Origin of the sequence: Clostridium sp. SHJSY1, from assembly GCF_031626875.1 — a bacterium.
Taxonomy (GTDB): Bacteria; Bacillota; Clostridia; order Clostridiales; family Clostridiaceae; genus Clostridium.
Map to the genome: position 1 here is coordinate 1 of NZ_JANDMF010000028.1, position 57,671 is coordinate 57,671.

The window sequence follows — 57,671 nt, forward strand, 5'->3', positions numbered from 1 at the left end:
TTTATGAATGCGCTAAAAATAATATTCCTATTGAAAATGTTTTAAAAACCATGAAAATTGCTTAAAGTATATTATAAATATATACTGTAAAAATTTGTATCTAAAAATTCTCAACTATAGTATGAAAATTTTAAATAAATCAGATGAGAATAGTTTCAAAATAAATCATCTCAATTTTTGAAGGTTCTTTTTATTACATCAATACTACACTTAAGTTTTTTTAATTCCTTACTAATCATTAAACTAGGATTTATTTTTACGAGCTCATCAATGTACATTAACACCTTGTTTACTATTTCACTTCTAAATTCATCTAAATTTATACTTTCCTCTTTCCACTCTGAATATTTGACCATTTTAGGGGGGATAGTTTTAATTTCCTTTGGGTGTAATATTTCTCAAAAAAATTTTAAAATTCCTTTGTATAATACTAAATCATAATTTAGTATTATACAGTCTTTAAACAATTAGAACCCAAACTTAAGGAACTAGAGAATTATCTCTAGTTCCTGTATTAGCTAAACTAATATTTTGCTATATTGTGGAAATCAACTTACTTTCTACCTAAACTTCTATCAGCCTCAATTTGAAGTTGTGTAGTTTTTTTTTCCATATACTCTTTAGCAATCTTTAGAACTTGTTTATCATTACCTAATATCTCCAACACAGTGATTGAAAAAATATTTATTAAATGCTCATCTGTACAATTGGATACCCTTTCAAAGTAGTTAAATATATTCTCTAATAACTTGGTTTTCTTATTTTCTTTTATTAAATGGATAATATCTGGCATAAAAATATCTTCTACTACAACAATTTCTAATAATATTCCATACGCCTCTATAAATTTTCTATAGTCATCCTTCCTTTCAGGTAAAAAATCTAACATCATTCTAAAAAATTCTTCTGATTCTTTGCTCATATATTACGCCCCGCCTATCTAAATAGTTTTATTGCATCTTCTAAGTCTTCTAGTAAACTCTCTGCAATATCTAAATCATTTAACCCCAACTCATTACTATTTATAATCTTTTTCAATTGAATCACTCTTTCCTGTGCCTTTTGCAAATGTTTGGCAATACCTTTGCTAAATTCATCAGCCAATGCTGCTGTTCCACCATCACCTATAGTAGTATCTGGTCTATATAATTCATTTACAACACTTTTTAAATTTCCATCCTGTATCCTCTGTAATAACTTCTCCCTAGCATTGCCAATTAACTCTGGCATTTTATACTCATAAGTTCTTGAGTTCGTGTTTTATTAACAATGTTACTTAGCTTCTCTTACCCCATTAATAATACTTGCAGTTGCTTCATCAATAGCTACAGTAGTTTCAGTACATCCAACTTTTTTTGCAAATAAGCTTCCTACATATTTTGTAGCTCCACTAACAAAACTATCAATAGTTTTTCCTGCTGGAATTATAAATTGTGCCGTATTCAAAAACAGTTTAAAATTTGCCTTTAAATTCTCCAAGGTAAATGGCTTTGTTTCTGATACTGCTTTAAGGCAACAACAGCATCATACGTTCCTTGTCCAAAGTCCCCATCAGCACCATATGGACCACAACTATAGCCCTTAGAAATTAATAAGTTTTGAAGTTTTTTTACTTCTTCTCCCTGACTTCCCATTCTTAAAGTTGAATTATTTACTGATAAACTTCCCAATGTCCCTATATTTTATGTACTGCTTCCAAATGTAGTAATACTTATTAGTAAAAGAAATAGCTATGTTAGCAAAAATAGTGGCAGCAATAATCTTACTTATTACTACCACTACCTTTTTATTTTCTAGATAAACATACTCAATATACTACTTGTTAGCATCTAGTCTATAAATACCAGGGCACTTTGTCTTTTCTCCAAAATCAAAATATTTTTCTCTATCTTCTAGCTTAATAATCTGTAACATGTAAAGTCCAACATTATCTTGATTTTCAGTATCACTTAGCTGATCAATAAAAAATACTATATACTTGTCCTTATCTGTTGTAACTCTATAAAAACCTTTTAATTCACTTTTTATTACACCTTCATTCTTTGAATCTGAACTTTCCAAAGAACCTTCTTTTGAAATAAACTTCCCTTTGTAAAAATTCATTATATAATCAATATCACCATCAATATCTTTTGCCTCTTTCAATGCATTAGGTGAAAATAAATTTCTAAGCCTTTCCTTATTCTGACTTTCTAAATATTCTATTATTTTTTGTAAACGCATTTCTGAAATTGTTCTATCATCCCTACTATCATATCTTGTACCTCTTTTTCCAAAAGAACCACAGGACAATAATGATACTGAAATTTATACAACAACTAAATATAATATTAATCTCTTTATATTCATAGTTTTCTCCTCAAATTAGATTTTTACTACCTCAATATAAAATATTATCATATTAAAAATAACTTTCAATATAATCTATACTTAATTCTTATCAACTTCACCATTTAAATTTCGCAATATAATTTATAGGATCAAATATCCGCATAGATTTGCCATTATTCTCTTCATAAAATGAATTCCAAATATCCAAACGTCCTGAAAAGTCTATACTTCCATATACATTAAGATTTTCTGCTTTCGCCTTCTGATAGTTAGGATTAAATCCAGTGCACCACCAATTATCCTCTCCAGGTTTCCAATTAAAAATCTCATTTCCTTCATTATCATACAAAGCTAAAGTCATCGGCATTGCATAATCTACTCCAGTAAGCCAATGTGGTCCCCCACCATAATAAATTCCTACTTCTGCACCTGCTCCAATATTAAGGTAATCACCTTTCCATAACCATATCATAAATTGTTGGTCACCAACAGAAATTTGAAATTTTATTCTATAGAAAAAAAGGCTAACATCACAACGTTAGCCTTATTTCTCATTTCATCTAATAATTCTTTGCTTTAATATATTTATCCTTAAGCTCCTTAAATTCTTTTGATTCAACAATTAATTGATTTATTGCCCAAATATCTTTCATGAAATTATTTGTAGTACAAAGAATTGTATTATATAATTCATCTTTAGAAATACTCTCACACCAAAAAATTTCACTTCTACTCTTAGGCAAGTTCAATATAAATTTCTCAATATGAATTTCCTTTTCTGCTCTAACTTTACTAATTAATACTTCTTCATTAACTAACTTAAATTCAAACCATATTCTATCACTATCAGGTATTTTTATTGTAACAAATGAACTTGCTTTCAATTGGCTTAAAGCATCATTTAATCTCTTAAACCATGTAATTAAAAATTCCCCACTAAAGGGTATATCCTTATCAACAAACCCCTCTTTCGTGTTGTTGAATATCAACTCAATTTGCCCCATAACAGTATTCACATCTGATTCAAATTCCACTATATTATTTAAATTTGAAATTCTCTTCTTTTCTTCCTCAAGAATTTCATAATTTATTAAAAACATCTAACTCCTCCTAAAATCCAAAATCTGCTAAAGTTAATTTAAAATCACCATATGCTGAATGAAACACTCCATTTTCTAAGTAAACTGTAATATTTTCATCAAAAACTTTAACTATATGTTCGCCATTAGTAAATCCTTGTGACAATACCTTTTTATATGCTTGATTAGTTGCATCAATCACTTTCTCTTCTGACCAACTTGGATTAAAAAATGTTTTTTGGCTCAATAAGTTTTCAGCTGATTCCTTCAACCCCTTTTCCATCATCTTACCGATTGTAGCATTCATTCTACCAAATGTATGATCTTTTAGAACATGCTCTATTTTCCCAATTGAGATAACTTCTGCTGTTGCTCCTTTAACAATACTTGCAGCTGCTTCATCAATAGCTACAGTAGTTTCAGTACATCCAACTTTTTTTGCAAATAAGCTTCCTACATATTTTGTAGCTCCACTAACAAAACTATCAATAGTTTTCCCTGCTGGGATTATAAATGGTGCTGTATTCAGAAACAGTTTGAAATTTGCCTTTAAATTCTCCAAAGTAAATGGCTTTGTTTCTGATACTGCTTTAAATGAATCAAGTGTACCCAATGTCCAAAAATTTATTTCATCATATAAAATATTCCCTGAAGTTTGATGTTTTTTATATGCATCTATAAATTCTTGAAAAAATGATGTTTCATCCTTTGAATTATCTGACTCCTGATTACCTGTACTAGTTCCTTGATTATTGTTACTTCCTCCTGAACTTCCTGACCCTGATGAGCCATTTAAAGCTGCCCACGTATCAGTTCCAACAACACCATCCTGTTCTAAACTATTAGCTTTTTGGAAAGCAACAACAGCATCATAAGTGCCTTGTCCAAAGTCCCCATCAGCACCATATGGACCACAACTATAGCCTTTAGAAATTAATAAATTTTGAAGTCTTTTTACTTCTTCTCCTTTACTTCCCATTCTTAAAATTGTTGAATCACTTACTGATGTTCCTGGGTTTGAAGGATTACTTCCAGATGAAGTACTGCCTCCTGTTGAAGATCCTTGACCATTGTCTATCTTACTATTATTCTTATTTGAAAATCCAAAAAATGCATTTGCTTCATTTCTTATTGCTGTTTCACTTAGCAATATAAAGCCATCATCTTTTACATCATCAATTATTTCTCCATCATATATATAATATTCATTCCATCTATGAGGATCATACACTTTAAAATATACTTTACCATTTATTGTTGTCCATCCTGCAAGAACTATATAATGTCCTTGTCTTGTAACATGACCTGGGGCCATACTTACTATAACTAAATGTGATCCATCTGACAATAATGATTTTGCTCCACTTGTTCCACTTACATACTGAGTATTTAAATTATATCTTGTATTTGAAGGATCAGATGCTGCTGCACTAAATAATCCTGAATTTGTTCCACTATTATATGTTCTAAATCCTTTTGCTAATGCATATGAACACATTTCAGTTGGTGGAACATCAATATTATTTAATGTTGACACAACTATTGAAAATGCAGCCGGACCACAAGCTGATGCTGCTATAGTTTGAGTTGCATCACCATGATTGCTATACATCACATTTCCATATCTAGGGTCATCTTGAGAATAATATCTTATAGAGCCATCTTTTACTGAAGCTCCATACATCCCACCCTGAGAGTCAATTGTAGTTGAACCTCCAGGTACTAAAAAGTCATTTCTTACATATCCTATTTGTCCATTGTAGCTTATCTTGTACCAGTTACTTTCTGTTCCTAATATTTGTACTACTGTTCCATGTCTTAAGCTTCCTATTACGCTTGTACTTGTTGAAGGTCCGCTTCTAAAATTCAAACTACTTGATGGGTCTTGTAGTCTTATTGTTCCTGTTCCACTTGCGCTTCCTATTGAACCACCAGCTACTATAAAATCATTTCTTACATACCCTACTCCACCATTATAGCTTATTTTGTACCAGTTACTTTCTGTTCCTAATATTTGTACTACTGCACCATTAGTTAAGCTTCCTATTACGCTTGTACTTGTTGATGCACCATTTCTTACATTTACACTACTTGATGGATCTTGTAATTTTATTGTTCCTGTTCCGCTTGCACTTCCTGTTGAACCACCAGCTACTACAAAATCATTTCTTACATATCCTACTGACCCATTATAGCTTATTTTGTACCAATTACTTTCTGTTCCTAATATTTGTACTACTGCACCATTAGTTAAGCTTCCTATTACGCTTGTACTTGTTGATGCACCATTTCTTACATTTACACTACTTGATGGATCTTGTAATTTTATTGTTCCTGTTCCGCTTGCACTTCCTGTTGAACCACCAGCTACTACAAAATCATTTCTTACATATCCTACTCCACCATTGTAACTTATCTTGTACCAATTATTTTCTGTTCCTAATATTTGTACTTGTGCTCCATGAGTTAAGCTTCCTATTACACTTGTATCTGTTGAAGCTCCACTTCTTACATTTACACTACTTGATGGATCTTGTAATTTTATTGTTCCTGCTCCGCTTGCAGAACTTGATGATGCTCCAGCTACAATAAAGTCTCCTCTTACATATCCTACAACACCATTATAACTTATTCTATACCAATTACCTTCTGTTCCAAGTATTTGTACTACTGTTCCATGAGTTAAACTTCCTACTACACTTGTATCTGTTGAAGCTCCACTCCTTATATTTACACTACTTGATATGTCTTGTAATTTTACTGTTCCTGAGGTAGCTCCTGAAGCAGTTCCTTGAATTAGATAATCTCCTCTTACATACCCTGATAATCCATTATATTCTACATTATACCAGTCACCACTTTGCCCTAATATCTTTACTGAAGCTCCATGTGGTAAACTCCCTATTATCCCTGAATCAGTGGATGGACCACTTCTAAAATTCAAACTACTTGATGGATCTTGCAATTTTACAGTTGCATAGGTTCCTGCTGAATATTCAAAAGGCTTCTCCTTATAATCATCATAATACGAATCTTTATTTTTGTTATATGCTTCTTCTATATCTGCTAAATCTCTTAATTCTAGATTTAATTCTTTTCTAATTTCATTTTCTAATTTTCCTGCATATAATTCTTCTTCTAATCTTTCTTTATTTCCTTGCTGTCCCCTTAATCCATGTATAAGCTCATGAATAAGAACTATTGACATTTCACTATTAGAATTCTCATTATCACTATCACTTAAAATTACTAATTGATCTGTGGCTTTTCCTCCAATAGTAACACCTTTATTTGTATCACTAAAAGTTTTATGAATTACTTTTTGTGATTGTGTATCATATTCATCCCATCCATCACTTCTGCCTATTATAAGCATCTTATCACTATTTATAAGACTATCAATAATCTCTGAAGTGGCTTTTGAACCTGAATTTTTAGCTATTTCTTTTGATTTTAAAAATCCATTTTCATTTATGTAATACTCTTTATCCGCAATCTGGTTAATAAGTTTTAAAACATACTCTCTATTTTCTTCTTTTACCCAGACTCCACTTCCTTCTGGGATTTTATTTTTTACCTTTAATATATTTTCATAGGTAAGTTCTTTATTTTTTTCTCCTAAAAGTCCTACTATAGCTGTGTCAAGCATATCAAAATTTTTAACTATATCTTTATCTTTATTATCTACAGCTTCATGTTTTTCTTCACTAGTATCTGCACCTATAGGATTTTGATCTTTAGTGCTAGTCTCTTCTTTTTTTGCAGTTGTGCTAGCTTTAGTGTCTACACTATCTCTTTTTATTTCTTCTGTAACTTTTTCCTTTATAGATTCAGTATTTTTTCCTCTTAACACACGAACAAGTTCATTAATTAAAATTAGTGACATTTCATTATTTTGATTATTATCATCTAGTATTACTAGTTTGTCAGTTGTAGTTTCTCCTATGGAAATTACATTTCTATTATTATCAAAAGTTTTATTAACTGCTTTTTGCGATTCTACATCGTATTCATACCATCCAGCACTTCTACCTACAATCAACTTCTTATCGCTGTTTATAAGTCCATCTAAAACTTCTGAATATGACTTAGACCCTACATTTTTAATAGTCTCTTTAGATCTTAAAAATCCACTTTCATCTATGTAGTATTCTTTATCAGCAATTTGGTTAATTAGATTTAAAACAGACTCTCTATCTTTTTCTACTATCCATATTCCTTTACCATTTGGAATTTTAGTTTTTACTTTTAATATATTTTCTTGAGTAAGTTTAGTATTTTCTTCCCCTAAAAGTCCTACTATAGCTGTATCAAACATATCAAAGTTTTCAACTACTTTTTTGTCCTTTTCCTCTGAAGTCTTATTCTTTTCTTCAGTAAGATTTTTATCTTTACTATTTAAAATCTCATTTTTTTCTTTTACTGAAGTTTTTTGATTTTGTTCTTTGCTTTCAATTTGTTTTGTATTTACAGTATTCTTACTTTCTACACTTTCCTTTTTAGGCTCTTTTGAAACTTCTTGTTTTATAACTTCTGTTTCTTTTTTACTATTTGTATCAACATCATTAACTGGTTGATTTTTTTCAACTACTTTCTCTGAGGAATTTTCCTCTTTGCCAGTATTCTCATCACTTTTTCCATCATAATGCAATACATTTCCTGAATCAAATTTTAGTTTAATATTTTTTTCAGTTTTCAATAAAATCGACGCTTGTACTATGTTTGCTGGTATTACATTAACCATAAAAGCTATAAGCATGCAAACCGATACAAACCTAATTGTTGTAAAGTTTTTAGTTTTTCCCACTTATTTTCCTCCGTTTTTTAGTTTATGCTTTCCTTTGTTCATAAAAATTCACATTTTGTCGAATTCACCCCATTTATTCATTATATTGTAAATACATGCAGATTGTATCATGTATTTTATTGGTTATCAATACATTTATTTTAACCTAATACATTTAATTAACAAATTTATTATTTATCACAAAAAAATCCAACAGTGAGTCTTAAACTCTCTGTTGGATTTTTATATAATTTAATATTTATTTAAAAATTACTTAATTCTCTTTAAATTAGTACGATTAGAATGTCCTGTAAATAATGGTACCTCTTCAACATAAACATCACTAGTTTCAAGCCCAAACCATTTCTCTGGAGTTACAGTAAACCACTTTATAAATAGCTTAGCTCTAAGTATGAGTGCTTCCCATGTATTTAATTCTGATTCACAAGAAAGATGTTCATGAATTAAAACAAAACGGAAATCCCCAACTATTCTATCAGGTATAGTTGTGTATGTTCTTGATTGAAGTTTTATTTCTCCACTTTTAACTAGTTCAGTTGAGATTTGACGTAGGAAAACATTTAGTTTTTGTTCTACTCTAAATCCAAGTCTTAATTGAACTTTTACAATATGTGATGTCCCCATTGTATCTACTCTGTATTCAGCTAAGTAAGGCTCGTCTGTAACCTCTACATTAACAAACCAATAAACATCTGCTTTCTTTGGTCTTTTATCTAATATAGAATACATTACTTTTCTTTCAACATGCTTACGTTTCTTGCAACAAGTTAAATATACAAGATTCGTTGCATATTTAGTTCTATCTTTATCCTCATGTAATTGTTCTAGTTGATCCTTATAATCTTCAATTGGAACATTTTCCAATAAACGCATTTTTATATAGTATCCTTTAATCCAAATATACATAACAGCTAAAATAACTAAAGCTATTAAAACTGCTACAAACCCTCCATGCATAAATTTAACTACATTTGCAATGAAGAAAGAGATTTCAAAGGCACCAAAGAAAATAAGTACAGCTACAGCACCCCAAAGTGGTGTTTTTTGTTTTAATAGATAATTAAATAACAAAATAGTTGTCATTAACATTGTAACTGTAATCGCCAATCCATAAGCTGCTTCCATATGCTCAGAGTTTTTAAAGTATATAACAATTCCAACACAAACTATCCATAAAATCTTATTTATTGCTGGTATATATAGTTGACCTTTAGAACTTGATGGATACATTATATGTAACTTAGGAAATAAATTTAATTTAATTGCCTCTGAAACAAGTGTAAATGCACCTGATAGTAGAGCTTGTGAGGCTATAATTGCAGCTAATGTTGAAATTATTACAGAATAAATCAAAAGTCCTTGTGGAACCATTTGAAAGAATGGATTTAAATCTTCTACATTGAAATATATAGAATTATTCTTTGCTGCTAATATCCAGGCACCTTGTCCAAAATAATTTAGTAATAAACATACCTTAACAAATGGCCAAGAGCCATAAATATTCTTTCTTCCTACATGTCCAAGATCTGAATAAAGTGCTTCTGCACCTGTTGAGGATAAGAATATACTACCTAAAATAAAGAATCCGGCCTTATTATCACTACTAAAAAGAGTTTGAATTGCATAGTGTGGAGATAGTGCACGTAATAATGTCCAATCTTGAGACATATTAATTATTCCAAACACAGCTAAAGTTAAAAACCAAATACACATAACTGGTCCAAATAACTTTCCAATAAAGTCTGTTCCAAAATGTTGAATAAAAAATAATATACTTATTATTACTATTACAATTATAATAATACTATTTTGATTGTTACCAAAAACAGCATTAAAACTTGGAATAAGTTTTAAACCTTCAACTGCTGATGTAATACTCATGGCTGGTGTCAACATTCCATCAGCTAAGAGTGCTGCTCCACCAATTATAGCAGGAACAATCAGCCATTTGGCACGTCTACGAACTAAGGTAAAAAGAGAAAATATTCCACCTTCACCTTTATTGTCTGCTTTTAATGTAATTAGGACATATTTTATTGTTGTTAAAATAGTTATTGTCCAAAAAACCAAGGACAACGTTCCAAGAATAAAGTTTTCAGATACGTTTTGTATTCCGTCATTACCATGAAGAACTGATTTCATTACATAAAGTGGTGAGGTTCCAATATCTCCATAAACTACCCCTAATGTAACTAAAATCCCGCCTAATGTTAACTTAGACATATTATTTCCTTTTGTATTTGACTTCATTTTTACCTTCCTTCACATTATATATTTAAAGACTATCATAACATCATTAAAATATAAGTCAATTGGTTTTTAAAAAATTTATGATAGGCTTAATTATTAATAAAGAAACCTATTGAAAACTCAGTGTTTTCAATAGGTTAATTAACCATATCACTTTAATAGCATTTTAAGTTTTCTTTTTTATTTCTTCATTTTCAATATACCATCCTCCAAAACATATTCCCATGAATGTAGAGGAAATAGCTTCAAGAAATACATGCCCACCAAGCAAGCTAAATATGAAAAAACATATTAGAGATACAAAATAAGGTTGCATTTTTTGATGTGAAATATTTTTTAATCCAATAGAAAATTTCTTAATAAAATATCCATATGTTAATAGAATTCCAGTAACTCCATAGCTGAAAAATATATCTATCAAATCTAACTCAATAGGCCTTACAGCATTGTATGGCATGTTTAAATCCATAGCTAACTGATTATGAACTTTAAAATATCCAGATCCAAATAAAACTCTAAAAAAACTAATATTATCATTAAAATGTTCTAGTACCATTTCAAACAGCCAGTTTCTTCCACTTAGTAAGAATGATAAAAGGTCTCTATTTTCAAATAAATATTTTTGCCTAAATAGAAGTTTATCAATATACCCCATAGATAAATCTACCTTAGATAAGACTAAAGTTCCTATTAATACTAACATCACTGTTACATAAAGAAACACTCCCACCTTAACCTTTTTAATATTAAATAAAATGTACATTCCTACCACAAAAACAGTAAAAATCATACTAGATTTTGTACCTAAAAGAATCATTGTAATGGCGATATATAGAGCTAACAGAGCCCATTTCACCTTTTCTTTTCGTATAGAAAATTCATTTACAGCAAATACAAATAAAATAATCATAGCAATATTTATTGAATTTAATGATACGAAAGTTCCTTTAAATCCAACCCCAGTATTCTCATAACTAGTTTTACCTAATCCAAACACATAAGCAAAAATAAAAAGTAACGGAGTGTAATATAGATTATTTAAAATTGTTTCTATTAATATTTGTCCTCTTATTTTATCTTTATGATACAAACTTTTTATACCTTTATATATTACAACATAGTATACTGCCTTCAATACCATCTTCAAATCAAATGATAGCCCAAAGGTATTTAAAGTTATAGTATACGTTACTAAAGAGTTTGCTAAAAAATAAATAATAATTATAAATATAAACTTAATTTCTTCTTTTTTATTTTGCCAAATATATAATAAAGAAATTAATATACAAGATATTCTAATCACTTCACCTACCGGATATTTAGTAAAAATGCCATTAATAAAATCAAAAAATACAGTACCTGATAGAAGATAATACATTATTTTTTCTTCTTGTGAAATAAACTTCTTTTTCTTCACTATCTTTGCTCTCATTATTAACCTCCAAATTCTCTACCATTACTATACCCAAAAATTATCTTTAATATATTTAGCAGGAACTCCAGCATACACAACATTATTGGGAATATGCTTTATTACAACAGCTCCAGCTCCAACTATTGTATTATCTCCAACATTCACATATTGCTTAATAGCTGCTCCAATCCCAATAAAAGAGCAATATCCAATTTCACAACCGCCTCCCATTGATACTCCTGGTGCAATATTAGCAAATTTACTTATCTTATTGTAATGAGGTATTATTGCATTAATATTAATTATGCAGTAATCTCTAATCTGCACATAAGGCCCAATAACAGCTCCTGCTCCTATAAACACGCCTTTTCCAATAGCAGCTTTTTTAGATATGGTGCATTTTGGATGTATAGCATTAACCACATGAAGATTAAGTTCTTCAATCAATTTAGAGTATTGTATTCTTACCTTAGAATCTCCAATAGCAATAAAAGCACTATCTATTTTCTTTTCTTTTGCTAGTTCTACAACTTCAGATATATCACCTAGAACTACATGCTCACCTATACATTTACCATGTAAAGTCTTATTAGAGTCTAATAATCCAACAACATTGTTTTCAGGATAATATTCAAGTGCATCAATTACAGCTTGTGCTTGTCCTCCAGCTCCTATTATAATTATATTTTTCATATACTTACCTTTTAATAGGTTATTCTCTTTTCAATAAGATCCTTGTTGATACTTATTGAACTAAGAATATCAGCTATTCTTTCACCTGTTTTACCATCTCCATAAGGATTAACACAGCTGTTTACTTTACTTATAAACTCCTTATCTGTTAATGCTTTTATTAAACTTGAATATATTATTTCCCTGTCATATTTTACATTAATTATATTTGTAGATTGTTCCCTGCCCTTTTGTCTCTCTCCAATATTTATAACTGGCAATTTATAAGATGGTGCTTCCATTATTCCACTACTTGAATTACCAACCATAACATCAGCATATTTTAATAGATTTAAGAAATCTTCAAAATTTATATTTTTATATGTACTCATAAAATCTAGGTTTTTATAAGATTTCACCACTTCTATCATTTCCTTGCTTCCAGCATCTGAATTAGGATAAATAAGAATAGTTTGCTCTCCTAACCTTTTTATAGCTTCCATAGTCTCTACCATTTGATTTTTAGCTTCATCTCTTTGTGTAGTAACAGGATGTTGTGCCACAATGACTAACTTTCTGTCCTTATTAAGTCCAAATTTTTTAAACACTTCTTCTTTGCTCATATATATCCTATTTAATATTGAATCTAACCCTGGAGATCCAACATTAAACACAACATCTTTATCTTCTCCAAGCTTTATTATTCTCTCTTTGCTTCCTTCTGTTGCTGCAAAATGGATATGAGAAAATTTAGTTGTTGCATGACGTATTGCTTCATCTATAGTTCCTGTAACCTCACCACCATGGATATGAGCAACTGGTATATTCATATGTGCTCCAATTATAGCCCCTGCCAAATCTTCATCTCTATCACCTAAAATTAGTATAATGTCTGGATTAATAGATTCAATTGCTTGTGTTAGTCCAATCAATCCAAGTCCAAGAGCTTTGCACATCCCAGCACCAGTATCATTGCTTATATTCATATCAACTTTAGCATCAATTGTATATCCATCATTTATTATTTCATTCACAGTATAGCCACATTCAACAACCAAGTGCATACCTGTTACAATTAACTTAAGCTCTAGGCTAGGATGCTTAATTATTGAATCCATTACTGTTTTTAACCTTCCATAATTTGCTCTCGTTCCAGTTATAACGCATATTCTTCTCATAAATTCACCCCTAAAACATATCTAATTCAATTAGTTCATCTGCCTTTATATCAACTTTAGCAGTACGTCCTACAACAAAATCTAAATATTTAGGTTTAATTCCTGTACCTGGTCTTTTCATAGTGAGCATTTCACTTGTTATAACTTCACCTTTTTTAATATCCACTTGTGCTACAATACTCTTTTGAGCAACACTTTTAACTTCTAATTCTGATTCATTAGGTTTCTTTATTGGTGACCCAAGTGCTTTTTCTACAGCTCTTATTCCATCTACTAACTGCTTTAATTCATCAGGCTCTAGAGAAGCTGTATGGTCTGGCCCTGGTAAACTTCTATCTAAAGTAAAATGCTTTTCAATTATAACTGCACCTCTTGCCACTGCTGCTATAGATACTGCAGTTCCCATGGTATGATCTGAATATCCAGTTGGAACACCAAAGGCATCCATCATAGTATTCATAGCCCTTAAGTTAACTTGTTCTTCATCAGTTGGGTAATTTGATGTACAATGCATCAATACAATTTCTTCATTACCTTCACTTCTTATTGCATCAAGAGCATCCTCAATTTCTCCCAAAGTGGACATTCCTGCTGAAAGTATTATTGGAAGCTTTTTCTTAGCAATTCTTTTAAGCATAGGTAAATTAGTTATATCCCCAGAGCCAACCTTATAGGCCTTTATTCCTAAATCATATAAAAAGTCCACACTTTCATCATCAAAAGGAGTTGCAAAAGCCTCTATACCTTTTGATACTGCATAGCTATATAATTCTTTTAAATTAGATTCATTTAATTCTAATCTTTTTAACATATCATATTGAGATTCTGACTTATCAGTTGTAACTTCCTGATACTTCGCCTTTGGAGCCATTTTAGTAACCAGCGCTTCTGTCTTAAACTTTTGAAATTTAATAGCATCCACCCCTGCTTCAGCTGCTTTATCTATAAGTTTCCTAACTATATTCATATCACCATTATGATTAACCCCAAGTTCAGCAACAATATAAGTACTTTCCCCTTTTCCTATTAATTTTTCTCCCACTTTTATCTTTTGCATCATAATTTATATTTCCTTTCTCATTAAAAACTCTGCTAAAGCAAAATCCTCTTCATTATCTATATCAACAGAATCATTACTAGACATGAAAAAAGGCACCACTTTTTCTCCTAAAATTTTTTCTCCTTCCATGATTAGATCCCTTTTACTAATAAATATAGAGCCATTCATCTTATATACCTTAGGTAAATCTTGACGTCTTGTAAATTTCTTTTCATCTACCTCCATAAATGATTCAATATATCCACCTTTTACCACTTTCATCCAGTATGGATTATAATCAACTTCAGTTATAGATACCAATGAATCAGCATTAGCATCATTAGCTATCGCTTCTATTGCACCATCTAAATGATTAGATGTTCTAAAAGGCGAGGTTGGTTGAATTGTAATTATATAATCATAACTTTCTCCATTACTCTCCATAAATCCAGCAGCGTGTTTAATCACACTTACAGATGTAGCTGTATCTGTTGCAAGTTCACTAGGTCTTACAAATGGCACAGAAACTCCAGCCTCTTCAGCTACTTTTATTATTTCTTTATCATCAGAAGATAATATAACTTTATCAATATATTTACTGCCTTTACATGCATTAATGCTATACCCAATAAGAGGTATTCCATTAAGACTCTTTATATTTTTACCCTTTACACCCTTAGAGCCACCTCTTGCAGTTATTATAGCTAGTATTTTCTTATTATTTATCATGCCCAGTTCTCCTTTTATTATTTAAATTTTTCATTTGTAAGAATAAATTTTTAACCTCTCTAATATAAAGGAATGAAAATATCAAAAGCACTCCTAAGACCACTAATTCTAGTCTTTGTATTTTAGAAAAAATAATTACACTTCCTGCACAAAAAACTATATACTTACCTATTGAAGAGTAAATAAATTTAAAATAATTTTCTATTTTTAGTATCCTACACAATATAAAATACTGAGAAAGAGAATAAAAAATATTTATTATAAGAGTTCCTATGGACACTCCAAATAGCCCTAATTTTGATTCTATGAATGCATATTGTACTGCCACTGCAATTAAACTTGTAACCACCTGCAAATTTACAAGTTTAAATTGCAAATTATTAGATAATAAAAATACACTAACAAAATAGCATAATTGATTTGCAATTACTGATAAAACAAGTATTCTATAAATCACAATACTTGGCACATATTGTTTCATTAATAAATTAACAAATGGAACTATTAATATCATTCCTGCTATAGTTAATAAAACACCTAATATTTCTAACATTCCATTTAACTTTTTCATTTCATCTATAATAGAATCTTTACTCAAATTATTTTCTAAATTCAATTTTCTTAATGCTTCTGGATAATATATAAATAACACTGAATTTAAAAACATCAATGTAGCTTTTGCAATCTGACTTGCAAATGTATAATAACCTAGCTCCTCTTTGCTAAGAAATTTAATTATAAACATCCTATCTATAGTGGTTAATATGTAAAAACCTAAATTATAGATTAATAATGGTATTCCCACACTTATTAATCTAATAAATACCTCTTTATCAGCTACAAGCCTTAAATTTTCAACTCTTTTAACACAACTAATAAAGGTTACTATATCTGCAATTAATAATGCTATTAAAGCTCCATAAATTCCCCATTTACTTATTAGTAGTACTGTTAAAACAGCTGATAATGAATGATAAATTAGCTCTATATTGTTAATTTGTCTCAAGTTATCCTTAACTCTAAAATAGTTAGTGAAATAGAGCCTGAACTGGTCAAATATTGCAATCAAACAGACCAAAAAAATATATACTCCCATTGGAGAATATTTATAAATATTTAAATATACCATCCCCCCTATTAAAAATAATCCAGATAGTATAACTAAAAATGAAAAGGTACCATTAATAATTTTATTTACCTTTTCTTTATTCTTTTCAAGGATAGAACACTCTTTGGTCATGGCATAAATGGTGCCAAAATTAGCATATAAAAAATAACTTAAAATCAATAATAAATTGCCCAAAACCCCAAAGGTTTCAGGTCCAAGCTGTCTAGCATTAATTAACTCTCTCAAAAATCCCAATATTAAAGCAGCATACTTTACCACCGTATAAATAAATGTGCTTTTTATAAAACTCTTCTTCATTGTGTTTCCCTTCAATGTTTTTTCCTAAACCACTTAACAAATTCATCTTTTTTAAATGGCTGCATATATGATTCTAAGAGCTTATCTGAGTTCTTATATAACTCATTAAAATCTGTCCTCTTTAGATTATTCAAAAAATCCTCTTTATTAGTAAATTTAATAACAGAATCAAATTCTTCATATGGTATTATATTAGGTATTCTAGAATCTTTATATAAACATACTGGCCTTTTTAACATCATAGATTCCAATCCAGTTGTAGATTGAGTTATAACAACCAAATCACTTTCCTCAATTAAAGTTAATGTATTAAAAGTCCTATCACATATGGTGATTCTAGATGCATAATCAGAATGATTAACCAAGTCATAGAACCAATCCTTATTACTTTCTCCTGGATGCAATTTTAATATTAATGTAGATTCTCCATTCTCTTCTAATACTTCCTCTAACACATTAAATAAATTCCTATTTATATCATCTGCAACATTATTAATTGTCCAAAGAATTTTCTCCATTTTAAAAGGTTTTGAAGAGCTATTCGTATAAAACTTATTAGCTTCATATTTAACATTACCTACAATAACAATCTTATCTTTAGATTCCCCTTTACTTACTAAATAATCCTCTGCCTGTTTTCCCCAAGCTAAAAAATAATCTGCATAAATAGGGGTAAAGGCAAGCTCTCCAATAGACCCATGCTGCAAAACATATGTTAGTATATTATATTTTTTTGCTACTTGGCACACCAATCTAGAAATAGCATGAGAATCACTAGGCAATAATATATTTTTCACATTATTATCTTGAAAATAATCTTCTAATGACTTTCTATAAAGTTCTAACCCTATAAGCTCACTTCTCATAATCTTAATAAAATGATTTTCAAACCATTTAAGGCTATATTCATCACCTTGAATTAAATCATTAAAATGAGAAGCAATTTTTTCATTTCCCATAACCATTTTTAATTTTTTATTTATCCTAGAGATTTCTAAAAGATATGATTTATTACCAATTACAGTTTTACTTTTATTATTTGCAAGTTTATACATATTACTTCCAAAACATATAGTTGTAAATTCTATAGAATTCATTTCATTCTCTAGAATTTCCATCATACTAATCATGGATTTATTATTTATTTCTTGAATGATTACATTTGCAGTATTATTAAAACTATCAGATGGCTCTTTCTCTGTGAAAAACTTCATTATATATTCTAAACCCAATACTTTAACAATACCCTTAGCATTATTTAATTTATATTCACTGAAACATTTTTTTAAATTTAAATCTTCGCCATACCTTTTAGATATTACACTTAGAATATTCCAATCATTCATATCTTTAATCAATAAATTTATATCACAATCATTTAACATAACGATTTCAAGCATTTCATTTAATTTAAGATATCTCTCTATTATGAAAAAACTCTTTATCTGTAATAAACTACCAAGGTCTACACCATCCTTTTGAATTAAGCTAACCTCCCCATCCTTAAACCAATTTTTACTGGTTTTTAGTGCTAATTCACTTAGTTTATGTAAACTTTCATCCTTTAAAATACTTTCTACACTATCATATTTAATTTCCCTATCATTTTCATTAACAAATATATTTATATTTTTTTTCATTGCAGTTATTTACTCCAAACTTTAAATATTATAAGAAATGAAGAAATCCTCATACATTTTAACTATATGAGTCCAAGTATAATCATCTTCAATCCTCTTTTTAGCCGTACCTTCAAGTTTATTAATATCGTAGTAGCCTTCTTTATCCAAATTATTTAATATATTAGAAAGAGAACCATCCTCTTTACTAAAATATAAAGCACCTGATTCAGCTACCTCTCTATTAAATCCCACATCAAGCAATATATTTAGACTCGTATTAGCCAAAGCTTCTAATAACGATGGATTAGTGCCACCAACTTCATGACCATGCAAATACCCATATGCATTCTCCCTAATCTTTTTTAAAAGTTCAGCATTATATACAGTTCCAACAAACTTTATTCTTGGATCTTTATGAAATTGTGTTCTTTTTTTAAGATCTTGATAGAATTTATTTTCTTCAACATTAGTTATTAAGACCAGGTCTTTTTTAGTCTTAGATTTCATAAATTCAGTTATCATAATTTCATAATTATTTTCAGGAACAAATCTCCCAACAACAAGATAGTAGTTTTTCTTCTTTAAACTATGTTTAACATACCAGCTAATTAATTCTTCACTACTATCACTTAACTTTGACATTTCCCTATCTGCACCATATGAAATATAGGTAGTTTGTGGAGAATATTCTCTATATTCTTCATTGATATATCTCTCTATATTCTTTGAATCACAAACTAATAAATCCGAATGTTTGACCATTAACCCCTCAGATAATTTCCAATATTTTTTTATAGCAAAATTCCACTTATCCCTTTTCCATTCATGCCCATCTGGATTAACTATTAAAGAAACTCCTAGTTTATCCATTTTCTTTTTATACTTTTTAATGAAAGGTCCTATTCTACAAGCAAGTATGTATATTATTGCTTTATTAATCTTTTTTTCTTCTATGTACTTAATGCAACTTTCCAATGCCAAAATATCATAATAGACAGCCTTTCCTGGACCAATATTGGGGACTTTTATGCCGAAGCATCTAGCCCCATTATGTTCAAACTCATTTTCTCCATCATTGCTCAAACAAGAAACATGATACTTTATATCTTCACTCATTTGATTTTCTGTTAACTTTTCAACAAAGGTTTCAAACCCACCATATTTAGCTGGTATGCCTTTTGAACCTATTATAAAAACATTTCTCAAAGCATTATCGCCTCCTAGCTGGCATTTTTATCTCCAAAAAGTAATAAGAATGTTTTTAAAATTAACTTTATATCAAGAAAAATGCTCTTATCTCTAACATACTTAACATCAAGTTGCATCCATTCTTGAAAACCTATATTGTTTCTTCCAGACACTTGCCAATAACAAGTTAATCCAGGCTTAACACTAAATCTTTCCATCATCCAAGGTTCAAACTCTTTAACTTCATCAGGAAGTGATGGTCTTGGTCCAACTAAGCTCATTTCACCCTTTAAAACATTAAAAAGTTGTGGTAATTCGTCTATACTAGTTTTTCTAATGAACGCTCCTACTTTAGTAATTCTAGGATCTTTTTTCATTTTAAACATAGGACCAGTCATTTCATTTTGCTCTTTAAGCTTTTCCTTAAGTTCTTCTGCATTTACAACCATAGACCTAAACTTATACATTTTAAACTCTTTCCCTTTTAAACCTACCCTTTTTTGTACAAATACAACATTCCCTTTACTTTCAAGTTTTATAGCTGCAATTACAACGATTAAAAGAGGTGCTAATAATAGTATTCCAAAAAGAGAAAAAACTATATCTATTAATCTCTTAAAAAATGAATAACTTACTTCAATTTTTTCATACTCTTTCTTAAGTACCACTTCTTTTTTCATTAACTCAGTATTTTGCATTTTAAACCCTCCCACATAGTTAAAAATGACTATTTTCATTTATTAAATTTTTTATTTATAATAAATTTTATCTTTGCAGTGATAAATTTTATCCTTTGATTTAAATTAAGCTTGTCTAATTTTTACCTTCTTTTTTTCTACTTTTTACTTCATTTAATACAACACCTAATAAATTAACCCCAACCTTATCTAATAGTGCTTTTGCATCAAATACTTTATTTCTTTTTGTTTTACGAGCTTTTACCACCAAAATTACTCCATCAGCTTTAGTTGAAAGGATTTGAGCATCACTATAATCATTAAGTGCTGATGAATCTAAAATTATTATTTGAAAATGTTCTTTAAGTTCTTGCAGTAATTTTTCCATTGTCCTTGAAGATAGCATTTCTGCTGGATTTGGTGGTATTGTTCCTGAAGTCATTACACTTAAATATTCATTATGCTTATGTATTGCTGAATAAATATTATTCTTTCCTATTAAAATATCTGAAAGTCCTAATAACCCTGAAGTTTTAAACTGTTTATTAAGTGTTGGATTCCTTAAGTTGCAATCTATAAGTATTGTCCTTTTTTTAGCCTCTGCAAAAGCTAAGGCTAAATTCCCTGCTGTCGTGGATTTCCCTTCCCCTGCTTCTGAACTTGTAACAACTATTATCTTTATATCCTTATCAAAAGATGAATATTGAATATTAGTTCTTAAAGTTCTATATGATTCAGCAAAAATTGATTGCGGTTTCTTCTCAACTATAAACATTATCTACTCCTTTATCTCTTCCTTTCAAAATTCGGTATAGTTCCAAGAGTTGATGTTTTTAGTAAGTTTTCAATTTGTTCCTTATTCTTAAAGGTATTGTCCATAAATTCAAGTAAGATTGATATTCCCACACTAATCATTAAACCTAACATAAAACCTACAGCTATATTTACTTTTTTATTTGGACTTATTGGATTTTCAGGTAATGTAACTGTTTCTACTACTTTTACACTTACATTAGAAATTAGCTCTTTTGATGTTTTTATAAATTCATCTGTAACAGCAGCTACTACATCTCTAGTTTTCTGCTTATCTGTACTTACATAACTTATAACCATTATTTGTGTATCAGGCTTTGGAACTACATTTAAATTACTTAGTACATTGTCCACTTTTAAATCAATATTTCTATTCGCCAAAGATTTACCCACTAAATCTTTGGTTAGAATTACATCAGAATAAGTCTTTAAAAGTTTTTGATACATTTGAACTTCATTACTATCATAGTTACCATCCACTGATTCTTGGCTAACTTCTTTCCCAACAAATAATTTTGTGCTAGCTTGATATTTAGGTTCTATCCCATATAAACTTAGTGCAGTAGCTAGTGCTGTTGTTATTAGCGTTACCCCTACAATAAGAAACCATCTACTCTTTATAGCATGCATTATGTCTTCTAACTTAATATTTTCATCTTTCATCGTTTGCCTCCATATTAACCGTCGAAACGACACATTTCGCATTCTTTGAGTTAATTATATCACCTATTTTATAATTTGTTAAGAAATTTGTACTGTATTTAATACCAAAATATTATTTTTACTTTTATTTCAACAACTCGACATTTTCTCGTTTTTGTTAAATAAAAATTCTATATTTTTAAATCTTTATCTAAAGAAAGGTACATTGTCCATAGAAATATAATGATTGGATTTTTTGATATAATGAAGGAATTAATTTTTACAAAGAGGCTCCCCCTAAAATTCTTCTATTTTTTCTTGTTCACATTAGAATGATAACTTTTCCTATACATTTTGTGGCAAAACTTATAAAATATATAATGTGTTGATAATTATTGAAAAAAGGGGGAAACTAAATTTATGATGAAAAATAATTTAATTAAAAAGATATGTACTGTTTCATGTGCATTGATTTTTTTAACACAATTATCACTTCCAAGTGCTACAGCTTCAGCATCTACATATAGTCCAAGTAGTGCCACGAAAAACACAAAGCCAGCTATTGCTGCAGGTAATACATCGGCTGCTTTAAAAGATGGGCTTAATACAGCTGTTGCAGCTAAAAATTCTACAGAAGGACTTAGTAAGGAACTTACAGCATCTGCTTCTCCTGCAATCTCTTATGATGTTACAGGATCACCAACTGTGGGAAGTATTATATACATTAATATTAATGTATCTTCTGCTAGTAACCTTTATGGTGCAGGAGTTGACTTTGTTTATGATACAAGTTTGATTGAAGTTCAAGATGTTAGTACTGGAAACTTATTCTCTTCTAGAAAAGTTGAGCCTACTAAATGTAAAAAAGGAAATGGACAAGTTTGTATCGCTACAACTTTAACTGGTTCTGATACTCCTATAAGTGGAAGTGGCTCTATTGCTATTATTAAAGCTAAGATTCTTAAGGCTGGAACTATTAATTTGAAGACTACTAATAGTATTGATAATTTGTCTTTGAATGGGGTTACTACTTCTGTTAAGTTGGCTGATAATAATACTGATAAAATTAGGTATACGTTTGTGGATAAGAGTATAAATACTTTAAATGCACCAGCCTTATCTTCTGAAATAGTTAGTTCTGATATTCCTACTTCTATGACCCCAGGGCAAACCTATAATTGTACTGTTAAAATTAAAAATACAGGTTCCCAAACTTGGGATGACTTAGTTAATACTAAATTAGGACTTTTTGATGACATTTCAAAACTTAATGTTTCTTCTAGAATTAATTTAACTAAAGTCACCAATCCTGGTGAAATTGCAACTTTTACTTTTTCAATAGTTGCTCCTAGTACTTCTGGTAATTGCACATTAAGTATGCAAATGATCAAAGAACATACTGCTTGGTTTGGACCTAAACTTTCTAAAAGTATTATTGTTGCTCCAGCTTTGTCTTCTGAAATAGTTAGTTCTGATATTCCTACTTCTATGACCCCAGGGCAAACCTATAATTGTACTGTTAAAATTAAAAATACAGGTTCCCAAACTTGGGATGACTTAGTTAATACTAAATTAGGACTTTTTGATGACATTTCAAAACTTAATGTCTCTTCTAGAATTAATTTAACTAAAGTCACCAATCCTGGTGAAATTGCAACTTTTACTTTTTCAATAGTTGCTCCTAGTACTTCTGGTAATTACACATTAAGTATTCAAATGATTAAGGAACATACTGCTTGGTTTGGTACAAAACTTTCTAAAAGTATTATTGTTGCTCCAACATTGTCATCTGAAATAGTTAGTTCTGATATTCCTACTTCCATGACACCAGGGCAAACCTATAATTGTACTGTTAAAATTAAAAATACAAGTTCTCAAGCTTGGGACGACTTATCTAATACTAAATTAGGACTTTTTGATGACATTTCAAAACTTAATGTTTCTTCTAGAATTAATTTAACTAAAGTCACCAATCCTGGTGAAATTGCAACTTTTACTTTTTCAATAGTTGCCCCTAGTACTTCTGGTAATTACACATTAAGTATGCAAATGATCAAAGAAAATGATACTTGGTTTGGTGCTAAACTTTCTAAAAGTATTATTGTTGCTCCAGCCTTGTCATCTGAGATAATTAGCTCTGATATACCTACTTATATGTTTCCTGGGCAAACTTATAATTGTACTATTAAAATTAAAAATACAGGTTCCCAAATTTGGGATGACTTAGTTAATACTAAATTAGGACTTTTTGATGACATTTCAAAACTTAATGTTTCTTCTAGAATTAATTTAACTAAAGTCACCAATCCTGGTGAAATTGCAACTTTTACTTTCTCAATAGTTGCTCCTAGTACTTCTGATAATTACACATTAAGTATGCAAATGATCAAAGAACATACTGCTTGGTTTGGTCCTAAGCTTTCTAAAAGTATTATTGTTGCTCCAGCTTTGTCATCTGAAATAGTTAGTTCTGATATTCCTACTTCTATGACACCAGGACAAACCTATAATTGTACTGTTAAAATTAGAAATACAGGTTCCCAAACTTGGGATGACTTAGTTAATACTAAATTAGGACTTTTTGATGACATTTCAAAACTTAATGTCTCTTCTAGAATTAATTTAGCTAAAGTTACTAATCCTGGTGAAATTGCAACTTTTACTTTCTCAATAGTTGCTCTTAGTACTTCTGGTAATTACACATTAAGTATGCAAATGATCAAAGAACATACTGCTTGGTTTGGTCCTAAACTTTCTGAAAATATAAATATTAAATAGAAGCAAGAAGACTCGGATAAATAAATTCGAGTCTTCTTATTTTTTCAATATCAGCAACATTATCATACACCTTAATATTAGTAAATAGCATTATTATAAAAATAAATTTGCACCAATTTATTGCTTATTAATAATTATTTGATCTAAGTTTACTACAGTACTATCTTCACTTGAATTATTTTGCTTTGTATTTAATACCTGGAATATTATTCTACAATATTTTGCCCCAGGTGGCGTCATTTTTTCATTAGCCAATAAACTCCATTCATTAGTTGCACCTATTTGAACAAAATTTGTGCTTGTATTATCATATAAATATGGCATAGGAATTTCCTCCCCATTCTCTCGAATAAATCTGAAATCTGTTACAAAACTGCCATATCCACTTTTTATTTTGTAAGCAAGTGAATAACTTACTATATCATTTGAACTTACTGGAATATCGATAAACCCATAAAAATTTTGCATATTTGTACATTTTATTTCTAAAGATCTTCCAAAATGGAATGGATTATTAGTTGATAGATATATGCTTCCACTACTTTTACTTTCTTGCTTTATAGGAATATAATTATCATTTTGTTCACAATCCGCATTGTTTATTAAATTTAATGTTTGTGCAATAGGTACATGCATTTTTGAACCTAATGCAACATGATTATTTATTGCTTTTACTCTATTGATTCCACTTATAAATGTTAAAGCGGTTTTCAACTTTATATAAGCACTTATGTTATAATACTTTATATCTAATGGTAGTAGACAATTTTGTATTACTATACCACCTAGATGATTACTATTAGCCACTAATATTGGTGGTATATCACAAATATTATCATTTAATATAATACTTGATGAATCAATAACAACAAATGCATCTCCATGTACCTCCAAAAACGGAGTTATGATATGTTTACTTGTTGATGGAGGATTTTCAAAATGACAATGATTAAAACGCCCTGTAGATCCATTTCTGAAATATAAATATGTTGTATTAAAACTGCAATTGTCAAACATTAATTCTAAAAATGAAGCAACATCTATTTTTCCACTACCATCTGCAAACATACAACTTGTAAAATGTATATTTTCTCCTGAATCAATTTGATAATCATCCTCATATATATGATATTCATTCCATAAGAATAAATTGTCTTCAAACTTTAATCTCCAAACATGGCTACCAAATTTAACACCATATTTGCAAGAAAATATACCACATCTTTTAACAGTAAAATTATCTTGCGAAACATACTCTTTTACTAAATCACTACCATCTATATATATTCCTATAGATTGAATTCTTACTATATTGTTATTTTCATCTCGCTCTAAATAAGGATTTATTTGTATTCCTTCAAATATATTTTTATGCGTATATCTGTTAATATAAGCAGATTCACATTTCAATCTAAAACAATATTCATCATTATTCCCTCTAAAATCAAAAATTGATGCTTCCCCAATTAAGCTAATTTTGTCTATAGGTACAACTATTTTATTATTGCATTTATATCCCACACTAGGCTTGGGACAATAAACTGTTCCATATCCATTAAAAATTGCATAATCTATTATAGCCTGTATATTAGCGCTTTCTTCTGTTCCATCTCCTTTAGCTGGCGTTAATGGATATGGTGGACACATTATATTTAATACTGTATTACTCTGGCACAATTCTATGGAAAGTTCATTTTTTATATTGTTTTTTTCAACATATAAATTTAATAAAAGTTCGATTTTTCCCATATAACTATAATTCGTTTTTTTAGCTTTCACTATATGACTTAAAATATTCATTTACGCTCTCCTGTACAGTAACTATTTAACTAATACATCCTGGTACTTTTTACCACTATAATTTACTTGTTATTATATGCCTATTCTAATACTTCAGTTCTTTAAAAATTCAATATTTTAAAATTAATCTTTGTATTTTTTATTGAAAGTACATGACTTATCTAAAACTGTATATAAAAAATAGAAAGTTAGAAATACTCTAACTTTCTATTTTTTCATCATAATTTAAATATAAAGATACAAACTTAAATTATATATCATTCCAAAATTAATACTTTTAATGTTTGTATTTTTTACAAAAAATTAATTTAACAACATAATATGTATACATTCTAACTTTATCAATAATAATGCAAACAAAAAAAATAATCATAGAACCTATTATTAAATATGCTATAAAAATTAAATTATTCAAAATTTTTTCATTTTTAAATAGATTATAGATAACTTCTCTGATCATTCTTTGTTCATGTATCAAATAAACAGACAAGGTCATTGATGCAATAGAATTAATTTTTTCTGAATAATTATTAGAAATCTTAATTTTTTTAAAGAACAAAAACATACTAATTGAAGCAATATATATAATTATAAAATTATAATTATATATATCTGAAAACTTATTCTTATAATCAGATATAAAAAAATTAATCAAACTTAATATTACAGCACAAAAGATATAACTAAATAAATAGTAATATTTATTTATAATTTTAATATCATTTTTCTTTATATAAGCTCCACACACATAAAACAGTAAAAAATTAAATAAATCATACCCTGTTCTAGAACTCACAGGATTTATTGTACCTATAAATACTGCCCCTGTAGGCCAAATTACAAATATACATATTAAAATAATTATAAGTATATTAAATTCTTTTGTATTCAATTGGTTTAACATTTTATTAATATATGGTGATAAAATATATAAAACTAAATAATAACTTATAAACCACCATTGAAATGTTATTATTGGTAGTAAGCTTTTAAACAAAGATATCAAATTAAATTCTTCTAATCTAAACAACCAAAAAATAATTGATATTGATAATGAATAAAACAGGACTTTTCCATGAAGCTTTATAACTTTATTCCACTTGAATTTATTTTCTATCATAAAATATCCGCTTATTAGTACATATACATTTACAGCTACAATTGTTATTGAATTAAGAAAATTACAAACTATAAAATTGACACTATTTATATTAAGTGTATCTAATCTAATACCATAGACAAGTACATGATGAACTATTATCATATACATACAAATTATTCTTAGTAATTCAAAGTTTGATTCACGTACTTTCATATTTCCCCTCTCTATTTAACATATACAACTCTTGTCCTATGCCGAAATTTTTTTATCAACTTTTTTTATTAACAAATTTATAAATTTATTAATAACATCTTTTTGTACTTCATCCTTTAATAGAAATAAAATTAATACATATATACAAAAACCTATACTAACTTGTATAACATTGGTTATAAAAGTTGCACTCAACACACATCCAATTAAATAAACAATTATACTCATTGGTATAGTTGCAATTATATATTTTATAACTCCTTTAATCATATTTTTTATATCTAGTTCTTTTCTAACTAAAACCATTTGGATTATCACTCCAATCCATTCTGCAAAAATTAATGAAATAGATGCTCCATATGCACCTAACTTTCCAATAGTAATTAGATTAATTATAAAATTAAATATTGCTGAAATAATAATTGAAATAGTATATATATTTTCTTTTTTACCTGCAACTAAATATTGCACACCTATGATATTAGCCCATGAAACTGGGATTATTATTATCGATGTTAAACTTATTAAAATTCCTACATCATAATAATTTCTACCTAAAAACCATTGAACAAATGATATTCCTACTATTGATAAACCACAACTCATTGGAATAGATATATAGGAAATATATTTAAAAGATTTATTTATTAATAGCCTAACTTCTCTATGATTACCATTACTTATTATATTAGCTACTCTTGGCATCAAAACAGTTCCTACTGAGTTTATTAAAGTTATAATAATCTGTATTATTCTTTGTGAATAATCATAATATGCCACTTGCTCTGTTGCTGACAACCATCCAATCATAGTTCTTGATAATAATCCATAAACTTGAATTGAAATTTGTGGAATAAATAGCCCAATTAATGGCTTTAAATGAGATTTAATCAAGATAATATCAACATCAATCTTTAATAAAGACTTGGGCATATTTATCCACATAACAATTGTTCCTAAAATTGTAGCTATTATTGTTATAGAAATATACATAACTAAATCTTCTTGACTTTTTATTACTGAAAAAATTAAAATTACACTAATTAATTTAACTATAATATTTCTTAAAACAACCCTTTTAAAATCTTCTAATCCAGCGTATAACCAAGAAATATCAAATATTACACAAAAAATACTTATACCTTGTATTATGTAAATAATTTTATTCTCATTAATTGTCGCAAATATTAACATATAATATAAAATTATGGCTATTATACAAGTACATAATTTCATAAAAAATAGACTCCAAAATGTTTTATTTAACTTTTGGGAATCATCTCTTACATAAGCGATTTGTCTATTTCCATACATACTCATACCTAATGTTCCAAAAAGTATAAAATAATTTGCAATGGATAAAGAATATGAATTTAAACCTAGCTGATCTGGATTAAAAATTCTTGTAATATATGGCATAGTTATCAAAGGAATGATTATGGCCAATATTTGATATAATGTGTTGTAAATATAGTTTTTTAAAATATTCATAACTTATCAACTTTCTATTACTTATTTTGTTAGAACTTCTTTAAACGTAGTTTTATAAAAATCTATAGCTCTTAAGTTATACTTATAATCTCCTTTCTTTAAAATGTATTTCAAAAGACACATTTCCATATTAAAAATAATGTTTATTGCACATAGTGTAGAAGTCTGCCGTTTATTTAAAAACTTTTTATTATAATATACGAAACTCTCTAAGAACTTCTGGCTTGCAAATTCACTAATATCTTCAGTACTTTTTCCTTGTAAATGTATAATCTTAGCCTCAGTTAATATACATGCTTTAAATCCAGCTTTTCTTATCCTAAATGCAAAATCTGTTTCATCAAAATATAAAAAATAATTTTCGTCTAACATTCCAATTTCTCTTATAATCTCTTTCCTGAAAAAAAAGTCAGCCCCTATTGGGTAATCAACATAAAATTTTTTTGACTTTACATTAGCTTTGTAATATTTATCTTTCCTAATAAAACAAGCTTTCATAAGGGCTTGTTTTATACTTGGAAAACATCCAAATGTAATATTTTCTCTCCCATCTACATCAAGTAACTTACCACCACAAAGTCCCAATGAACTATCTAAATCCATCTCTCTCTTTAATATGTAAAATGCATTATTGCAAACTATTGTATCTGGATTTAATAAACATATATATTTTCCATTTGCAATCTCAATGCCCCTATTATTTCCATAATTAAACCCCCTGTTTTGAGATTCAATTACTTTTAAAACTTCTGATTTTATGCTTTTTACTTTTTCTACCGTCCTATCTTTAGAAGAATTGTCAACTACGATAATTTCATATTTAATTTCTTTTGTTGTTTTTAGTATAGAATAAATACAATTTTCAATATAACTTTCACTATTATAAGTAACTATTATTATAGATAAATCCATTTTTTCTCCTTATCTTAATTCTTGTAATTTTAAATTATCTGCATATGCTAAAACAATAGAAATGTATAAAATACTATCTGGAAAATCTAAATATGGAATAAACAATCCTACAATTCCTAAATAAATAAACATAATAATTATAAAATATTTATCTGTTTTAATTTTTGTTCTAATTTTACATATATTAATTATTTTAAAAATAATTAATAGTATGATAAAAGCTCCAATCAATCCAAACTTTACAAAAAAGCCCATAATCCCTAAATCATCAAGATACATTTTATATGCATTTCCATCAATATTTGAAAATAAAATCTTATGAACTTCCCCTCTCCCCATGATTGGATTTGAGGTAAATTGTTCCTTGTAGAATTCTATTTCATTTACTCTTGCAGATATACTTAAATCATTATTCTGCGTTAATTCTAGCATATTCTGTATGGTAGTTGAATTTAATAAACTGATACTTATTGGTACACAACACACAACAAATATTATTGACTTTGTAAATTTTGAATTCTTGATTTTAATAAACACCAAAATCATTGCACATATTGTAAGCGAAATAACTATAGTCCTAGTTTTAATAACAATTACTAAGACTAAAATATTAATTACACATGAAATAACATGAAAGATTTTGCTTTTAAATTTAGATTTTTCTCCAAAAATTAACTTTGTAAAACTTAAAAAAAATGCTATTGAAAATAATATTGTTCCAACATAAAGTCTTGGCTTATCAAATCTAAAATTTAACCTATAATCAAGCCCTTTCAATATTATTTGGGGATATTGATAATATTGTAAAATATACAACAATCCCCCACAAATACTTATGCAAATTAAAGTTTTAATAAATATTTCCTTATTTTTGTTGTTTTTATTTATAAAATAGCTTACAAAAAAATAATTTAAATACATAGTATAGCAAATTATCAATTTATATCCAATATATACAGGTTGTCCATATATATAATCTGTATTAAAAGGAGAAATAAAAATCAATATAACCAGTGCTATTATATGGTATCTAAAATTAAAATTTTTCCACATTTTTTTATATATTAATACAAAAACATAAAATATTCCAATTGCTATTACATAGCTTAGATTTTTTTCAACTGTAGTTTCTGTACTCCCTAATAAATAAAAAAAACCTTCATTCATAATTATACTGAGAGCAATCAGCATCAGTTGAAAATTATTTATAATCTTCTTCACTATTTTCTCCTTCTAAATATTCATTTATATTTCTGCATATTTTTGAATAATTAAAATTATTTTTAAATGTATCAAAAATTTTTTCACTCATATAATTAAAAAATTTTTCATCTTTGCTGCAAACATTTGTCATTAATTCTGCTAATGCAGTTACATCATCTATATCAAAAATGCTTCCTATCGTTCCATTCAATGTTATATCTTCAGCACTAATAATATTAGACATAATTACATAACATCCCATACTCATAGCTTCAACTGCCGCTATTCCAAAAGATTCACTTCTTGATGGCAAACAAAATATTTTTGACTTATTATATATATCAAATAATTCATTTCTATCATTAACTTCTCCATATATCTTAATTTTATCTACTAAATAAGGTTGTTCAAAAAATTTTTTTTCTATATATTGTCTGAATTCTTTTGTCATTGGCCCAACTAAATGTAATTCCCAATTATCTATTTTTTTATGTACTTTTATAAATGCATTTAATAGTATTTCTGTCCCTTTTTCATATATTCCCAATCTCCCCACTGTACAGATTATATTTTTTTTATTATTTTTATCAAAACTTTTTTTTGATATCTGTGTTCCATTAGGAATATATCTTATTTTTAATGATGGTAAATCTCTTTTTAACTCATTATATATATACTTAGTTTCAACTGAAATAATATTACACCTTTTAAGAATAAACTTATCAAATTTACTCATATTACGAATTTTTCTTAAATTCTCTATATTTGCATCTAATTTAAGAAAAACTTGTCCATTCCAATTTATTAATTTGTAAATTCCTATAAAAAGCAATGATTTCCTTGTAAAGTGATATAAATTTAAAATATCAATTTTTTTAGCTATTGAAATAAGATTTAATGAAATATCTATTATCTCATTTCCAATTATTCTTTTTACATATTTAATTTTAAGTCCATCCATACTTCCACAATCTACATTTCTTTCATATGTTAGTAATGAACAATCATAATATTTACCTAATATATCAGGTATCATTCCAACATCTTTATATCTATGACTAACCCTAAAATTAGGAAATATAGTAACAAAACTTTTCATAACTACTCCTACTTACTTTTTCAAAAACTTTTTCCTATCTTATTGTCATAATAATCTTCTATCCCTCTTAGAATTGCCTTGCTTTTTTGTCTATATTTCAAAATTGATATTAATCTAGTAAAAATAAAATAAGTAAGTGATATAAATTTAATTCCCACCCTATATTCAATTTTATTCATAAACATTAATCTATTTCTAGTAAAGTAATATAGGTACATTTCACTAAATTCCTCAACACTTGAACTTACTTTATGATATATTACACTTTTAGGCTCATAAATCATTTTATATCCTGATTTTAATACTTTCAAACAATAATCAGCATCTTCTAAATATAAAAAATAGTCTTCGTCATATAATCCTATTTCATCAAATATGCTACTTCTTATTAGTTGACAACACCCCGTTAAGAAAGATACTTCTCTTTTTATATTGAATTTCTGTAAATCTGGTGAGTTCATCCCATAATGACATCCCAATGCTTTTAATCTATTCAAATATCCACCAGCAGACCAAATCACTTTTTTTCTATCATAATAATATATTTTCCCTGCTGAAATTCCAACTAATGAATCACTCATAGCTTCAATTAATGGATTCAAAAAATTTTTATCTACTATAGTGTCATTATTAAGCAATAAAATATACTCTGCTTTTTTTTCTAAAGCATATTTAATCCCTATATTATTTCCTGCACTAAATCCATTATTACTATTACTTTTTAAAATAGTACAGTTGTCTAATTCTGTATCTAATAGATTATAAGAATTGTTTGTAGAAGCATTATCTACTACTATAATTTCAATGTTGTTATAAGTTATTTTTTTTAAGCTATTGACACATTCAATAGTATCTTGATATCCGTTATAGTTAACAATAATTATATAAACTAAAGGTTCTTTAATCATTTTTTCAACCTTTCTTAATTTTATTCTAATTTATTAAATTTTCCCACTTTTTAAAAATAAAATCACAATCATAATCCTCTGATGCTTTAAGACAATTTTTAGATAACTGATTAAATTTTTTATAATCTAAATTAATTGCTTTATTCATTACTTTTTCAAAATCCAATTTACTATTCTTATCAAAAATATATCCATTATACCCATCCTTCACTATTTCTATAGGTCCATAGCAATTTGATACTATACAAGGAATACCACTTGCCAATGCTTCAATTAAAACTATTCCAAATGGTTCATCCTTTGATGGCAATATTAAAAAATCATAGTCTTTCAACACTGTTTTTATTTCATCCTTTTTTAATATTCCTAGATATTTTATTCTTTTGTCTTTTTGACTCCTACTAATTATTTCGCTAGTCAATTTTCCACTTCCAGCAAACGCCACTTCTATATCTTCAGAGTTACTATTCATATAATTCAGGATCATTTCTATATTCTTTCTTTTAATTAATTGTCCTAAATAAATAATTTTCTTTCTTCCAATTTCTACATTATATAATTTTTTTTTCGAATACTCTTTTATATTAATAGAATGATTTACAACTTCACTTTTTTCAAAAAAATTACTTACCTCATTTTGTGTTTTTTTACTTACACATGCTACAGAATAAAAATTGCTTTTTAATATTTTTTCAAATTTATTTTTATTATTTATTTTTCCTCTAGGAAATGAATTTCCATTCCACTCCTGCCATGATGTGAAATATATAGATTTATTTTTTTTAAATACATTTTGATATCTGTTTAATAACTTGTTATATGGTGCAATACCTACTATCAAAATACTATCTTCTATATTCTTTAATTTAAATGTATTATAACTTTCCTTTATGAAAGTTTTTAATGCCTCTAATACATTTTTTCTATTTAAAATCGCTTTGATAAATCTTTTTATTATGGTTAATCTAGATAATATTATATAATCCTTAATTACTATATTACCTTTTTGATGACTATTATATAGTGCACTAAAATGACTTTTACTATCATATTCATGTAATATATACACTTCTGGCTTGATATAATTTTCCATTTTATCTCCTTTCTTCACATAATTTTTTTAATGATTTATTATAGATTTCTCCTATATGCTTCCAACTATAATTCTTTCCAAGCACTTCTATAGAATTATCAGTTAAGTAGTTATATCTTTCAATATTTTTTAATACTTCAACACACTTATTGGCAAAATCTATATCATTTTCTGCCACTATAACATGCTCTTCATCCTTGAACTCAGTCCCTTCAATTCCCTTTTGTGTAGTAACTACTAATTTCCTTCTTGATAAAGCCTCTAAAAGCTTTATCTTTACTCCGCCACCACTTAATAATGGTATTACAACTATATCTGCCATATCCACAAACTTATTTACATCATCTACCATTCCAGTTACTACTATTGAATCACTTTTTAAATCTAGTACTTCCTTACTTGGTTCTTTTCCAACTATATAAAATTTTACATCAATTAAACTATCCTTTATCTTTGGTAATATAGATTTAGCGAACCACATTACAGCTTCTTCATTTGGATAGTAACTCATTTTTCCACAAAATACGACTTTGTTGCTTGTTGTACTTTTTTCTATATTATCCTCTAAATAGTCCACTCCCATTGGTATTAGAATAGTTCTTCTATTATATTTTTTTTCAAAAAATTCTTTATCTTCTTTTGATATAAATGTAAACAAACTAATAATATCTTTTTTATACCAATTCACTTCAAATCTCTTAAGTTTATATCCTTCAAATATAAATGCCATCTTTTTTATTAAATTGTTACTTTTTTTACCTATGTTTATAAATGTTTTATATTCAATATTATGTTGAGTTAAAATTATAGGTACACTGGACTTTAAAGGAATATTGTACATTAGTTGAGGTATATCTACAATTAATACATCAATCTTTTCATTGTGGATGTCACTTTTTATTTGTTTCTTCATCTCTTTACTATATCTTGAAAAAGCAGAATAAGGCCTATAACTATTTAGTAAAGCACTTAATTTTCCTTTTCGTCTTTCATAAAACCTTACTTTACTACAATACCTATTTAACTCTTTTTCATCACTGTAATATACTTCTTCATCTTTTATACTATACAAATATATATTATTACCAAGATTTCTTAAACTCTTTATTCTTTCCCAAGTATATTTCCTTCCCCCACTATTATCAGGATAAGGTACTTCAGCTGTTATAATTCCAATATTCATATTTCCACCTATTCTCTTATATTGCAAATAAAAATTATATTAACTTCCTTTTTCACAAAATACTATCTATTAGGTTTTCATGTTCTTTAGCAACTCTTTTAACATCAAATTCTTTCTTCACTTTACAATATGCATTTTTAGTAATTAAATCAACCAAATTATTGTCACTAACTATTTTTAAAATTGCATTAACTCCTTCTTCTACATTATCAACATTTATCAATATTCCTTCATTATTATTAGTAATTAAATTAGGAATTGCATCAACATTTGTTGCAATTATTGGTTTCTTAGAAACCATATATTCAGGTATAACTAACCCAAATCCTTCCCATCTTGATATTAACATAGCTATATCAAACCTTTTTATATATGTATACACATCATTAACCCATCCTGTAATTAAGAATGAATCTTGTAGACCAAAAACTCTTATTAATTCTTCAATTTCTTCTTTTTCATCTCCATCACCAACAATAATAAAAAATGCATTTCTTATTATTTTTTTTATTTTTGCAGCTATTCTTACAAATGTATCAGGTGCTTTTTGTCTACTAATTCTCCCTACCATTCCTATAACTATTGTATTTTCAGGAATATTCAACAATTCTTTATCACTACTTTTAATCAAGTTATTTTCATATTCACTAATATCTATTCCATTAAATATTACTTTTACTTTATCATTAATACATATTTTATGTTTTATTGCAGATTGCTTTTCAGCATTAGAAATTGCTACTATTTTATCTGTCTTTTTAGCTAAAATTCTTTCAATTAGTTCATAAAACAATTTCTTTTTTTTAGACACATTCATATTAAAAGCCCAACCGTGTGGATTATATATTATTGACTTTCTTGTATAAAAATTTGCTATTCTCCCTAAAGCTCCAGCCTTACTGCTATGAACGTATATTAAATCGGGATTATACTTTTTTATAATTTTACATAATATATAAATAGCTTTAATATCTAATTTCAAGTTAATTTCTCTAGTCATATCAACAAATTCTATTTTATCTACTAATTTTCTATATATATTTTCTTCTTTAGCATATTGCTTAGAACATACTAATATTTGTTCATATTCATTTCTATTAAAATACTTAAACAGCATTTGTAGATACTTAGAAACTCCCCCATCTGATTGAGCTATATGCAGAATTATCTTTTTCATCCTCTTATCTCCTTATGATTCTAAAAGCTATCTTGATAACTATGTAATCTATTAAGATAATCTTTATTAACAACAAAAATACTTTCATTGTTTTCTGCAACCATTATATTTTCAATTCCAATCATAACTACTTTTTTCTTGTTATTAATTACAACATTGGATTTTGATTGCAAATATTCTGTATTTCCATTAATCGAGTTGTCGTTGCAATCTCTTTCTCTATATCTTTCAATAGATTTCCATGTACCTATATCATCCCATTCTATATTACTAGGAATTACATATATCTTATTGGATTTCTCTAATACTGCATAATCTATAGATATTGCTTCTGTACTACTATAATTTTTATTGATAAATTCTTGTAAAAATTTATCATTTATATTATTAATAGAACTTAATGCCTCATATGTTTTACTTGAATATTTTCTTATTTTTTCAATTATGTTGCTTGTTCTCCACATAAATATTCCGCTATTCCAAAGATATGAATTTTCATTTAGATATACTTCAGCTTTTTCCTTATTAGGTTTTTCCACAAATTTATCTACATTTAAGATAGTATAATTATTTATTTTTTCTACACTATTACCACATCTTATATATCCATAACCAGTTTCAGCTCTAGTAGGATTTATGCCTAAAGTTATAATAGCCTCATTATTCTTTTTTAGAAATTCATCTGATGTATATATTATTTCTTTAAGATTTTTTTCATTATTTATTATATGATCTGATGGTAAAACTACCATATTAGAATCTTTAAATCTTTTATTAATAATCAATGCAGATAAAGTTATGCATGGAGCAGTATTTCTTCCTTCTGGTTCAATAATTATATTTTTACTTGGTAATTCCTTCAGCTGTTCTTTTACTAAAGGAACATATTTTTCTCCAGTGCAAACAAATATCCTTTCAATTGGAATAATAGGCTTTATCCTATTTATTGTCATTTGTATCATGGTATCTTCACCAATTAAATTCAAAAATTGTTTAGGCTTTTCCTCGGTAGATAATGGCCAAAATCTTGTTCCCTTACCACCAGCCATTATTAAAGCACATAACATAAATTTTCCTCCCACACCTATCAATACACTTCTATATTGCAGCTACTGCAACTTCCTTTGCTTTATTACTTATATTGCATATTTCTTGTCTTCCTATAGAATAGTATTCTATTTCATTTTCTTTTATCTTTTCGATATCATAACAATTTCTACCATCAAATATAATTGGCGTATTCATAAGATTTATATATTTATCTATTTCCATAGATTTTATTTCTTTCCATTCTGTAAATATGAATACCATATCTGCATTTTCTAATGCTTCTTCTGGACTTTTAGCATAATCAATTTCTGTTGGTAATAATTTTTTGAAGTTTTCTTCTCCAACAGGATCATATGCTATAACTTCTGCTCCTTCACTTAATAATCTTCTAATATTAGGTATTGATGGAGCTTCTCTTAAATCATCAGTTCCTGGTTTAAATGTAAGTCCTAGAACAGCTACTTTTAGACCTTTTAAGCTACCAAATCTTTGCTTTGCTTTTCTAAACATTTTATACTTTTGATTTTCATTTACTTCTATAGTTGCTTTTATTGTTTTTATTTCATATCCATTATCATTAGCTAACCAATGAAGTGCCTTTGTATCCTTTGGAAAGCATGAACCACCATAACCAAGTCCTGCTTTTAAGAACTTATCTCCAATTCTAGGGTCAAAACTCATTCCTTTAGCTACATCTTCAATATTAGCTCCAACTATTTCACAGAAATTAGCTATTTCATTGATAAATGATATTTTTAAAGCTAAAAAGTCATTTGATGCATACTTTACCATTTCAGCACTTCTTCTATTAGTAACAACTATTGGTTGATTAAATCTCTCATATACTTCTCTTAATTGATTTTCTGCATATTTTGATTCAACACCTATTACTATCCTATTTCCATGAAGTGTATCAACAACAGCTGTTCCTTGAGATAAGAATTCTGGATTTGATGCCACTTCAACCCTAACCCTATTTTTAGCATTTTCCTTTAAATATTCTTCTACTTTATCATTAGTTCCTATTGGAACTGTTGATTTAACTACAACTAAGCAATCTTTTTCAATATTTTCTGCAATTTGTTTACATACACTAAAAACATAACTTAAGTTAGCAGATCCATCTTCTCTCTCTGGAGTTCCTACCCCGATAAATATAATATCTGCATTTTTATATGCATTCTTATAATCTGTTGTAAAATCTAGCCTTCCACTTCTATAATTTCTATCTAATAATTCGTCTAATCCTGGCTCATATATAGGTGAAATTCCTTGTTTCATTAGATTGACTTTTTTCTCATCTATATCTACACAAGTAACATTATGTCCCACTTCTGATAAACAAGCTCCAGTTACTAATCCTACATACCCTGTACCTGCTACTACTATATTCATATCTCTAAATCCCCCTTTAACTTGCATGTTTATCACCTAAAAGTACTGAAACTGTTTTTAAAATTAATGACATATCAACTAATATTCCTTTTTCCTTAACATACTTTATGTCAAGTTCCATCCATTCATAAAAGCCTATATCATTTCTCCCAGATACCTGCCAGTAGCATGTTAACCCAGGCTTAACACTAAACCTTTCCATCATCCAAGGTTCAAATTCTTTAACTTCTTCTGGAAGTGATGGTCTCGGTCCCACTAGGCTCATCTCTCCTTTTAATACGTTAATAAGCTGTGGCAGTTCATCAATACTAGTCTTTCTAATAAATGCTCCCACCTTAGTAACCCTTGGATCTTTCTTAATTTTAAACATTGGTCCATTCATTTCATTTTTTTCTTTAAGCTTATCCTTAAGATCTTCAGCGTCCTGTACCATGGACCTAAACTTATACATTTTGAATTCTTTACCTTCAAACCCTACTCTATCTTGTACAAATATCGCCTTTCCTGTACTTTCAATTCTTATAGCAATACTAACAATTAGAAAAACAGGGCTTAATGCAATAATTCCCAAAAATGAGCAAATCACATCTATTAATCTTTTAACAAATGCATAACCAATGCTTATTTCCTCATACTTCTGCTCATATACTAACTCTTCTTCTGACAACTTAGCATTTTGCAATTTTACCCCTCCTACACCTATAGTTAAAACAATTTATCTATCTAAAAAATGACATAAAGGATTTTTTCGCTTTGATTTTATCTCCTCGAAATTCTATTTCCCCATCTTTAAGTAATTTAATAGAACTCTCTTCAAAAAAATCTCTATACATTTTATTTTTTTCTATGGCTAACTTAATGCCTTCTGAAATATTTGCTCTTCTATTAGTATTATTATGAGCATCTGAACCTATAAAGTTATATATTCCATTCTCTAGCAATATACCTGCAGTCTTTTTAACCTTAGTTCCAAAATCTCCAACTATACTACCTGCATTCATCTGAAATAGTATTCCTTCATCTACAAATTTATTAATAAAAGAAGGCTCCTCCATTATGAATTTATATCTTTCTGGATGAGCTAAGATAGGTACTATTCCAAGTACTTGAAGTTCATATATTATGTCAAACACATCACTTTCAAACTTTTCCATAGGAAGTTCAAAAAGCATGTATCGAGAATCATTAATGGTCCCTATTATTCCATTTTTATAATCCTCTATCATATTTTCTGAATAATAGACTTCTTGTCCATAATTCACATTTATATTAATTCCCTCATAAGCTGCTATCTTATTTAGGTTTTCTACCATTTCTTTAACTTCATCATAAGGGGTTTCTCCATATCCCCTGCAAAAATGAGGTGTTGCAACGATTTCAGTAATTCCATCTTTTTCTGCCTCTCTAAGCATGTCCAATGTCATAACTCTATCCTTTGAGCCATCATCTATCTCTGGCAAAATGTGAGAATGAATGTCTATCATACTACTCTTTACCCTCATTTCCATAATAGTAATAATATTTTTTTCTAGTATTCTCTATACCGTTTAATACGATTCCTAATATATTAGCTCCAACTTTGTCTAATAGAGATTTTGCTTGGATAACTGTATCTCTCTTTGTTCTTTCTGCTCTTACTACTAATATTGTTCCATCTGCTTTAGTTGAAAGTATTTGTGCATCAGTAACAGCATGAAGTGGAGCTGAATCTAAAATTATAATATCGTAGTAATCTTTAAGTTCTTTTAAAAGCTTGCTCATGGCCTTAGACCCTAGCATTTCTGCTGGATTTGGTGGTAATTTCCCTGAAGTTAGTACACTTAAATGATTATTATATTCATGTACTGCTGAATTAATTTTTTCTTTTCCTATTAATACATCTGAAAGGCCTACTAGATTTGAAATTCTAAATTGTTTATGTAATGCAGGTTTTCTTAAATCACAATCTATGATTATAGTGTTTTTCTCTGTTTGGGCAAATGATAAGGCTAAATTTCCTGCCGTTGTAGACTTACCTTCACCTGGTTCTGAACTTGTAACAACTATTGTTCTTATCTCTTCATCAAATGAGGAATACTGTATATTTGTTCTTAATGTTCTATATGATTCTGCCGTAATTGACTTTGGTTTCTTCTCTACTATAAACATCCTACACTCCTTTAATTTACGCTTTCTGTATTAGGTATAGCTCCAAGCACTGGGATACCTACTATATTTTCCACCTGTTGTTTATCCTTAAAGGTGTTGTCCAAGAATTCAAGTAATAATGATAATCCTGCACCTACCATAAATCCTAATACTAATGCTATAGCTATATTAAGTTTCTTATTTGGACTCACTGGACTTTCAGGTAATGTAACGCTTTCTACAACTTTTACATTTGCATTAGCAATTAGTTCATTTGACGTTTTTATAAACTCATCAGTTATAGCTTCCACTACATCCCTAGATTCTTGTGGATTTCCACTTTTATATGTAATAGTAAGTATTTGAGTACTTGCTAAAGGTTCAACACTAAGTCCTGATTTTACAGTACTTGCTTTTACATCTAATCCTTTCTCATCGATTGCTCTAGTGATTAGATCATTTGTTGTTACAACATCTGCATATGTCTTTAATAAGCTTTGATACATTTGAACATCTGTATTATTGTATTTTTCATCAGCTGTTTCTCCACTTTCCTTACCTATAAATAACTTTGTACTGGCTTGATATTTTGGTTTAATTATAAAAAAGCTTACAACTGTAGCCACTATAACTGCTACTAATGTAATACCTAGAATAAGCTGCCATCTACTTTTCAGGGCATCTACTATATCTTCTATTTTTATGTTCTCTTCGTTCATTATTTTCCTCCATATTTGTTACTAAAATAATTCAACTTTCCCTTGCGTATCGAGAACTATTATACCATTCTTTCTATATTTTGTTAAGTATTATGTTTTTCCCCATATTCACCATCATTATTCTTTTTTCTCCATTATATTACACAATTCTATTTTTATGTATTTTTTCATTTTTCTATTTAAACATTTTTGATATAGTGATAAAGTAAATATAGAACAACTGTAAATACTAGAAACAAATGCTTTGAGCACTTAAATTAATTTGGTGGTACATTTTTATAAATAAGTGTATGCAATTATATTTTGTGACATTTTGTTGACATAATCCCAATTTATAATAGTGTTATCCATATTAATGAATATTTTTTGGATATTTTATAGAATTTTGATTAAAGTATTGAATTTTAAGGAGGTTTTTTTATGTCTATTCTCGTTTGTGGGGGAGCTGGCTATATTGGAAGTCATATGGTAGCTCATTTGTTAGAAAGTAATGAAGATGTAGTAGTCTTGGATAATTTGGAAAAAGGCCACAAGGATGCTCTTCTAGGTGGAAAACTTTATGTTGGTGATTTACGGGACAAGGAAATTTTAAATAAGGTATTCACTGAAAATAAAATTGATGCTGTTATTGATTTTGCTGCATACTCTCTTGTTGGTGAAAGTATGAGTGAACCACTAAAGTATTTTAATAACAATGTGTATGGAACTATTAATTTATTGGAGGCTATGAAGGAGCATGGAGTTAAGAATATAGTATTCTCTTCTACTGCTGCCACATATGGTGAACCTAAATTTATTCCAATAACTGAAAATAGTGAAACTGTTCCAACTAATGCATATGGAGAATCTAAATTATTGGTTGAAAAGATTTTACGTTGGTGTGACCATGCTTATGGAATTAAGTATACTGTTTTAAGATATTTTAATGCTGCTGGTGCTCATGTTAATGGTAAGATTGGTGAAGATCATTCTCCTGAAACTCATTTAATTCCTCTTATCTTAGATGTTGCTTTAGGTAATAGGGAAAAAATTATGATGTTTGGTGATGATTATGACACTAAGGATGGCACATGTATTAGAGATTATATTCATGTAAGTGATTTGGCTAAAGCTCATTCTTTAGCTCTTAAGAGATTAAAAGCTGGTGGAGAAAGTGCTACTTATAATTTAGGAAATGGTACTGGATTCTCTGTTAAGGAAATGGTTGAAGTTGCTAGAAAGGTAACTGGACATGCTATTCCTGCAGAAGTTGCTCCAAGAAGAGCTGGTGATCCTGGAGTGTTAATAGCTTCATCTGAAAAAGCTATTAATGAACTTGGATGGAAGCCAGAATTTAATGATGTTGAAACTATTATCAGTACTGCTTGGAAATGGCTTAAAAATCATCCTCAAGGATATGTTGAATAATAGGAAATTATTTTTTTATAAATATGGTCATATTTTTATGCCAAAAGGCTATTCATTTTTTATGGATAGCTTATTTTTTTGTCTTATACTTTTTTATTTGCTTTTTAAAGGACTTCTTCCTAAACGTCTATGAATAAGATATTTGGTGTCTTTTCTATTGTTCCTTCTTAAAAGAGAAACGATAAAACGAATTTGATTATTATTCTCATTTAGTATATAATAACTACTGACTAATCCATATTAAGTAATATAATGAAAATTTCACTAAATATCATTATGCAAGTTATGGATCTTTGTATTAAAAAAGGGGGAAGATAAATGAGAAAATTAATGATAAAAAGAATATTAATATTAGCTACTGCACTTTTTACAATCACTGGAATATCATTAATGTCAGCTTCAGGAAAAAGCTTAATCAATTCTACTGCAAAAAATGAAAAAGTAGCTATAGAAAATACAAAAGTTGAAAATTTTAAGGAAGAAAATAAAGACAATAAGCCTACTAACGATAGACCTAATGGAGAAATTAAAAATATTAGTAGTGAGGAAAAACAAAGAAGTGAAGCTTTAGAGAAAAACACTTTCGTAAAAAGAATTCAAATTAATTCAGTTGGACCTATAAAATATCTTTCAATATTATTTCAAGAAGGAAGTATAGAGGATTATTCATATGAGTTTGATGGAAAAGATATTACTACTACCTTTACAAAAGTTTCAACTGAAGGTAATGTAATTAAACATGAATTGAAAGATGGAGAAAAAAAATTAGTAATAAAGCAGAAATCTACAGGAAAAAGTGTACTATATGAGATTAAATAATTTAAATAAAAAAGGGGAATGAATTAAATGAAAGGAAAGAAAATTTACTTAATTATTGCAACAATTTTATGCATATCATCCAATACTGCTCTTGCAGCTCCCTATGAAGTTTTTACAAAAACATCCTTAGAAGCTTGGGATTATTATAATACACAATATGACGAAAATGGAAAGATAAGATATTTTCCTCAAAAAACAACTTTTTCAATAAACAACAATTCAAATACAACTGATTCAAATTATATGAAGGTTGTTAAAGTTAATTTTGGGTCTAATGCAGAGCTTTCATATGATAATAATAATGATAATTATTCAAAATGGGTTGCTGCTATTTCAAAAATAACAGTAGTAAAGTTAGATGGTTTACCTATGATGGGAGAAGAAATTGGATATGAAAAAAAAGCTGGAAAACTAATATTAAAGACTGAAAAAATAGAAGGCAATGGAATTTATAAAGTTAAAATTTCTGCTGATGGCTATAATGATATAAATCTAAATATTGATATTATAAAACCCGCCCCTAAACTGTTAATTAAAGGCGATTCATATCCTATCAAATTAAATAGCAAAAATTATTTTGAAATTGATACAAATGCATTTTCATATGTTTTTAACAATCCTATATATGATGTGCTATTAGATGGACAAAGTTTAAATAAAGATGAATATAGTATTATAAACTATTTAATTACTCTTAATGATAGAGCTATTAAAGATGCAGGACAACACGAATTAGTAGTGAAAATGTATGGATATGAAGATTCATCTATTAAATTTATAGCAGAGGATGAAAATGGACAAGCTGTTAATAAATTATCATCTATTGCTAAAAAAGTATCTAATATATATAAAAAAAGCCCAACTAATTTCAATGAAGTTGATGTAATATCATCAGCAACAAAAACAAATGCAGCTACAGTTCCAGCATTTTTAGTTTTTAGATTTGATGAAATTGCAAATGCAATTATTTTAAAAGATCAGGGACTTGAAACAGCTGAATCCAAAGAGACTCTTGCATGGTGGAATAGTGTAAGAAAGGAGTCATTAAGAGATGAAAACTCAAAAGTTCTTTATGATTGGAATGATTTTGTTAATAAGGTATCAGAATCTTTAGTTAATGGGAAAATTTTGAGTTTTGAGAATTATGTTAAAGATGGAGGTAAAACTCATTATGTAGATACTTTTGAAGTAAAATATGTTCTTGAAGATGGAAAATTAGGTGAACCTTTTGATTTGGGTGAACTGCTATCAAACTCAGCACCAACACCTAAAGTCATTTATTCTGATTGGAAGAAAGGGGTTAAAATAAACTTTGAAGCTAATGCTAATTGGACAAATTCCATTACTAATATAGAAGTAAATGGAACTGAATTATATAAAAATGAGTATAGTTTAACAAATGAAAGCATTGATTTTAAAAATATTTCACAAAGATTCTCTTCAGGAGATAATGAGATAACTATTATTGCTTCTGGATATAAAACTGTTAAAGTAAAAGTTAATATGAATAAAACTCTTAATCTTTCATTAGAAAAAACTAAATATTATATTGGTAATGATGTTGTTATTAAGGGGTTACCTAAGGATTTCTCTGGTATAAATGTTAAATTGAACGGAGAAAATGTATCTGAATTTAGTCAAACAGGTCAATCAAATACTTATAAAGTAGATAATGGTAAAATTATTTTAAATAAATCTTTATTTAAAGAAGTTGGAGCTAAATCAATATTTATTAATATTTATGGATATAATGAAGTACGTATTGATTTTGAAGTTTCAAAAATATAACTCCCTTTGCTAGCATATTCTTAGGGAATGTAGATAGATTTGTGTAAAACAAATCTACTTACATCCCTATTCTTCTCCATATATATTCTTATATTCTTCTCCATATATATGGGCCACTTATACACTATACTAGCATTAACACAGTGGATCATAATAAAACTTTCTTAAACTTAAATAATACAAAATCTATATGTATTTTAATTTACTTCTTACATCATGAGTTTCTAAATCTGCTAATCTAACCGGTATAGGTAGTCTACTTTCTTTATTGATTAAATTTAATGTTATATCCATTGTAGTATCTAAATCTATAAAATTTCCACAGGATATGAATATAGGTTTAACTTTTTCTCTAGTTCTAAGAGCTCTGCCATATACTTCTTCATTTATGATAATGTCCTTATATGAACCTGTCTCTTCACTTGGCATATGAAAATCTATACCATCTATCTTTAAATAGCTTTTTGCTATTCCTATTGTAGGTTTGTCTAAGAAAAATGATGCATGTGTTGCTATTCCCATATGATTAAAATGTAAATATCCATTTCCATCAAACATAAATATATCTGGATCTGCTGTTAATTTTTTTGCAGCTTCAATTACTAGTGGTAATTCTCTAAAAGCTAAGAATCCTGGAATATATGGCACTGTTATTTCTCCAAAGCTTTCTACCTTTTCTATTACTTCTTTTGTATTATAATCAATTACAACTATACAGCAAGCTCCATAATGTTTATCATCTTTCTCCCAATATGCTAAATCTACTCCTGCTATTAATTTAATTTCATCTTTTTTAAATGAATTTTTTAGTTCTATTCTTTTTGCTAATTTATTTTGTATTTCTTTAAATTCTTCTTCTGAACTTAAATTGAAATTATGCACATCTTTTGTTCTCATGAATTTTTATTTCTCCTTCTAATATAAAAATACTCTATAAAATAGATTTTTTATATTCTACTTTATAGAGTAAATATAATTTGTTTAATTTAAACTTTTCTTGATTTCTTCAACTTCTTCTACTGTTAATCCTATTCCTTTTGAAATAAGCTCAACATCTATACCTATCAATAATAGATTCTTTGCATTTTCTCTTTTTGCTTCATTTATCCCCTCTGCTCTTCCCTTTTCTCTTCCTTCTCTTAAACCTTGCTCTATAGCACTTTTTAACTTTGTTGCCTGGTCATGTAGTTCTGCTTCTCTTGCTTCATAAGCTGGTCTTTTTATATCATCTTTACTTATTACTTCTAAAATACTACAAGCTTTCTTTATTTTTTCATTTTCTGGTGATATTATAAATCCATTGTCTATACTATTGTTTTTCTTTATCAGCTTAATCACCACCATTTAATTATATTCTATCTTTATTATATACTATGGCATAGGTTTCTTAAACTGAATTTTTAGGGAAGTATATATTGAAATAAATAAGAAATTGCATAAAAGATATGAAAAGTAAAGGAATAGATGTTATTGTATATAAAAAGGTGAAATTTAACAGCAGGTTTTAATTTTTCAACAAGAAAGATTAATATAGGAAATAATTGAAATTTCAAAAAAAGTTATTGAAGATTTTAGTGAAAAATATGAGTTGAATACAAAATCAGTGTTATATGTCAAAAGTTCTTACATTACAGAAGAACCAGTTTGGTATGTGGATACAATAACAATAAATAAAAATAAGTGTCTTAAGATGATTAACTCTCATTTTAAGACACTTATTATCTAAATAGCATACTTATGTACTAATTATTTTACAGTTGGACTGTTAGTTACTGAAGCTCCATCAAGTTTATTTTTACCATTAATTGAAATACAACCATTTTTAATATATGCTGTACCAAATTTTATTTCATGTCCTATTGCTGATGGAGTTCCTTTTGATGGCCAGTAATAATTGTATCCTTTATTAGACTCTGCTGTGCATTTCTCCATAATCACATTTCCAGTTTGATTATTTCTATCAAATCCATTTTTAGTATTCCCTTTTGATATACAACCAATTAAATAATGATTTAAAGCATCTGCATGAGCAGGTTTTCCTGGAGTTTTATTATCTATTCCGCCTAATTTAAATCCATTTCCATCTCCTCTATAACCTTTTGCATTACCATTATTTAAAGCTTGACAGTTTTTAAATGTTACAGCTCCATGTGCAGCATATAAATCATATCCATCATCTGAATTTCTTTCTGAAACACACTGTTCTAAAATTATTCCTTTTCCAGAGTGTAGTTTAATTGCAAAACCATCTGCATTTTCTCCTTTTGGGGCATCTGCATTTAAGTAAGAGTGAACTTTATATAAATAAGAATTATCTCCACCATTTGATATTTGGAATCCTGAATCTTTATTATCATGTACTTCTAAATTGTAAAATTTATTTCCTTTTCCACTAACATATATACCATTATCACCAGCATTACATACCTCTAAGTTTTGAACAATATTACTGTTTCCTGAAAAATCTAATCCTTTTTGCCCAACGGCAGTTTGCTTAAAATCAATTTTTGCTTTGTTTATTCCTTTTATTGTAATTCCTGATGTTGAAATTTTTACAGTTCCTGATGTTACAGACCCATCAATTACAATTGTATCTCCACTCTTTACTTTTGCTACTGCACTTGCTAAAGTAGTCTTGCCTGCTTTTACAGTATATTGAGTTGCAGCCTTAGCAGATATCCCAGTTGACGCAGCAGCTGCTGTAAATGATATTAATACTCCCAAACATAATAATTTTATTTTTTTCATTTTTTATTCCTCCTTGAATTACTAATACTAAAAAATAGTTATTATTTATATATATAATAACAAAAAACTGCAAATATTCTGATAATTTATCGCAAATTCAACAAATAATGTCGTGAATTTTTAATGTGTTATAGATACTTCACCTTCACCACATATAATTAAAGTTTCTCCTTTTTTTATAGGCCCAACTTTTAAATACTCATTTATATTATTAAGTTTTACAAACAATATTTGAGTATTAGTAGAGTCAAGTATTGTAACAGTAGCAGATTTATTTGGCGTTACAAGTTTAATATTACGATAAATCCCTTCATGTTCAGACGAAACAGCATAAATACCTTGTTTAAAAGTATTTGCATTTAATTCACCTCTTGTTATAAGTATTTTTTATTCATGTTTTTTTATAAAAATAACATGGTTAGAATAAAATTAAAGCGTTCTATTATTAAAGTTCACCCTATAAATGATATATTAATTAGAGTATAGGGGTGGTGGTATAATCTCTCCATCTATGCCTGTAATTTCACCTGTATCAGGATTTAAATAGCAAAATGGAGGACTATTAGCTGAAACTATGGTTAATACATCTTTTTCTTTGATTTTTTCCAACCTATCATTATACTCTACAGCTAAAGGTTTTAAATCTTTATTATATCTACAGAATATATTATTGTAGTCTAAAAATAAAAAAATAATTAAGATAATTAAAAACAAGTAATTAGAATCTTTATTTTATAAGAATCTAATTACTTGTTAAGTGTACAGTGTATTACATATTTGGATTAGTATTTAAATTTTGAAATACTATCTTTTAATTCTTTCGCTAATTCTGCTAATGCCTGACTAGATTCTGCTATTTCATAGACTGATTTTGTTTGTTCTGTTACTGATGCTGCTGTTTCTTCTGTTCCAGCTGCATTTTCTTCTGAAATAGCTGATAAATTTTCAATAACATTTATCATTTTTTCCTTTTGTTTTATCATAGATGTGCTTGATTCATTTAAACTGTTAATTTGAAATTTCATCTTATCTATTGCATTAGAAATATCTTCGAATTTGTTTTTTGTTTCTTTAACGCCTAAAGTTTGCTCCTGCACAATAGTTCCTACAATAACCATTTCACTTACTGATTTTGATGTTTTACTTATGAGATCTTGAATTATTTTTGATATTTCATCAGTAAATCTATTTGATTCTTCAGCTAATTTTCTAATTTCATCTGCAACTATTGCAAATCCTTTACCTGATTCACCAGCTCTTGCAGCTTCAATAGCAGCATTTAAAGCTAATAAATTTGTTTGATCTGCTATACTTTTAATCATTTTGCTTGCATCCTGAATTTTTTCAGTACTTATATTTGTTTCACTTATAACATTTTTTATTTCTGTAGTAGCTTCAAATGTTTTATTTGTTTTTTCTACTAAATAATTTAAGACTATTATTCCCTCTTCTTTATATTTTCCCACTTCATTTGATACTATATTTAAATCATCTATTACTTTCTGAGTTTCTAAAATATAGTCTCCCAAATGACTTATATTCGTAGCACCTAGTTCTGTTTGTGTTGCCTGATTAATAGCCCCTTTTGCAATATCATCTATTGTCCTTGATACTTCATTAACAGAATTAGAAACTTGTTTAGTATTTGCTGTTAGTTCTTCAGAAGATGCTGCTACTTTATCTGATATATTTCCAGTTTTACTTACTATTTCTTTTATAGAAGATCTCATTACATCTATAGATTTGCTGATTTCTCCAAATTCATCTGTTTTCTTCAATAATTCATCTGGAACTTCCTTAGTAAAATCACCAAAAGAAATTATGCCTAGCAATTCTTTAAGTTTATTAATCGATTTTATGGCATAATTTGATGTATTAAATAATATTAGCGAAATAATAATAAATACAACTATACTAAATATTGAATTGACAATAATAGTCTTATTCATCTCTGAATAAATATTATCCATTGAAATATTCATTAAAAGTACATTATTTATCTGTCCATCAACATTTATGGGTACTGCTACTTTTAGTATTTTGTTATTAGTGTATTCTTCCATGCTAATCTTTCCATTAAGTGATTGGACAGCTTCAGGGGCATTATTTTTATCAAATAAAGTTCCTATATTATTTTCATCCGAAGAAGCAATTCCTTTTAAATCTTTATCTAATATAGTTGCAGATACAAATCCTTCTTTTTTGGCTAAATTTTCAGCTAATGTTTGATAATTAAAAGAATCTGTTAATTTTTGAACCGCATTAGCTCTTATTCCTATTTGAACAAAACTACCATCTGGAAATCTCATATATGCATATTTATTATAATTATCTGATTCTGACTCCTTTCGTATTTCTTCTACAAGTTGCTCTTTTCCACTCTTTGCAAAATTCATTACAGGATGTCCATTATCTGGTTTCCATCCTACATATGAATCAACTGTAGAATAAAGAATAGTATTGTCTCTATAATAATATAATTCATCTATTCCTAAATTTTTTGCAAGTTCTTTTAAATAAGGACTGCTTAACTCATTTTGTCTCGACTTTAAAATGTTTGCAGCTGAAAAAAGTTTATCTTCTAATAATAAATTAATATTTTTTAAAGACATATTATTATTATTAATTTCACTAACTATTTGATTTGAAAGGGTAATCACATCTGAATGTAATTGAGTTTTTAATAAATGCTTAATATATAATGAAGATGTAATACTTATGAATAGGATTGAAAGCATTATTACAATAACAGGTATTACTATGATTTTTGTTTTAATTGTAGTTTTTTTCATTTGTTCCCACCTCAAAATAATTTTTCTTTTTCATAAAAAATGTTAAATTAAAATTATATTATTAAATCTATTATATATTTCGGCTTGAATTCTACATACTTTATGTATACGATTACTGAAGTTAAATGCATAAAAACATAATATTTCCAAAAATATATAAGTGGTACTTGAAAAAGTGCCTAACGAGTTTTTAACAGAAGGGTCTATATTTATTGTTGAAGTAATAGAAAATTTTGCAGATGAAAACAATACTGTGATTTTAAAGTAACGCATGGAATAATATAATATCTGTTACACAAAATATATCTGAAAGGTGGTTGTGTGATGAAGAAATTTATTATTTTATTCTTAACTTTTTTATGTTTATCATTCAATTTACTTGGAATAACAACATTAGCTGTAACTTCAAGTAATGTTTTAAAACAAGGCGTTTATAAATTATCTGATTTGAATGTTTCAACAGAAAATCTTTATGATATTACAAATATTTCTCAAAACGAAGATGCTTATTTACTTGTTTTTGATGAAAATTTCGTTATAATGCAGTCTTTAAGATTGTCACCTAGTATAAAAAGTTTTAATTTAGTACCTTTGAAACCAAGCTACCAGCTTGTAGTTCTTGGTAAATCAGAAGTATATATAAATCCAAGACCAGTTAAGTAATTATTTGAGTTTTTATGATTTCGCTAAATCTATCTTGAACTAAATCGCTAAAAGCGATGACTTGAGTTATTGATTAAACTAAAATTTATATAAAAAAAATAAGAAGTGAGGTTCTTTCTCAAGGAACTTCACTTCTTACATTTTACACACCTTTTAAAGGAATGATAAAGGATAAAAAGTATATAAATGCTGATATTGGATTTACAACAATATTGCATACTTGGGGACAGAATTTAATGTTTCATCCACATATTCACTGTATAGTGCCTGGAAGTGGATTAAGTTTTAATAATACTAAATGAATAAAATCGAAAAAGAAATTTTTTATTTCTGTAAAAGTTTTATCAAGAAAATTTAGAGGAAAATTTCTATATTATTTAAATGAACTTTACCTAGCTAAAAAACTTAATTTTCCTAAAAAAATTAGAGAGTTATCATCAAGAGATAAATTTAATTTATTTAAGGATCATTTGATTGTCTACAGTAAAGCACCTTTTAGAAGTATGGAATATGCACTTTAATATTTAGGAAGATATACTTATAGGATTGCAATATCTGATGATAGAACTATAAAAGTTGATAATGAAAAAGTAGTATTTAAATGGAGAGATTATAAAGATAAAAACAAAGAAAAATGATGTCTTTAAAGCCATCAGAATTTATTAGAAAGTTTACTATCCATATCCTTGATTAGTAAAGATAAGACATTATGGTATATTGGCTAATAGAAATAAAAATTTAAAGTTCAAGCGATGTAAGGAAATATTTAGGGTTAAACCTAAAGAAGCAGAAAATTTATCGTCAGCAGAGCTGTTCTTTAAATTAACTAGAATTAAAATAGGTAAGTGTAAAAATTGTGAGAAGGGAAATTTAATAAAGATAGGTAAAATAATGCCTCGAAGTACTTTGCCACCATAAATAAGGTTAAAAGTAAATAAGTACTTATCTATGGAGAGGGGGATTTTATGTCCTAAAACAGAATAAGTTATATGATTTTAAGAAATAAAGCTTTTAAATATTAATAAATATATAAATATATAAATATTGAAGTGATTTGTGAGTTTTTGAATTTACATACGGGGCGGTTGGCTTTTAGCGACTTCGTTCAAGTAATTGATTTAACAAAATAAAACCACCTACAGTTTTGCAATTGAAAATTGTTTTAACTACAGGTGGTTTATGTATTATCACTATTTCATATAAAAACAATTAGTTATTTATAAATATTAGCATACTGTATTGTATATTTATTTAAAGCTAACTCTGAACCATCTTCACAAGATATGACTATTGAACTGGATTTATCTTGAAGCCAATATTTTAGGTTATTCATCTCAAAAACATTAATTTTAAAAGTTGATCCTTCTTCAGTACTAAAAGTTACATCTTCCAAATCTCCAATAAATTTTAGTTTTATTATTTTTTCGTTCATAAACTTCTCCTTTATATAATATTTTTTATCATACGTAACATAAAATTTAACTTTATTTAGTTCTATTTTACTCTTAAATTTAAACGGTTTCAATTCTAGATTAAATAGAATTAAATATGACTTTAGTGAATATAAAAAGCCATTGTTTAAAGCAATGACTTTTTATATCTTTATTTGAAACACTTATAATAAATTTTATAATCCAGGGCCATCTCCATTTTCATCCACTACATAACTTGCAGAAACATATCCAATTTGCCCATTATATTGAACTTTGTACCAACCAGAAACTACACCAGATAAAAGTTTTACTTTTGTACCTTCAGGAATTTTAGCTAATACCTTAGAACTTGTACTTTTAGATGCTCTAAGATTAACACCAACTCCATCATGAGTACATATCCAACCATACTCCTGAGCAAGTGATTTAATTAATGAATTAACATTTTGAGTTGAATTTTGATTAGTTTTTGTAGTTTCTGCATTTGCTGAAGTAGCTATTCCCCCAATACTTAATGTAGAAAATAAAACTAAAGCTAAAGCCAATTTTTTCATAAAAACTCCTCCTTAAAAATTTATTTATAAACATATTTTACACAATTTTCCAAGAAATAAAATGTAAACTGCTTAAATAATAAGAGTTTATACTCAACTGTTACTATATTTATTTTAAGAAGTTAACTATATATTTAACGATGGGATTTCACTAAAAGTTATATATAGAAGATAGTATCCTAACATTGTTATCAAATTTTCTTTAAATGATTTTCTAAATACAATATCAAGTATTACCATAACTACATTGCCTAATATAAACATTATTACAAAAGGTAAGCCATTAATATGATATTTATCAGTTATGAAGAAAATTTATACCACCTAAAATTAATTTTATCCATTGGAAATCCTTATCCATTTTTTGTACCTACTTATTTTAGTATTCCATATTCCATGTACCATAAATTCACAACTTCTTTTTGACTTATTATAACATATATTAAATTTTTTAACTAAAAAATAAGACTTCATGTTGGGTATGAAATCTTATCTATGAGAATTTAAAAATGGTAAATCCTTTTAATTTCACATGTATTATATTTAAATATTAATGTATATAACTAATTATCGTAAATTATCTAATAGCCTTTAACTTTGCAATATCCTTGTAATTATTGGCTGTAACTAGTTCAACTCCCTTATGAATATTATAGCCAATTTAAGTTAAGTTTTCTTCTTTTAATTAATAGAAATTTACTACTTTTTAGCTTCAATAGAATTTACATTCTACTAGGAGTATAGACGACATACAAGTAAAAAGGGCCTTTTGTGTAGATCTACATAAAATAGCCCTTTTCTTTTGATGATTACCTAAGTGAAAGAAATATATTTCACTTAATTATTATATAACATATATCAATTTGGAAAGTAGCTTTTAGGGATTAACCACTTAAGAACCCATACATTTTTTATTTTTTACTATAAAAACAAAAAATGCAGTAAATTTTGTATCATCTTTATCACCCATTTTGAATATAGTCTAATGTTTTCAGATTACATATAAAAAAGAGTTACAAAAAAACTTATAACTCTTAAAATAATCATAAACTATCTTCTGTTATTTTGTTGTTTCTTAGCTCTTCTACAATCTGAACATCTTACTGGTTCATTTTCAAATCCTTTTTCCTTGTAGAATTCTTGTTCTCCAGTTGTGAAAACAAATTCATTTCCACAATCTCTACATACTAAAGTTTTATCTTCCATATTTAATTCCTCCTTTTAAATTGACTAAAAGATTAATATATTGATTTATATAATTCTCTTAAAGGAGAAATGCACATATCTATTAAGAATCTTTTTTATAAATTAATTGTACCATAATTTCTTTTAAATATCAATCTTTTTTATTTAAACACATAACAATCTACCACAAACCAATATTACTTAACAAGTCTATAAGTCTTAAAATAATTTTATATATTTTGCTTTTGTGAAAATTTATAAATTTATTTATTATTAATATGGTTAATCTGCATAGTCCTATTTTTTCTTAAAGTTTTGAAATAAAAATTTAGTTATTTAATGGACTTTCAAAAAGTGTATTCTTCTGCAGAAATTTAAATTTCCCTTTCAGAAGAAGAGCTCAAACAGATAATTATTTTAATTATCTACTTGAGCTTTCATCTTTACCTAAATCCAATCTCTCCTACTAATTTAAGCTTTTCTTGATTTCTTCAACTTCTTCAATTGTTAGCCCTGTTCCTTTTGAAACAAATTCTACATCTGCACCAACCATTAGAAAATTCTTTGCATTTTCTCTTTTTGCTTCCTTTATCCCCTCTGCTCTTCCCTTTTCTCTTCCTTCTCTTAAACCTTGCTCTATAGCACTTTTTAACCTTGTTGCCTGGTCATGTAATTCTGCTTCTCTTGCTTCATAAGCTGCTCTTTTTATATCATCTTTACTTATTACTTCTAAAATACTACAAGCTTTCTTTATTTTTTCATTTTCTGGTGACATTATAAATCCATTGTCTATACTATTGTTTTTCTTTATCAGCTTAATCACCACCATTTAATTATATTCTATAGCATGGGTTTCTTAAACTGAATTTTTAGGGAAGTATATAGTATAATAATATTGGCGGGATAGAATCATTTAGAAATTATTAAAAGAGGTATTTTATTAATATGAATTACAATGAAATTAAAGTTATACTAAAAAATGTCTTAGATAAAGAATCTGAAAAATTTGATAAGCCAACTGAAACGGAATGGGAAGAATTATCTAAATTTTTAAATTGTACATTTAGTAATGAATTCAAGTATTTCATTGAATTTATGTCTGAATGGTCGTTTCCAGGAGATATATATAATGTTTCAAAAGGAAATACAAATGGAAACGATAGTATAGAAGAAGTTTATAAATATGAAATGAAAAATGGAAATTGGAAATCTAGCATGATACCATTTTATGGCATAGGAAACGGAGATTATTTTTGCTTAAATTCCAACGAAGGAAGTCAATCTAAAGTATATTACTATTATGAAGATAAGGATTCATTTGAAGTGTATTGTGATAGTTTTGAAAATTGGTTGAAAGATTTGCCCGAATTTTTGACTTAAATCTTCCATTTTCTCTTCCTTCTCTTAAACCTTGCTCTATAGCACTTTTTAACCTTGTTGCCTGGTCATGTAGTTCTGCTTCTCTTGCTTCATAAGCTGGTCTTTTTATATCTTCTTCACTTATTACTTCTAAAATAAAGTACAAAAATGCAAAAGATATAGCTATAAGTGACGGCTCTGGAATAAGCGAATCTGGAAATTCAACAAATATTCAAAAAAGCTATTTTAAGAAGTCATTAAACCAAATTATATATGGAAACTATACAGAAGATGTAACACTATTAGGAACAGGAACACAAGTAGCAACAGGAATATTAGGGGTAGATTTACCAGCTGATATAAGAGATGTGAGTTATAACTAAATTAAGAGATAAGGCGGGAAAATGATTATGAATGAAAAAAAATTTTTAAAAGCAGTTGAAGTTGAAGGTAAGACAAAATTTAAATTAGAGGAAATAATTGAAATTTCAAAAAAAGTTATTGAAGGGTTTAGTGATGAGTATGAGTTAGATACAGAATCAGTAGTATATAATAAAAGTTTTTATATTACAGAAGAGCCAGTTTGGTGCGTGGATACAATACCAATATTGAATAAAAAATTTTGGCCTGATGAATATGAAACCTTAATAATTTCAGATATTACGGGTAAAGCAATTTGTATTATAAATAGTCATGGGGTAGCACATGAAATTAAGAAATAAAAGCTTTAGTAAATATAAATAAATGTTAAGAATTATAATCCATTAATATGTGTTTCGGAATTTTTTTTCTAAAAGATTATAATT

The 57,671-nt window shown here is 27.7% G+C and carries 56 protein-coding genes; 10 read left to right on the top strand and 46 right to left on the bottom strand.

Annotation, left to right across the window (positions count from 1 at the left end):
- Positions 1-170: 170 nt before the first annotated feature.
- The 21 genes from NNC19_RS13155 to NNC19_RS13255 all read right to left on the bottom strand — a co-directional run bounded on the left by NNC19_RS13155 (position 171) and on the right by NNC19_RS13255 (position 21,888).
- Positions 171-356, bottom strand: coding sequence for a hypothetical protein (locus NNC19_RS13155; protein ID WP_310939125.1), 186 nt, complete (start codon positions 354-356; stop codon positions 171-173).
- A 197-nt stretch (positions 357-553) separates the two neighbouring features.
- Complete coding sequence (locus tag NNC19_RS13160) at positions 554-922, bottom strand: resolvase (protein WP_310939126.1); 369 nt, start codon at positions 920-922, stop codon at positions 554-556.
- A gap of 14 nt (positions 923-936) precedes the next feature.
- Entirely contained in the window at positions 937-1,230 is a 294-nt protein-coding gene (locus tag NNC19_RS13165) for a hypothetical protein (protein ID WP_310939127.1), read from the bottom strand.
- 42 nt (positions 1,231-1,272) lie between these two features.
- Positions 1,273-1,446, bottom strand: coding sequence for a hypothetical protein (locus NNC19_RS13170; RefSeq protein WP_310939128.1), 174 nt, complete (start codon positions 1,444-1,446; stop codon positions 1,273-1,275).
- A 20-nt stretch (positions 1,447-1,466) separates the two neighbouring features.
- The gene (locus NNC19_RS13175; RefSeq protein ID WP_310939129.1) at positions 1,467-1,670 is read right to left on the bottom strand and encodes a peptidoglycan-binding domain-containing protein; all 204 of its coding nucleotides are present in this window, start codon (positions 1,668-1,670) and stop codon (positions 1,467-1,469) included.
- Between the two features lie 145 nt (positions 1,671-1,815).
- Positions 1,816-2,223 carry a DUF5104 domain-containing protein gene (locus NNC19_RS13180; protein ID WP_310939130.1) on the bottom strand — a complete coding sequence of 136 codons (408 nt, stop codon included), beginning with the start codon at positions 2,221-2,223 and terminating at the stop codon, positions 1,816-1,818.
- Between the two features lie 223 nt (positions 2,224-2,446).
- Complete coding sequence (locus NNC19_RS13185; RefSeq protein ID WP_310939187.1) at positions 2,447-2,839, bottom strand: DUF4474 domain-containing protein; 393 nt, start codon at positions 2,837-2,839, stop codon at positions 2,447-2,449.
- Between the two features lie 52 nt (positions 2,840-2,891).
- Complete coding sequence (locus NNC19_RS13190; protein WP_310939131.1) at positions 2,892-3,431, bottom strand: hypothetical protein; 540 nt, start codon at positions 3,429-3,431, stop codon at positions 2,892-2,894.
- Positions 3,432-3,441: 10 nt separating this feature from the next.
- Complete coding sequence (locus NNC19_RS13195; protein WP_310939132.1) at positions 3,442-8,217, bottom strand: SH3 domain-containing protein; 4,776 nt, start codon at positions 8,215-8,217, stop codon at positions 3,442-3,444.
- A 249-nt stretch (positions 8,218-8,466) separates the two neighbouring features.
- Entirely contained in the window at positions 8,467-10,467 is a 2,001-nt protein-coding gene (locus tag NNC19_RS13200; protein ID WP_310939133.1) for a KUP/HAK/KT family potassium transporter, read from the bottom strand.
- Positions 10,468-10,633: 166 nt separating this feature from the next.
- A complete protein-coding gene (locus tag NNC19_RS13205; RefSeq protein ID WP_310939134.1) occupies positions 10,634-11,899 on the bottom strand; it encodes an O-antigen ligase family protein in 1,266 nt (421 codons plus the stop codon).
- Between the two features lie 27 nt (positions 11,900-11,926).
- Positions 11,927-12,574 carry an acetyltransferase gene (locus tag NNC19_RS13210; RefSeq protein ID WP_310939135.1) on the bottom strand — a complete coding sequence of 216 codons (648 nt, stop codon included), beginning with the start codon at positions 12,572-12,574 and terminating at the stop codon, positions 11,927-11,929.
- Positions 12,575-12,585: 11 nt separating this feature from the next.
- A complete protein-coding gene (neuC, locus tag NNC19_RS13215) occupies positions 12,586-13,731 on the bottom strand; it encodes a UDP-N-acetylglucosamine 2-epimerase (RefSeq protein ID WP_310939136.1) in 1,146 nt (381 codons plus the stop codon).
- A gap of 10 nt (positions 13,732-13,741) precedes the next feature.
- Positions 13,742-14,791 (bottom strand): N-acetylneuraminate synthase, encoded by a 1,050-nt coding sequence (neuB, locus tag NNC19_RS13220; protein ID WP_310939137.1) that lies wholly within the window; start codon positions 14,789-14,791, stop codon positions 13,742-13,744.
- A 3-nt stretch (positions 14,792-14,794) separates the two neighbouring features.
- The gene (locus NNC19_RS13225; protein ID WP_310939138.1) at positions 14,795-15,499 is read right to left on the bottom strand and encodes an acylneuraminate cytidylyltransferase family protein; all 705 of its coding nucleotides are present in this window, start codon (positions 15,497-15,499) and stop codon (positions 14,795-14,797) included.
- Positions 15,489-16,925, bottom strand: coding sequence for an oligosaccharide flippase family protein (locus NNC19_RS13230; RefSeq protein ID WP_310939139.1), 1,437 nt, complete (start codon positions 16,923-16,925; stop codon positions 15,489-15,491). The genes NNC19_RS13225 and NNC19_RS13230 overlap by 11 nt, the downstream gene beginning before the upstream one ends.
- An 11-nt stretch (positions 16,926-16,936) precedes the next feature.
- Positions 16,937-18,565, bottom strand: a complete 1,629-nt coding sequence (locus NNC19_RS13235) for a hypothetical protein (protein ID WP_310939140.1) — start codon at positions 18,563-18,565, stop codon at positions 16,937-16,939.
- Between the two features lie 21 nt (positions 18,566-18,586).
- Positions 18,587-19,753, bottom strand: a complete 1,167-nt coding sequence (gene cps2T, locus NNC19_RS13240) for a beta 1-4 rhamnosyltransferase Cps2T (RefSeq protein ID WP_310939141.1) — start codon at positions 19,751-19,753, stop codon at positions 18,587-18,589.
- A 14-nt stretch (positions 19,754-19,767) separates the two neighbouring features.
- Positions 19,768-20,415 (bottom strand): sugar transferase, encoded by a 648-nt coding sequence (locus tag NNC19_RS13245; protein WP_396136426.1) that lies wholly within the window; start codon positions 20,413-20,415, stop codon positions 19,768-19,770.
- Between the two features lie 133 nt (positions 20,416-20,548).
- Positions 20,549-21,187, bottom strand: coding sequence for a CpsD/CapB family tyrosine-protein kinase (locus tag NNC19_RS13250; protein WP_310939143.1), 639 nt, complete (start codon positions 21,185-21,187; stop codon positions 20,549-20,551).
- A gap of 11 nt (positions 21,188-21,198) precedes the next feature.
- The gene (locus NNC19_RS13255) at positions 21,199-21,888 is read right to left on the bottom strand and encodes a Wzz/FepE/Etk N-terminal domain-containing protein (RefSeq protein ID WP_310939144.1); all 690 of its coding nucleotides are present in this window, start codon (positions 21,886-21,888) and stop codon (positions 21,199-21,201) included.
- Between the two features lie 399 nt (positions 21,889-22,287).
- Between NNC19_RS13255 and NNC19_RS13260 the strand changes: the two genes are divergently transcribed.
- Positions 22,288-24,645 carry an NBR1-Ig-like domain-containing protein gene (locus NNC19_RS13260; protein ID WP_310939145.1) on the top strand — a complete coding sequence of 786 codons (2,358 nt, stop codon included), beginning with the start codon at positions 22,288-22,290 and terminating at the stop codon, positions 24,643-24,645.
- A gap of 117 nt (positions 24,646-24,762) precedes the next feature.
- Here NNC19_RS13260 and NNC19_RS13265 read toward each other — a convergent pair whose 3' ends face one another.
- From NNC19_RS13265 to NNC19_RS13340, 16 genes are all read right to left on the bottom strand, one after another.
- Positions 24,763-26,445, bottom strand: a complete 1,683-nt coding sequence (locus NNC19_RS13265; RefSeq protein WP_310939146.1) for a hypothetical protein — start codon at positions 26,443-26,445, stop codon at positions 24,763-24,765.
- A 277-nt stretch (positions 26,446-26,722) separates the two neighbouring features.
- Positions 26,723-27,760: an acyltransferase family protein gene (locus NNC19_RS13270; RefSeq protein WP_310939147.1), complete on the bottom strand. Its 1,038-nt coding sequence runs from the start codon at positions 27,758-27,760 to the stop codon at positions 26,723-26,725.
- A gap of 36 nt (positions 27,761-27,796) precedes the next feature.
- Positions 27,797-29,251 (bottom strand): oligosaccharide flippase family protein, encoded by a 1,455-nt coding sequence (locus NNC19_RS13275; protein ID WP_310939148.1) that lies wholly within the window; start codon positions 29,249-29,251, stop codon positions 27,797-27,799.
- Between the two features lie 21 nt (positions 29,252-29,272).
- Positions 29,273-30,163, bottom strand: a complete 891-nt coding sequence (locus NNC19_RS13280; protein ID WP_310939149.1) for a glycosyltransferase family 2 protein — start codon at positions 30,161-30,163, stop codon at positions 29,273-29,275.
- 9 nt (positions 30,164-30,172) lie between these two features.
- On the bottom strand, positions 30,173-31,384 hold the full coding sequence (locus NNC19_RS13285; protein ID WP_310939150.1) for a hypothetical protein: 1,212 nt from the start codon (positions 31,382-31,384) through the stop codon (positions 30,173-30,175).
- Positions 31,365-32,465, bottom strand: coding sequence for a glycosyltransferase family 4 protein (locus NNC19_RS13290; protein WP_310939151.1), 1,101 nt, complete (start codon positions 32,463-32,465; stop codon positions 31,365-31,367). The genes NNC19_RS13285 and NNC19_RS13290 overlap by 20 nt, the downstream gene beginning before the upstream one ends.
- A gap of 20 nt (positions 32,466-32,485) precedes the next feature.
- Positions 32,486-33,373, bottom strand: coding sequence for a glycosyltransferase family 2 protein (locus tag NNC19_RS13295; protein WP_310939152.1), 888 nt, complete (start codon positions 33,371-33,373; stop codon positions 32,486-32,488).
- 25 nt (positions 33,374-33,398) lie between these two features.
- Positions 33,399-34,466, bottom strand: a complete 1,068-nt coding sequence (locus NNC19_RS13300) for a glycosyltransferase family 4 protein (protein WP_310939153.1) — start codon at positions 34,464-34,466, stop codon at positions 33,399-33,401.
- A gap of 1 nt (position 34,467) precedes the next feature.
- Complete coding sequence (locus NNC19_RS13305; protein ID WP_310939154.1) at positions 34,468-35,649, bottom strand: glycosyltransferase; 1,182 nt, start codon at positions 35,647-35,649, stop codon at positions 34,468-34,470.
- Between the two features lie 52 nt (positions 35,650-35,701).
- Positions 35,702-36,826: a glycosyltransferase family 4 protein gene (locus tag NNC19_RS13310; protein ID WP_310939155.1), complete on the bottom strand. Its 1,125-nt coding sequence runs from the start codon at positions 36,824-36,826 to the stop codon at positions 35,702-35,704.
- 20 nt (positions 36,827-36,846) lie between these two features.
- Entirely contained in the window at positions 36,847-37,893 is a 1,047-nt protein-coding gene (locus tag NNC19_RS13315; RefSeq protein WP_310939156.1) for a mannose-1-phosphate guanylyltransferase, read from the bottom strand.
- Between the two features lie 31 nt (positions 37,894-37,924).
- Complete coding sequence (locus NNC19_RS13320) at positions 37,925-39,271, bottom strand: UDP-glucose/GDP-mannose dehydrogenase family protein (RefSeq protein WP_310939157.1); 1,347 nt, start codon at positions 39,269-39,271, stop codon at positions 37,925-37,927.
- 16 nt (positions 39,272-39,287) lie between these two features.
- Positions 39,288-39,938: a sugar transferase gene (locus NNC19_RS13325; RefSeq protein ID WP_396136427.1), complete on the bottom strand. Its 651-nt coding sequence runs from the start codon at positions 39,936-39,938 to the stop codon at positions 39,288-39,290.
- Positions 39,939-39,990: 52 nt separating this feature from the next.
- Entirely contained in the window at positions 39,991-40,755 is a 765-nt protein-coding gene (locus NNC19_RS13330; RefSeq protein ID WP_310939188.1) for a CpsB/CapC family capsule biosynthesis tyrosine phosphatase, read from the bottom strand.
- Between the two features lies 1 nt (position 40,756).
- The gene (locus NNC19_RS13335; RefSeq protein ID WP_310939159.1) at positions 40,757-41,419 is read right to left on the bottom strand and encodes a CpsD/CapB family tyrosine-protein kinase; all 663 of its coding nucleotides are present in this window, start codon (positions 41,417-41,419) and stop codon (positions 40,757-40,759) included.
- 11 nt (positions 41,420-41,430) lie between these two features.
- Positions 41,431-42,117, bottom strand: coding sequence for a Wzz/FepE/Etk N-terminal domain-containing protein (locus NNC19_RS13340; protein ID WP_310939160.1), 687 nt, complete (start codon positions 42,115-42,117; stop codon positions 41,431-41,433).
- Positions 42,118-42,537: 420 nt separating this feature from the next.
- Between NNC19_RS13340 and galE the strand changes: the two genes are divergently transcribed.
- From galE to NNC19_RS13355, 3 genes are all read left to right on the top strand, one after another.
- Positions 42,538-43,524: a UDP-glucose 4-epimerase GalE gene (galE, locus tag NNC19_RS13345; RefSeq protein WP_310939161.1), complete on the top strand. Its 987-nt coding sequence runs from the start codon at positions 42,538-42,540 to the stop codon at positions 43,522-43,524.
- Between the two features lie 318 nt (positions 43,525-43,842).
- Entirely contained in the window at positions 43,843-44,343 is a 501-nt protein-coding gene (locus NNC19_RS13350) for a hypothetical protein (protein ID WP_310939162.1), read from the top strand.
- Between the two features lie 27 nt (positions 44,344-44,370).
- Complete coding sequence (locus tag NNC19_RS13355) at positions 44,371-46,131, top strand: hemoblobin-interacting domain-containing protein (protein WP_310939163.1); 1,761 nt, start codon at positions 44,371-44,373, stop codon at positions 46,129-46,131.
- Between the two features lie 186 nt (positions 46,132-46,317).
- On the opposite strand, the gene NNC19_RS13360 is transcribed toward NNC19_RS13355, so the two are convergent.
- From NNC19_RS13360 to NNC19_RS13380, 5 genes are all read right to left on the bottom strand, one after another.
- Positions 46,318-47,028, bottom strand: coding sequence for an endonuclease V (locus NNC19_RS13360; protein WP_310939164.1), 711 nt, complete (start codon positions 47,026-47,028; stop codon positions 46,318-46,320).
- Positions 47,029-47,112: 84 nt separating this feature from the next.
- On the bottom strand, positions 47,113-47,475 hold the full coding sequence (locus NNC19_RS13365; RefSeq protein ID WP_310939165.1) for a hypothetical protein: 363 nt from the start codon (positions 47,473-47,475) through the stop codon (positions 47,113-47,115).
- 402 nt (positions 47,476-47,877) lie between these two features.
- Positions 47,878-48,879, bottom strand: coding sequence for a right-handed parallel beta-helix repeat-containing protein (locus NNC19_RS13370; RefSeq protein WP_310939166.1), 1,002 nt, complete (start codon positions 48,877-48,879; stop codon positions 47,878-47,880).
- 471 nt (positions 48,880-49,350) lie between these two features.
- Positions 49,351-49,488, bottom strand: a complete 138-nt coding sequence (locus NNC19_RS13375; protein WP_310939167.1) for a hypothetical protein — start codon at positions 49,486-49,488, stop codon at positions 49,351-49,353.
- 173 nt (positions 49,489-49,661) lie between these two features.
- Positions 49,662-51,671: a methyl-accepting chemotaxis protein gene (locus NNC19_RS13380; protein ID WP_310939168.1), complete on the bottom strand. Its 2,010-nt coding sequence runs from the start codon at positions 51,669-51,671 to the stop codon at positions 49,662-49,664.
- Positions 51,672-51,995: 324 nt separating this feature from the next.
- Here NNC19_RS13380 and NNC19_RS13385 point away from each other — a divergent pair, with 324 nt between their 5' ends.
- From NNC19_RS13385 to NNC19_RS13395, 4 genes are all read left to right on the top strand, one after another.
- Positions 51,996-52,334: a hypothetical protein gene (locus NNC19_RS13385; RefSeq protein ID WP_310939169.1), complete on the top strand. Its 339-nt coding sequence runs from the start codon at positions 51,996-51,998 to the stop codon at positions 52,332-52,334.
- A 161-nt stretch (positions 52,335-52,495) separates the two neighbouring features.
- Positions 52,496-52,636 carry a transposase gene (locus NNC19_RS13390; protein ID WP_310939170.1) on the top strand — a complete coding sequence of 47 codons (141 nt, stop codon included), beginning with the start codon at positions 52,496-52,498 and terminating at the stop codon, positions 52,634-52,636.
- A gap of 267 nt (positions 52,637-52,903) precedes the next feature.
- Complete coding sequence (locus tag NNC19_RS23515; protein ID WP_396136428.1) at positions 52,904-52,972, top strand: hypothetical protein; 69 nt, start codon at positions 52,904-52,906, stop codon at positions 52,970-52,972.
- A 79-nt stretch (positions 52,973-53,051) separates the two neighbouring features.
- Positions 53,052-53,252 (top strand): hypothetical protein, encoded by a 201-nt coding sequence (locus NNC19_RS13395; protein WP_310939171.1) that lies wholly within the window; start codon positions 53,052-53,054, stop codon positions 53,250-53,252.
- Positions 53,253-53,547: 295 nt separating this feature from the next.
- Here the strand turns inward: NNC19_RS13395 and NNC19_RS13400 are convergent, their stop codons facing one another.
- The 4 genes from NNC19_RS13400 to NNC19_RS13415 form a co-directional block, all read right to left on the bottom strand.
- Complete coding sequence (locus NNC19_RS13400; protein ID WP_310939172.1) at positions 53,548-53,766, bottom strand: hypothetical protein; 219 nt, start codon at positions 53,764-53,766, stop codon at positions 53,548-53,550.
- Positions 53,767-53,961: 195 nt separating this feature from the next.
- Entirely contained in the window at positions 53,962-54,321 is a 360-nt protein-coding gene (locus NNC19_RS13405; protein ID WP_310939173.1) for an SH3 domain-containing protein, read from the bottom strand.
- A gap of 1,050 nt (positions 54,322-55,371) precedes the next feature.
- On the bottom strand, positions 55,372-55,527 hold the full coding sequence (locus tag NNC19_RS13410; RefSeq protein WP_310939174.1) for a zinc-ribbon domain-containing protein: 156 nt from the start codon (positions 55,525-55,527) through the stop codon (positions 55,372-55,374).
- A gap of 445 nt (positions 55,528-55,972) precedes the next feature.
- Positions 55,973-56,335 (bottom strand): hypothetical protein, encoded by a 363-nt coding sequence (locus tag NNC19_RS13415; RefSeq protein WP_310939175.1) that lies wholly within the window; start codon positions 56,333-56,335, stop codon positions 55,973-55,975.
- 116 nt (positions 56,336-56,451) lie between these two features.
- Between NNC19_RS13415 and NNC19_RS13420 the strand changes: the two genes are divergently transcribed.
- Complete coding sequence (locus NNC19_RS13420) at positions 56,452-56,886, top strand: SMI1/KNR4 family protein (RefSeq protein WP_310939176.1); 435 nt, start codon at positions 56,452-56,454, stop codon at positions 56,884-56,886.
- Between the two features lie 389 nt (positions 56,887-57,275).
- A complete protein-coding gene (locus NNC19_RS13425; RefSeq protein WP_310939177.1) occupies positions 57,276-57,587 on the top strand; it encodes a hypothetical protein in 312 nt (103 codons plus the stop codon).
- The last annotated feature ends 84 nt before the right edge of the window (positions 57,588-57,671 follow it).

Coding starts and splice junctions, on each gene's coding strand:
- NNC19_RS13305 (WP_310939154.1), bottom strand. CDS start 35,649: ATGAATATTGGAATTATAACAGCTGAAGTACCTTATCCTGATAATAGT.
- NNC19_RS13350 (WP_310939162.1), top strand. CDS start 43,843: ATGAGAAAATTAATGATAAAAAGAATATTAATATTAGCTACTGCACTT.
- NNC19_RS13260 (WP_310939145.1), top strand. CDS start 22,288: ATGATGAAAAATAATTTAATTAAAAAGATATGTACTGTTTCATGTGCA.
- NNC19_RS13370 (WP_310939166.1), bottom strand. CDS start 48,879: ATGAAAAAAATAAAATTATTATGTTTGGGAGTATTAATATCATTTACA.
- neuB (WP_310939137.1), bottom strand. CDS start 14,791: ATGATGCAAAAGATAAAAGTGGGAGAAAAATTAATAGGAAAAGGGGAA.
- NNC19_RS13245 (WP_396136426.1), bottom strand. CDS start 20,415: ATGAAAAAAGAAGTGGTACTTAAGAAAGAGTATGAAAAAATTGAAGTA.
- NNC19_RS13380 (WP_310939168.1), bottom strand. CDS start 51,671: ATGAAAAAAACTACAATTAAAACAAAAATCATAGTAATACCTGTTATT.
- NNC19_RS13340 (WP_310939160.1), bottom strand. CDS start 42,117: ATGAACGAAGAGAACATAAAAATAGAAGATATAGTAGATGCCCTGAAA.
- NNC19_RS13230 (WP_310939139.1), bottom strand. CDS start 16,925: ATGAAGAAGAGTTTTATAAAAAGCACATTTATTTATACGGTGGTAAAG.
- NNC19_RS13190 (WP_310939131.1), bottom strand. CDS start 3,431: ATGTTTTTAATAAATTATGAAATTCTTGAGGAAGAAAAGAAGAGAATT.
- NNC19_RS13300 (WP_310939153.1), bottom strand. CDS start 34,466: ATGGAAAATTATATCAAGCCAGAAGTGTATATATTACATGAATATGAT.
- NNC19_RS13355 (WP_310939163.1), top strand. CDS start 44,371: ATGAAAGGAAAGAAAATTTACTTAATTATTGCAACAATTTTATGCATA.
- NNC19_RS13290 (WP_310939151.1), bottom strand. CDS start 32,465: ATGAAAAGTTTTGTTACTATATTTCCTAATTTTAGGGTTAGTCATAGA.
- NNC19_RS13180 (WP_310939130.1), bottom strand. CDS start 2,223: ATGCGTTTACAAAAAATAATAGAATATTTAGAAAGTCAGAATAAGGAA.
- NNC19_RS13210 (WP_310939135.1), bottom strand. CDS start 12,574: ATGAAAAATATAATTATAATAGGAGCTGGAGGACAAGCACAAGCTGTA.
- NNC19_RS13225 (WP_310939138.1), bottom strand. CDS start 15,499: ATGATAAATAATAAGAAAATACTAGCTATAATAACTGCAAGAGGTGGC.
- NNC19_RS13200 (WP_310939133.1), bottom strand. CDS start 10,467: ATGAAGTCAAATACAAAAGGAAATAATATGTCTAAGTTAACATTAGGC.
- NNC19_RS13335 (WP_310939159.1), bottom strand. CDS start 41,419: ATGTTTATAGTAGAGAAGAAACCAAAGTCAATTACGGCAGAATCATAT.
- NNC19_RS13400 (WP_310939172.1), bottom strand. CDS start 53,766: ATGAACGAAAAAATAATAAAACTAAAATTTATTGGAGATTTGGAAGAT.
- NNC19_RS13250 (WP_310939143.1), bottom strand. CDS start 21,187: ATGTTTATAGTTGAGAAGAAACCGCAATCAATTTTTGCTGAATCATAT.
- NNC19_RS13360 (WP_310939164.1), bottom strand. CDS start 47,028: ATGAGAACAAAAGATGTGCATAATTTCAATTTAAGTTCAGAAGAAGAA.
- NNC19_RS13270 (WP_310939147.1), bottom strand. CDS start 27,760: ATGAAAGTACGTGAATCAAACTTTGAATTACTAAGAATAATTTGTATG.
- NNC19_RS13415 (WP_310939175.1), bottom strand. CDS start 56,335: ATGGTGGTGATTAAGCTGATAAAGAAAAACAATAGTATAGACAATGGA.
- NNC19_RS13320 (WP_310939157.1), bottom strand. CDS start 39,271: ATGAATATAGTAGTAGCAGGTACAGGGTATGTAGGATTAGTAACTGGA.
- NNC19_RS13165 (WP_310939127.1), bottom strand. CDS start 1,230: ATGCCAGAGTTAATTGGCAATGCTAGGGAGAAGTTATTACAGAGGATA.
- NNC19_RS13280 (WP_310939149.1), bottom strand. CDS start 30,163: ATGGATTTATCTATAATAATAGTTACTTATAATAGTGAAAGTTATATT.
- NNC19_RS13405 (WP_310939173.1), bottom strand. CDS start 54,321: ATGAAAAAATTGGCTTTAGCTTTAGTTTTATTTTCTACATTAAGTATT.
- NNC19_RS13315 (WP_310939156.1), bottom strand. CDS start 37,893: ATGTTATGTGCTTTAATAATGGCTGGTGGTAAGGGAACAAGATTTTGG.
- NNC19_RS13275 (WP_310939148.1), bottom strand. CDS start 29,251: ATGAATATTTTAAAAAACTATATTTACAACACATTATATCAAATATTG.
- NNC19_RS13255 (WP_310939144.1), bottom strand. CDS start 21,888: ATGAAAGATGAAAATATTAAGTTAGAAGACATAATGCATGCTATAAAG.
- neuC (WP_310939136.1), bottom strand. CDS start 13,731: ATGAGAAGAATATGCGTTATAACTGGAACGAGAGCAAATTATGGAAGG.
- NNC19_RS13155 (WP_310939125.1), bottom strand. CDS start 356: ATGGTCAAATATTCAGAGTGGAAAGAGGAAAGTATAAATTTAGATGAA.
- NNC19_RS13425 (WP_310939177.1), top strand. CDS start 57,276: ATGAATGAAAAAAAATTTTTAAAAGCAGTTGAAGTTGAAGGTAAGACA.
- NNC19_RS13410 (WP_310939174.1), bottom strand. CDS start 55,527: ATGGAAGATAAAACTTTAGTATGTAGAGATTGTGGAAATGAATTTGTT.
- NNC19_RS13295 (WP_310939152.1), bottom strand. CDS start 33,373: ATGATTAAAGAACCTTTAGTTTATATAATTATTGTTAACTATAACGGA.
- NNC19_RS13310 (WP_310939155.1), bottom strand. CDS start 36,826: ATGAAAAAGATAATTCTGCATATAGCTCAATCAGATGGGGGAGTTTCT.
- galE (WP_310939161.1), top strand. CDS start 42,538: ATGTCTATTCTCGTTTGTGGGGGAGCTGGCTATATTGGAAGTCATATG.
- NNC19_RS13420 (WP_310939176.1), top strand. CDS start 56,452: ATGAATTACAATGAAATTAAAGTTATACTAAAAAATGTCTTAGATAAA.
- NNC19_RS13365 (WP_310939165.1), bottom strand. CDS start 47,475: ATGGTGGTGATTAAGCTGATAAAGAAAAACAATAGTATAGACAATGGA.
- NNC19_RS13160 (WP_310939126.1), bottom strand. CDS start 922: ATGAGCAAAGAATCAGAAGAATTTTTTAGAATGATGTTAGATTTTTTA.
- NNC19_RS13235 (WP_310939140.1), bottom strand. CDS start 18,565: ATGAAAAAAAATATAAATATATTTGTTAATGAAAATGATAGGGAAATT.
- NNC19_RS13330 (WP_310939188.1), bottom strand. CDS start 40,755: ATGATAGACATTCATTCTCACATTTTGCCAGAGATAGATGATGGCTCA.
- NNC19_RS13265 (WP_310939146.1), bottom strand. CDS start 26,445: ATGAATATTTTAAGTCATATAGTGAAAGCTAAAAAAACGAATTATAGT.
- NNC19_RS13205 (WP_310939134.1), bottom strand. CDS start 11,899: ATGAGAGCAAAGATAGTGAAGAAAAAGAAGTTTATTTCACAAGAAGAA.
- NNC19_RS13390 (WP_310939170.1), top strand. CDS start 52,496: ATGATAAAGGATAAAAAGTATATAAATGCTGATATTGGATTTACAACA.
- NNC19_RS13385 (WP_310939169.1), top strand. CDS start 51,996: ATGAAGAAATTTATTATTTTATTCTTAACTTTTTTATGTTTATCATTC.